We start from the raw sequence: 56,638 nt of genomic DNA on the forward strand, positions 1-56,638 counted from the left end.
TGACCCACGCTCGGGCACGCCCAAACTGTGCTGTTGCTGTGAGGAGGGGAATTGGCTAGTTTCGACGCGACCGACGACCGCGCGCAGGGCCCAGAATCAGGCCATTCTTTGCTCGCTATGAACAAAACTCCCGCTACCCCGATTGCCGTTATCGGCATGGCCTGCCGACTTCCCCGCGGGATCGAATCGCCGGACCAGGTGTGGGAGGCGTTGCTGCGGGGCGATGACCTGGTCACCGAGGTTCCGCCCGACCGGTGGGACGCCGACGAGTACTACGACCCCGAGCCAGGCGTGCCGGGTCGGTCGGTGTCCCGGTGGGGCGCATTCCTGGACGACGTCGCCGGCTTCGATTCCGAGTTCTTCGGGATCAGCGAGCGGGAGGCGACCGCGATCGATCCGCAGCACCGCCTGCTGCTGGAAACCTCTTGGGAAGCCATGGAGCACGCCGGTCTCACCCCGAAAAGGGTGGCCGACTCGCTAACCGGCGTGTTCGTGGGATTGACACATTGCGACTACCAATTGGTGGCCGCCGATTCCCAAGCCATGGAGGGGCCGTACGGCTACGCCGGCTACGCTCCCACGACCAAAGGGGATTTGCTATTTTCAGTGTCCTGAACCGGTTGTGGATTCCGCTGGTTGTCTTGGTGGTAATCGGCGCTGGGGGATTTGCCGTGTCGCGACTCCATGGCATCTTCGCCTCTGAGAAAAGTCCGTCATATAGCGACGCCAAAAGTCAGGACAGCAACCCTTTTCACCCTACACACATGACTTACGAGGTCTTCGGCCCACCGGGGACCGTGGCCGACATCAGCTATTTCGATGTCAATTCTGATTCGCAGCGAATTGATGGAGTGAAGTTGCCGTGGTCGTTGCAGTTCACGACAACCTCGCCGGCGGTCGTGGGCGACATAGTGGCACAGGGCAATAGCGACAGCATTGGCTGCCGCATCGTGGTGAACGATAAGGTCCAAGCCGAAAGAATTTCGAACGAAGTTAACGCCTATACCTTCTGCGTGAAGAAGGCCGCATGAGCACCGAGCAGATGAGTAACGAACGCACCGAACCACCCGTCGTAGCGCGGACGATCCGCAGACTATCGGTGCCCATCATCCTTGCCTGGTTGGCGATCACTGCGTTCGTGAGTATCGGCGTTCCGTCACTGGAGCAGGTCGGGCAAGCAAATTCCGTCTCAATGAACCCCCAAGATGCGCCATCGCTGATTGCGGCGAAGCACATGGGTGAGGACTTCAAGGAATCCAATTCCGACAGTTTCGCGATGATCCTCTTGGAGGGTCAGCAGCCGCTCGGCGACGCTGCACACAAGTACTACGACCGCTTGATGCGGCAGTTTAAAGACGATCCGAAGCATGTGCAGCACATCCAGGATTCCTGGAGCGATCCACTCCAGGCAGCGAGCTTGCAAAGCGCCGATGGTAAGGCCGTATATGTTTTAGTGAGTCTCGCCGGTTACCAAGGCTCGGACTTGTCGAACGAATCTGTGCAGGCTGTCCAGAACATCGTGAAGCGGACGCCAGCTCCGCCTGGGGTCAAGGCCTATGTCACCGGCCCGTCGCCGCTCGTCGCGGATGTGAATCACAGCGGCAACAAATCCATGATCAAAATCATTGTGGTAACCGTCGCGGTGATCCTCACCATGTTGCTTCTTGTCTACCGCTCGGTCATTACCGTAACTCTGCTGCTGGTCACGGTCGGCATCGAATTAGCGGCGGCGCGGGGAGTGGTCGCGTTTCTCGCGAATGAAGGGCTTATTGGACTTTCGACTTTTGCCGTCAACCTGCTCACGTCGCTGGCGCTCGCGGCCGGAACGGACTATGGGATATTCTTCATCGGGCGGTATCAAGAGGCGCGTCAGGCCGGCAAGAATCGGGAAACGGCCTTCTATACCACTTACCGTGGGGTCGCTCCCGTCGTCTTGGGCTCTGGTTTGACTGTTGCCGGAGCGGTGTCTTGTCTCAGCTTTACCCGGATGCCCTATTTTCAAACCATGGCCGCCCCCTGCGCGGTGGGCATGGTCGTTACGGTCGCGGTCGCGCTCACACTGGTTCCGGCAGTTCTTATCGTAGGCAGCCGTTTCCGTCTGTTCGACAGCAGGCGGAAGATCAAGGTTCGTGGATGGCGACAGGTGGGCACAGCGATCGTCCGCTGGCCCGCGCCTATTTTGGCCGCCACATGTGCTCTCACCCTTGTCGGGCTACTGGCACTGCCGGGATACAAAACCAGCTACAACGACCGGGCGTATATACCCAAAGACATCCCTGCCAATATGGGATACGCGGCCTCAGAGCGCCATTATTCTGAGGCCCGAATGATGCCCGAAGTCCTGTTGATCGAGGCAGATCATGATATGCGCAATCCGGCAGACTTTCTCGTTCTGGACAAACTAGCCAAGGCTATCTTCCATGTGCCGGGTATCTCCAGGGTGCAGGCAATAACAAGACCCGACGGAACGCCGATCGAGCACACTTCGATACCGTTTCAGATCAGCATGCAAAACGCCGGCATGCTACAAAATATGAAGTATCAGCAGGACCGCATGAAGGACATGCTGGTGCAGGCTGACCTAATGGCGAAGTCGATCGCGACAATGAAGCGCATGTACGGCTTGATGGTACAGATGGCCGACACTACCCACCGCATGCTCGGCACAACGAAGGAAATGAAGATTGTCATCGACGAAATGCGAGACAATATCGCAAATTTTGACGATGTCTGGAGGCCGATTCGCAGCTACTTCTACTGGGAAAAGCACTGCTTCAGTATCCCCATATGCTATTCGCTGAGATCCATATTTGAGACAATGGACGGTGTCGACCAGATCAGCGAAAAGATGGACGCTCTCCTGGCGGACTTCGGCAACATGGATAAGATCATGCCGCAGTTGATCGCCCAGATCCCGCCGCAGATCGCGATGATGGAGTCCATGCGGACGATGATGCTGACCATGCATAGCACCATGTCCGGGGTCTTCGACCAGATGGATGAATTAGGCGGTAACGCGACCGCCATGGGGAAGGCGTTCGACGCCGCCAAAAACGACGACTCCTTCTACCTGCCGCCAGAAGTGTTCAATAACCCAGACTTCAAACGCGCCATGGACTCGTTCCTGTCATCGGACGGGAAGGCTGTACGTTTAATCATTTCGCATCTGGGCAATCCCGCGACGCCCGTGGGCGTCGCACGTATCGACCCGATAAAGACCGCGGCCAGGGAGTCGCTCAAGGGGACTCCTCTAGAGGGAGCCAAGATCTACCTTGGCGGCACCGCCTCGACCGTCAAGGACCTCTCCGACGGCGCCAAATACGATCTTTTGATCGCGGGGCTTTCTTCGCTGTGCCTCATTTTCATCATCATGCTGATCATCACGCGAGGTTTTGTCGCGGCGCTGGTTATCGTGGGCACGGTGGCGGTTTCGCTGGGCGCGTCCATCGGGCTGTCCGTGCTCGTCTGGCAGGATATTCTCGGCATCACATTGCACTGGCTCGTGCTCCCGATGTCCGTGATCATCCTTTTGGCCGTGGGGTCTGACTATAATCTGCTGCTCGTCTCCCGGTTCAAAGAGGAAATAGGAGCCGGAATCAATACGGGCATCATTCGTGCAATGGGCAGTACCGGCAAGGTCGTGACGTCCGCGGGCCTGGTGTTCGCGTTCACCATGGGCTCCATGGCGGTCAGCGACCTGCGAATTATCGGTCAGGTGGGAACCACTATCGGTCTGGGTCTGCTGTTCGACACGTTGATCGTGCGCTCCTTCATGACGCCGTCCATCGCAGCACTTCTCGGGCGCTGGTTCTGGTGGCCGCAACGAGTGCGGCCACGCCCGGCGCGTTATCTACTTCGTCCGGTTCGTGAACTGCTTGTGCGGGATGAATTCGTCTCGCCCACTCGGCCGAGCTCCAACGGCAAACACGCGATCGCGGGCCGGTCTGGCGTCACCGGAGGTTCGCCCCCCGCTTCGGGCAACGGCCATTGGGGCAACGGCCATTGGGGCAACGGCCATTCGGGCAACGGCCATTCGGGCAACGGCCAGCAGCGCGTTCGCCTGCAACTCGGCGCCGGGCTCGCAGCACCCGACGGGGCCCACCTGGCCGCACGGGTCGCCGAACTCGAAGACGAGCTATCCGCCGTACGCGAAAGCCTGCGCCGGGTCATCAGAACCCAAAACGGCCCACCACGACGCATACCTTCGCAGCCGCTCCCGCCCGCAGCCACACACTCCCACGTGCCTCACGGCACCTCGACGCACTCGCCGCACCACCCACCCCGACCCCCACGGGTTGACCCGGACCCGAGGGCCGGTTAAGACCGACGCGTGCCGAAGCGGTTTGTCTAGTGGTTCGCGAGTAGACCGGCCCCGTCATCCATTGGAGGCCGGTCAGATCGAACAGCGGTGCAGGGCTCGACATCGTCGCCGATTCCACAGCTTGCCAGGGCAAATTTCACACGCGCCACCTCGCTTGCGGCAATGTCTAAGCGTCCAAGCGGGTGAACTGATTCTGCTGGTAGTACTCGACACACGTTTGTCGTCTGACCTTGCCGCTTGTCGTGATGGGAATCGAACCCGGTGATACCACAACAAGATCCGCGCCGCCCAGACCGTGCGACTTCGATAGCGCCGAGGTGACGTCGCTCTTGATGACGCCGAGCTTGGCCATCGCATCCTCGTGGGAGTCGCCGCGCTTCTTGAGTTCGATGATGACGACGAGCTTTTCCGTGTGATCATCGGGAACCGAGATCGCCGCGCACCGGCCTCGAGTGATCTCTTGGATCGTCGCCTCGATGTCGTCGGGAGAGTGGTTACGGCCATACACGATCAAGAGGTCCTTGATGCGGCCGATAATGAACAACTCGCCGTCGGAGAAGACGCCCAAATCTCCGGTTCTCAGCCAAGGTCCCTCTGGGGTGCCCGGCGATGGATCGACCAGCTTCCCGCCGAACGTGCGCTCCGATGCCTGCGGGTTTCGCCAGTAGCCCTCGGCGACGTTGTCGCCGTGCACCCAGATCTCCCCGACCTTGCCGACCGGATTCTCCTCGCGGGTCTCCGGATCGACGATCAGCACCGTGGCCGCCCGAGGTACGCCGCAGCTCACCAGCTCCGCACCGCCTTTGTCTCCGCACGGCTCCGCATAGCCGGCCGACAGCTTCTCGTAGTCGAACCGGGCGATCGCCGGCGGCCGCCCCGGCGGGTTCGATGACGCGTACACCGTCGCCTCCGCGAGGCCATAACCCGGCCGCAACGCTGCGGCCGGAAGGTTGAACGGGGCGAACCGCTTGGTGAAACGCCTGATCGTCGCCGCGTGGACCCGTTCGGCACCGAAGGCGAAGGTGTGGACGTCGCCCAAGTCGAGCCCTTCCATGTCCTCGTCGGTGGTGCGTTTCACAGCCAGTTCATAAGCGAAGTTGGGTCCCCAAGTGTAGGTCCGGCTGTTGCGGGCCACCAACTGCATCCACCGGGCGGGGTTCTGCAGGAACGCCACCGGGCTCGTGAGGACGCCGCGGAGCCCTGCCAGAACCGGTAAGCAAATTCCCAACGCCAAACCCATGTCGTGATAGAAGGGCAGCCACGAGACAACCGTGGTGTCCGGCGGTGGAACCTTACCGCGATCTTCGAAAGTGTCGGAGATCAACTGCGCGAAATTCGCCATGACGTTTCGGTGCGTCACCATGACACCGGCGGGCTGACGAGTCGATCCGGACGTGTATTGCAAATACGCCGTGCCCGCGTGATTCTCGCGTCTGGTTCCGGATCCGTTCCGAGAGTCGAGGTCCAGCAAGTCAACCTCGACGACCGATGGAGCAGGACCATCGGGCTGCGGCTCAACATACTCGGCGACATTGCCCATGACAGCGGACGTCGTGAGAATCACGGACGGCGATGCGTCGCGCAGCACCGAACGAACACGCTCATCGCTGGCGCCGCCCAGCGGAACCGAAAGCGGAACCGCGATAAATCCCGCCTGCAATGCGCCCAGGAAAGCAGCGATGTAGTCCAGTCCCTGCGGCGCCAAAATGACCGCCCGGTCACCGGTAGACCCGCAATCTTTGAGCTCTTGCGCGAGGTTCAGCGTTCGTCGATACAGCTGCGACCACGTCAGGTTTTCTGCAACGCCGTCCCAGTCCTGCTCGTAATCGATAAACGTGAACGCGGTGTCATTGGGCTGCAGACTGGCGCGCTCCCGCAGCACGCCAGGAATGGAGGGCTCAATCACAGGCGTCACTCTACCGTCACCGTCACCACCGGGGCTGAGACGCAAGCAGACCCCTACAGCGCACTGTGGCATCGCATACGGTTGAGCACGACTGTGAACGCTGAGCTGCTGACCAGCGCGCGCAGCCTGCGGTCAGGGATAACTGACGCGGCCCTCGTCGATGAGGCTCTCGGGGCATTACTCGCTCGTCATCGATCGGCCGAGGTGGACGCGAGCTACGACGAGCACCCGGCCGATGAGCCCGACGAGTGGGGCGACCTGGCATCGTGGCGCCGGGCGGCGAGCGCCTCGTGAGTGCGCTTCCCGCACGCGGGGAGGTGTGGTGGTGCGAGATGGCCGAGATCGGCCGACATCCAGTGGTTGTGCTGTCGCGTGACGCGGCAATCCCCCGGCTTTGACACGTACTCGTCGCACCGTGCACCACGACCATCCGGGGACTCGCTAGCGAGGTTGTTCTGGAACCCGGTTCCGACCCGATCCCCCCGCCGTTCGGTGGTGAATCTGGACTCGGTCGAAAGTGTCTCAGTCGCAGTATTGGTCAGCCGACTCGGTCGGCTTGCCGACACCCGAATGCGCGCCATCTACGCAGCTCTTGAGGTGGCGGTCGACTGCACTGGATCAGGTTCTCGCCGCTAGGGCCGCCGGCGGGCCGCCGCAGTCCCGCCAACCGACGCGCTAGCGGGCTCGCCCACCGCACATGGCAATGACGACGCGTCAAGCGCGTCAACGTGACCCCAGACAGGGATCACCCGCCGAATTTGTCGTGCACACCGTCGAGAGCAGCCGTGGCCGCGTCATGATCCACCAACCGACTGACCGTTGGCAGGCTGTCTAACTACGCTGGCAGCGACGTGCGCTCGAGTTCCTCGCAGATCGCAGCCTGCGTCAATGCCGACAAATCCAATCCACGCGAACCGGCCTGTTCCGCCAGCCAATCCGGCACATACACGTTCAGCCAGGCCATACCCAGTTTTATACACACCGGATGTCGGTTGCATCTCGTTGCCATCAACAAGCGTGCACATGACGTGCGTGCTGGTTACTGTTGCCCCGCCGATCGGAGAAAGGGACGTCATGACCAACCACACCTACCGGGTGATCGAGATAGTCGGTACATCACCCGACAGCGTCGACGCAGCGATCCGCAACGGCCTGGTCCGAGCGGCCAAGACGACACGCGGACTGGACTGGTTCGAGGTGCAGTCCGTCCGCGGCCACCTGGAAAACGGGACTCTCGCACACTTTCAGGTGACGCTGAAAGTCGGCTTCCGACTAGAGAGCGCTTAGCAGACCGGTTAGCCCGCAACGGCGCCGGGCTCGGGGAAAGGTGAGCCGAAGTCGGCCACCCTCTCGAACCCGTGTTTACGCGCCTCGGCGGCGCCTCGGCGCATCATGGCGTGCACTGCGACGAACCCGGTGTGGTCGAGCAGCACGAATGGCGACAGCAGGCGGTTGTGGACGAATGCGAATGCCAACCCGCTAGCCGGGTCGGCCCAACCGAGCGAACCGCCCAGCCCGGCATGGCCGAATCCGGGCATCACGCCCGGAACGAAAATGGTGTGGTAGCCGAGGTGGAATGACAACGGCACCACAAGGTTACGGTCCAATCGCAGGCTTAGCCGACCGGTCAGACCTCTTACCAATTCGGGTGACAGGAACCGGATGCCTTCGATCTCGCCACCATTGGCGATAGCACCGTACATCCGGGCCAGCCCTCGGGCCGTCACCACGCCGTTCGCCGCGGGGATCTCGGCGTCCAGCAACGGAATATCTCCTTGGACAACCGCCTTCATGCCCGGGAAGTACATCGCGCCGAATCCGGCGGACGCCTGGAGCTCGGCAATCTTGGGCGCGACCCAGTTGAAGAACGGATTGGGAATTGCGCTCTGCGGCATGATGATCTGCGCGGCCCTGGTCGGTGCCTCGACAGGCGGCCGGCCCAGATGCAACCCGTCGGTGTGCAGCGGCTCGGCCAGCTCCTGACGGATCAGGTCGCGCATACCCTTGCCAGTAACCGCCCGGGCCAGCCCTGACAACAGCCAGCCGTAGGTCAGCGCATGGTAGGCAGGTCTGCCGAGCGAGTATCCCGGCGGCGCGGCCGCCAGCCGCTGTTCCATCAATTTGTGATCCAACAAGTCTTTCTTGCTGGCGCCGCGCAATGCCGATAACCCGGCCCGGTGCCGCATCACCTGGCGCACGGTGATGTTTTGTTTGCCATTGGCGCCGAACTCCGGCCAATACTCGGCGACCGGCGCGTCGTAGTCGATCACACCGCGGTCGACGAGTCGGTGGATGACGGTCGAGGCCATCCCCTTGGTCGCCGAGAACACCATCGAGCCGGTGTCCGCCGACCACGGCACTCGTCCGCGCCGGTCCGCCCACCCGGTCCACACGTCGACGACGGGTTCCCCGTCGAGATAGACGGCCAGCGCCCCGCCGCCGAATCGGCGGCCCGGGAACATGCTGGCGAAGCTGCGCACCGCGCAGGCAAAGTGTGGATCGGCCGCGCCGTGAACACCGCCCGGCAGCACTGACCGGCGATTGCCCACCACTTCGAGGGTCATACCATGCGAATTTACCGTTCCCGTTCGGCAAACAACGTGAAATTTACCTTTCCGTTATCGATGCGAGCTTAAGTATTTGCTGAGCTGCCATGGCCGGCGTTAATTCCCCAGCCAGCACCTGGCGCTCCACCTCTGCGCGGCCTTTGCGCACTGCAGGGTTGGACAGCACCCGGTCCAACACCGTGTCCCGCACCATCTGCCAAGTCCAGTCGACCTGTTGGGCTCGCCGCCGTGCCTCGAATTCCCCTCCCGCGGTAAGCACTTGACGATGCCGCTCGACGGCATCCCACAACTCCTCCAGCCCCGTGCCCTCCAACGCACTCATGGTGAGAACCGGTGGACGCCAAAGGGTTTCGCGCGGATGGATCAACCGGATTGCTCCGGCAAGTTCGCGTGCTGCTGAGCGCGCCTCGCCAAGGTGCTCACCGTCGGCTTTGTTCACCACGACGATGTCTGCGAGCTCCAGCACGCCTTTCTTGATCCCCTGCAGCTGATCGCCGGTGCGCGCCAGGGTCAGGAAGACGAAGGTGTCGACCATATTGGCCACCGCCACCTCGGATTGGCCGACGCCAACTGTCTCCACCAGGATCACGTCGAACCCGGCGGCCTCCATCAGCACGATGGTTTCCCGGGTGGCCTTGGCCACCCCGCCGAGCGTGCCCGATGTCGGTGACGGGCGGATATAGGCGTCCGCATGCACCGCCAGCCGCGGCATCCGGGTCTTGTCGGCCAGGATCGATCCGCCGGTGCGGGTCGACGACGGGTCGACGGCCAGCACCGCCACCCGATGTCCCCGTTCGATCAGGTACATGCCGAGCGCCTCGACGATCGTCGACTTACCCACGCCGGGAACCCCGGTGATGCCGACATGCAGACCAGTCCCGGCGTCCGGCATCAGCGCCAGCAAGAGCCGCTGCGCCTGCTCGCGATGGTCGGGGCGGGTGGACTCCACCAGGGTGATGGCCCGCGGCAGCGCCGCACGGTCGCGGCTGCGGACAGCGGCCGCGAGTTTGTCCACGCTGTCGCGGTTTTCGGTTGGCATCCGGCTAGAGGGTGTACCCGCGGCGCTCGGCCAGCTTGTTCAGCAGATCGATTGCGGCGTCGGCGATCACCGTGCCGGGCGGGAAGATCGCCGCGGCCCCGGCGGCATACAACTCATCAAAGTCGGCCGGCGGGATGACGCCGCCGACCACGATCATAATGTCCGGGCGGCCCGCCTCGGCCAACGCGTCTCGCAGCGCAGGCACCAGGGTCAGGTGGCCGGCCGCCAGTGAGGAGACCCCGACCACATGCACGTCGTTGTCCGCCGCTTGGCGGGCCACCTCGTCCGGTGTGGAGAACAGCGCCCCGACATCGACGTCGAAACCGATGTCCGCGAAGGCCGTTGCGATCACCTTCTGACCACGGTCGTGGCCGTCCTGCCCCATCTTGGCCACCAGAATCCTCGGGCGGCGACCCTCGGCCTCGGCGAACTTTTCGACGAGTTCGGTGGCGGAAACCATGTTGCCGGCCTTTCCAGCTTCGTCGCGGTAAACCCCGGCGATAGTACGGATCTCCGCCTGGTGCCGCCCGTACACCTTCTCCAGTGCATCGGAGATCTCACCGACGGTGGCCTTGGCCCGAGCTGCGTCGATGGCCAGCGCCAATAGATTGTTGCCCAATCCGTCTTCGCCGGCCCGGCCGTGCGCAGCGGCGGCACGTGCCAACTCGGCCAAGGCGGCGTCAACCGCCTGCTGGTCCCGATTTGCCCGCAGCTCTTGCAGTTTGGCCAGCTGTTCGGCACGCACCCGGCTGTTCTCGACCTTGAGGACCTCGACCTCCTGGTCCTCTTCGACCTGGTACTTGTTGATCCCGATCACCGGCTGGGTCCCGGAGTCGATGCGGGCCTGAGTGCGCGCGGCCGCCTCCTCGATGCGCAGCTTCGGAATACCGTCGCTGATGGCCTGCGCCATCCCGCCGTGCTCGGCGACCTCGGCGATGTGGGCACGCGCCCGCTGCGCCAGCTGATAGGTCAACCACTCCAGGTAGTAGGAGCCCGCCCAGGGATCGATCGGCCTGGTGGTACCGGACTCCTGCTGCAGCAACAGCTGGGTGTTGCGGGCGATCCGTGCGGAAAAGTCCGTCGGCAGCGCCAGCGCCTCGTCGAGCGCGTTGGTGTGCAGCGACTGGGTGTGGCCCTGGGTTGCGGCCATCGCCTCGATGCAGGTGCGCGCGACGTTGTTGAAGGCGTCCTGGGCGGTCAACGACCAGCCCGACGTCTGCGAATGCGTGCGCAGCGACAGCGATTTGGAACTCTTGGGGTTGAACTGCGCGACCAGCTCGCTCCACAGCAGCCGCCCGGCCCGCAGCTTGGCGACCTCCATGAAGAAGTTCATCCCGATGCCCCAGAAGAAGGACAGCGGGGGGGCGAACTTATCGATGTCGAGCTCGGCGTCCAGGCCCGCCTTGATGTAGTCCACGCCGTCGGCCAGCGTATAGGCAAGCTCCAAATCTGCTGTGGCGCCCGCTTCTTGGATGTGATAGCCGGAGATCGAGATCGAGTTGAACTTCGGCATCTTGGCGCTGGTGTAACCGAAGATGTCGGAGATGATGCGCATCGACGGCTTGGGCGGATAGATGTAGGTGTTGCGGACCATGAACTCTTTGAGGATGTCGTTCTGGATAGTGCCGGCCAGCTTCTCCGGCGGCACCCCCTGCTCCTCGGCGGCCACCACGTAGAGCGCCAGGATCGGCAGCACCGCACCGTTCATGGTCATCGACACCGACACCGTCGATAGGTCGATGCCGTCGAACAGTTGCCGCATGTCCAAGATGGAATCGATTGCCACACCGGCCATTCCGACGTCGCCCTGCACGCGGGGATGGTCGGAGTCGTAGCCGCGGTGGGTGGCCAGGTCGAAGGCCACCGATAGCCCCTTCTGGCCGGCGGCAAGGTTGCGGCGATAGAACGCATTGGATTCCGCGGCGGTGGAGAACCCGGCGTATTGGCGGATTGTCCAGGGCTGGTTGACATACATCGTCGGGTACGGGCCGCGCACAAACGGCGGCTCGCCCGGGAAACTGTTCAGCGGATAGCCGTCTGCCTCGATAGCCGCACGATCCGCGGCGATGTACACCGGTTTGACGTCGATGTCTTCCGGCGTATGCCAAATCAGCTGGTCCGGCGTGTACGAGGACGCTGCCGCGGCAGCAGCGACGTGTTTTTCCACTGCGGCTTCGGTTGGCGGCGCCACGCCGTGCTGGCCGTGCAGCGGCACATCGGCGAAGCTGCCGAAAACAGGTGCAGTGGTCGTCATCGTGACTACGCTCCCAACCGGGTGAGCAGACTCGAGAGCGCCTCGACCGCATCGATTTTCGCTGTCAGAAACTCGTCGGGTCGATGTTCTGGATTGGGTGTCTCCGCTACCGCCTTCTCGGGTCCCGCCAGGCAGACGTGCGAAACCCCCGCACGACGTGCCGCCTCGACGATCTCAGCCGCCTCGGTGCCGTATCGGGTGTCGGTGCCGCAGATGACCGCTACCGTGGGCGACCCTGCATCGGAAACCGCCCGTGCGACACCATCGGCATCGACTGTCCCTGGGTTGATCGCCTCGATACCACCCGAGGTAAGCAAATTCGACGCGAAGGTCGTTCGAATGTTGTGCTCGGCCAACGGTCCCAGCGGCAGTAGCAGCGCCCGCGGCCGCGAACCGTTATCGGCGAGGTACACGTCCGAACGGTCTCGCAGCGCTTCGAACCCGGCCGCATACCGCAACAAATTGCCTGCGGCAAGCGGAGTGCCCGGCGAATCGCTTTGCGGCAGAGGCGGTTCGCTCAGATTCGGGAATTCGCTGACGCCGGTGACCGCGGTCCTGCGATGCGCGATGTCGTCGGTGCGCTTGGCCGCGACCTCGGCGATTTGGCCGGCGATGTGGTCGCGGGCGTCGACGAATCCGCCGTGCGCCTCGATGGCCTGGAAATGCTCCCAGGCCTGCTGCGCCAGCTGCTCGGTCAGGTCCTCGACGAACCACGACCCGCCGGCCGGGTCCAGCACGCGGCCAACGTGTGACTCTTCCAGCAGCAGCAACTGGACGTTTCGGGCCATTCGGCGCGCGAAGCTCGTTGCCATGCCGGGGAATCCGCCCGGAATGGCCACGTCGAACGGGAGTACCAGGACCGTGTCGGCGCCGCCGACCCCCGCGCCGAACGCCGCCAGGGTGCTGCGCAACATATTCACCCACGGGTCGCGCTGCGTCATCATCGGCAGCGACGTCTCCGCATGCACCACAGCCGCGCCGCTCTGCGGATCACCGACGACGTCGGCAACCCTGGCCCACAGTTGACGCGCAGCGCGCATCTTGGCCAGCGTCATGAACTGATCGTCGTCGGCGGCCAGCCGAAAGCTGATCTGCCGTAGCGCATCGCCCAGCGAGACGCCGGCCTCGATGAGCGTTCGCACGTAGGCCACCGCGGCCGCGATGCTGCCGGCAAGTTCCCACGCGGCATTGGCGCCCAGATTGTGGAAGGCGGGCCCGTCGACCACGATCGCCCGCACCCCGTGCTGGCCGGCGACCCGGGTAGCCACAGCGACGACATCCTCGAGCGGCGGAACCGGACGGCCACTGAGCAGCGCCGTCAGCGGGTCGGCGCCCAGGTCGACCGACAGGGTGCCGCGCTGATCGGGTTCCACCTCGGCGACCAGCGCTAACAGCGCGTCGCCGGCCGCGGAGTAGTCGGCGCCGGCATCGAGGATGACCGGCGCCATGCTCAGGTACACGCCGTCGAGCACCTTCTCCAGCTGGGTCGGTGCCACACCGGACTCCCCCACCCGGATCAGCAGCGCGCTGGCGCCTTCACTGAGCGCTGCCAAGACTGCGGTGTTGACGTCTTCGGCTGCCACCCCGGGCACCGCTTGGGCCGGAAACGCCTCGGCGACCTTCCAACCGGACTTGACGTCGCGCAGCGCGTCGCCGCCGCGCAGGTACGGCCACTCGCCCGGCAACGGCGGTTCCGGCAGCGCATCCAGCGCGGTGTACAGCGGATGGATGGCAAAGCCCTCGTAGGTCTGACTGTCGAGCAGCCGCTCGGGTTCGGGCCCAAGCTCGTCAGCGTCGCGCCGTGTGCTCTTGGCCAGCACGCCCGCCACCGCCGTGCGCCATCGGGCGCGGCCTTCCGCCAAATCGGCGGGTTCGGCGGACACATCGGCTGACACCGAAAGCTCCTCTGTCGCAGGATGTGGCGGCCCTCGCGCTGGCCTGCCACCCGACCACCAGGCTAAATGATGGCCGGCGGCACCGTGGAATCGCCCGGCGCTAACACCCGGTGGGCGACCGGACCGGGCCTGTGAAGCCCGACGGGCTGTGAAAGTTAGGTATACCTAACTAAGGTAAGAACGGCTAATGTTGGACCGATAATGGCTACTCCGGCGCAGCGCGCACCCGATCAATCCGGATCGGTAATCGTGCTTGCCCAGCTGCCGCCCGGCGGGCGGGCAACGGTGGTGGGCACCGTGCCGCAGGCGACCTCCGCGGTGGCAAGCCGACTAGTCCAATTGGGCTTTCGCGCGAGGGCCCAGGTCGACGTGATCCGTCGCGCACCGCTGGGCGACCCGACCATCTACCGGGTTCAGGACACCGAACTGTGCCTGCGCCGCCGCGAGGCGCAGCTGATCGAAGTCGTTCCCGAACCGGACCAATGACCGCCTGCCATGACGTGGATGCCGGGCCGGTCACCGTCGCCGGTATCCGGCGAGTTGCGTTGGTGGGCAGCCCCAATGCCGGTAAGACCAGCGTCTTCAACCACCTGACCGGGTTGCGCGCCAAGACCGGCAACTATCCAGGCGTCACCGTCGGACGCAGCGTCGGCACCACCACCGTGGACGGCGTGGCGATCGCCGTGGAAGACCTGCCCGGCACCTACAGCCTCGACCCGATCAGCCCGGACGAGCAGGTGGTGACCGACCTGCTAACCGGCAAATACCCGGACATCGACCGGCCCGACGCGGTGGTGCTGGTCGCCGACTCGACCACGCTGCGTCGCTCGATCATGCTGATCGGCCAGGTGCTACGGCTGGACCTGCCGTGCCTGCTGACGCTGACCATGGGCGACGAGTTGACCTCCCGCGGCGGCCGGATCGACGTCGAGGCGTTGTCGACGGCGCTCGGTGTTCCGGTGGTCGCGGTCGTCGGGCACCATGGGTCGGGCATCGACGGCCTGCGGGCACAACTGGCGTCCTTCGTGCAGTGGCAACGCCCGCCGATCTTTCCCCCGTCCGGCCAGCAAGCCATCGACGCCTGGGGGCAGTCGGTGCTCGATGCGGCTGATTACGTTGCGCCGCAACCAGATCGGCGCACCCGCAGGATCGACAGGGTGCTGCTGCACCCGCTGTGGGGCACCGTCATCTTTTTCGCCGTGATGTTCTATTTCTTTCAAGTCCTGTTCACCGCCGCCGCGCCACTGCGGGACGGGATCGCCAGGGCGCTGACCTGGCTGGGCGGCCAGGTTGCCGAGTACATCGGTAATCCGATCATCCGGGGTCTGCTCAGCCAGGGGATTATCGGCGGAGTCGGCACCGTGCTGCAATTCATCCCGCAGATCGTGTTGCTTTTCCTGCTGCTCGCGTTTCTGGAGAACATCGGCTACATGTCGCGCGCGGCGTTCTTGATGGACCGGGTCATGGCCAAGACCGGGCTGGAGGGCCGCGCCTTCGTCGCGATGCTCTCGTCGTTCGCCTGCGCCATCCCGGGCATCATGGCGACCCGGACGTTGCCGTCGTCGCGCGATCGGATCGCGACCATCGTCACCGCGCCGTTGATGACCTGCTCGGCCCGGCTGCCGGTATACACGTTGCTGGTCGGTCTGCTGGTGGCGCCGCAAACGCGATGGTGGGGGCTCACCGCACAGGGCGTCACGATGTTCCTGCTCTACCTGGGCGGCGGGATGTCCTCGCTGATCGCAGCCTTGCTGGTCAAGTCCACGATCCTGCGCGGCGATCTGCTGCCGTTCACCATGGAGCTTCCGCCCTACCGACTTCCGTCCCCGCAGGCGATGCTGGCCGCGATGTGGAGTGCGGCCAAGGTGTTTTTGCGTAAGGCGGGAACCATCATCCTGGCCACATCTTTGGTTCTGTGGGCGCTGCTCAATCTGCCGCTTCGCGAGGCGGAAACCCGGGGGCTGTCCCCGACCGACTCGACCGCCTATGTGATGAATCACAGCTACGCCGCCGACGTCGGCAGGGCTATCGCGCCGGTGTTCACACCGCTGGGCTTCGACTGGCGCACCGACGTCGCCCTGCTCGGTTCACTCTCGGCGCGCGAAGTGTTCGTCTCCACCCTGGGTCAGGTGTCGGCGGCGACAGACCCTGGCCACCCACGTCGAGCGTTGGCCACCATGACTGACAATCACGGCCAACGGGTGTTCACCGCGCCGACCGTCATCGCGTTGATGGTCTATTTCATGTTCGCCTTGCAGTGCATGTCGACCATCGCCGTGATGCGACGCGAGACCAACTCGTGGCGATGGCCGGCGTTCGCGTTCTCCTACATGTTTGTCCTCGCATGGGTGATGGCGTTTGTCGCCCGGTCGATTGCGGTAGGCCTGGGCGCATGATTCCTCTTCACGCCACTGCCACCGCGGACCCGCAACAGCTGCGCTGGGTGATCGCCGCCGACGGGCTGCCGCCCGCCGGCACCGTCCGCCAGGCCCCTGGCCGTCTCGGCGCCTTGGTGGATAGCGGGGTGATCGACGAGATGGTGGTCCGCACCGCCCTGAACAAAGGCGAAGTGTTGATCACCCTTAGCGCCGGCAATAGCTGGCGAGAGCTGGGCGATGACATCCGCGAGGCACTCAGCGACGCCCTGCTCAACCCGGCCGGATGGCGGGTTGACGCCTCAGACAACACCTCGCAGCTGGCGGCGATCGCCGCGGAGCTGCTGGCCGGTCCGATCGGCGCACTCGCCGAATCGCACGGCGGATCGATCGAATTGGTTTCGGTGGTCGGCGAGACCGTGACCGTTCGGATGTCGGGCGCGTGCCACGGGTGCCTGGCCGCAGGCTCTACCCTGCACGACAAGCTACAGCGCGAACTGCGCCGCCGGGCAGGTCAACAGGTGGCTGTTGTGAGCGAAAACGAGTCGGCTGCAATGCCATTGGGTAGGAAGTTGCTGTCGTTACTGATCCGCTGAAGTACGTGCCACGCGCTGTTCACCGGTGGGCCGTACTCTTGAGTCCCGTGACGGCGCCCGCCACCAGCAGAATCACCGACGCGCTGCGCGGCTTGGCCGCCGCAGTCGTCGCGACGACGCGTCAGATGTCCAGGCCGCGGATGGTCGTCACGGGTGCGGTGATCGCCATCATGATCGCGGTGGCGTTGCTGGTTCCGCTGCCCACCGCGGTGCAGATGCGGGACTGGGCGACCTCGTGGGGCCCGTGGTTCCCGTTGGCTTTTCTGGCCGCCCACATCGTGGTGACGGTATTCCCCTTCCCCCGCACGGCGTTCACCTTGGCGGCCGGTCTGCTATTCGGGCCGCTGCTCGGGGTGACGCTAGCGGTGGCGGCCAGCACGGCCAGCGCGGTGATTGCGCTGGTGTTGGTCCGGGCGGCCGGCTGGCAACTCAGCCGCCTGGTTCGCCACCAGGCCGTCGAGACGCTCGACACCCGTCTTCGCGACCGCGGTTGGATTGCCGTCATGTCACTGCGGTTGATCCCCGCGGTGCCGTTTTCGGTACTGAACTATGCCGTCGGCGCGTCAGCCGTGCGGGTGCTGCCCTACACATTGGCGACGCTGGCCGGCATGCTTCCCGGGACGGCGGCCGTGGTGATCTTGGGCGACGCGCTCACCGGTCACGTCAGCCCGTTGCTGTTTCTGGTGTCGCTGTGCACGGGCATCGCCGGGCTTGCGTTGTTGGCTTACGAAATACGGCACCACCGGCGGCATAAAACTGCACCGGTGACGGAAATCGACGTTGTGGGCGAGCCCGCGCTTCGCGGGTAACCGGCCTTCCGCCTCGCTGCAGACAACCCGCGCGAACAATGATTTCGGCCTACACTCGAGAGTCGTAGCAATTCGCAGCGTCAAGACAATGGCGTCGCCGTTGCCATTGCGACGATGCGTCCGAGCCCAGCCGCCCGGGAGCTGTTAGTCACCGTGGTGAAAGTCTGGGAGGAGAACAGAAATGGACGGCAAACGCTTAGCCGCCGCGGCTCGGATCGCGGTCGGCGTTAGCGTAGCGGCGCTGACGGGCGGGACAGGACAAGTCAACGCTGCCCCGTTGGACCCGTCCCCGCCATGCCCGACCTGCCAACCGAATCCGAATCCGGCTCCGCCGGCTGGCATTCCAGCCAAAAAATGCTGGGAAGGCGGGCGCCAGGGGCCGGGAGGTCCTAAGGGCGGCGGTGGGGTGCCGGTATACCCGCCGCAGTGCTACCCAGCCGCACCGCCGCCGAGCTGACCGGTCCGAGCTTTCTCTCGCAGCGCGACAAGTGGGCCCCACCTTTACCGTCGGTGGTTGAGACACTGGCGCAGACCTTAGGCCGTGGCCTGCATCCGCGGGCCTGGGAACAATTCAGACCCGCGCTGGAGCGAACCCTCGAACGCAGACGCGGCTAACGCCGATCCGGCCCCTTGGCCGTCAGTAGCGCATAGGTGGCCAAAAACGACGCTGCCGGAACGGCATTCACGATTCGGTCGCGTGCGCGAAGGTGTGCGCTCACCGCTAGCGCAAAGTAGAGCGTCAGCATCGCTGTGGTCAGCCGCGCCAACGCCGGGATCCTGCTGGCCGCAAGCAAACCGACCACGGAGGCGGTTTTGGATGCCGGAAGAAGCCACCGAATATTTTGTGGGATGTCCAGCGCATCTAAGGCTTTGGCGATTGGAGGCAGCGGGATTGCGCACGCAATCGCATCGGCAGCCTGGAACATCGCAAGCGCCGCATACGTTTTCGGCGAAGTCAGAGCGCTCATGTCACTGATTCAGTTGGGACGGCGGCGGGAAGGTGCCTTCCACCGGCTTGCGCGCGTCGGCCTCGGCCTTAGCCACCGCCTGCATGAGTGCCGGGTCGGTCTCGGTGGAGAACCAGTCGGCCATGTCGTCATCGTCGTCCTTCGCGTGCTTCGCCGCTTGGTCGTCGACCGGTGATGGCACAAATCGGAACACCCCGTCGTCACCCGGAGCGCCCAGCAGCTTGGTGAAACCTTGTAACGCCGTTCCGAAGTCGCTGGGCACTACCCACACTTTGTTGGCATCGCCCCGCGCCATCTGCGGCAACACCTGCAGGTATTGGTAAGCCAGCATCTCCGGGGTGGGCCGACCGGCCTTGATCGCGGCGAACGTCTTCTCGATCGCCTTGGCCTGGCCCTGAGCCTGCAGGTAGGCCGCGGCCCGCTCACCCTGCGCCCGCAACATCCGGGATTGCCGCTCGGCCTCGGCGGCCAGGATCGCTGCCTGCTTGGCACCTTCGGCGGCCAGGATCTGGGCTTGCTTGGCACCTTCGGCCTCTGTAATCGCGGCCTGCCGGCTCCCTTCAGCGGTCAGGATCATCGCCCGCTTCTCCCGGTCTGCCTTCATCTGCTTTTCCATCGACGCCTGAATCGACGGCGGCGGGTCGATGCTGCGCAATTCCACCCGCGCCACCCGTAGCCCCCACCGGCCGGTCGCCTCGTCGAGCACGCCGCGCAATTGACCGTTGATCTTGTCGCGGGATGTCAGGGTCTGCTCCAGCGTCATGCCACCGACCACGTTGCGCAACGTGGTGGTGGTGAGCTGCTCGACGCCAACGATGTAGTTGCTGATCTCATAGACCGCGGCCTGTGGGTTGGTGACCTGGAAGTACACCACGGTGTCGATGTTGAGCGTGAGGTTGTCCTCGGTGATCACCGGCTGCGGCGGGAACGACACCACCCGCTCACGCAGGTCGACCCGGGCGCGCACGCGATCGATGAACGGAACCAGCAGGGTTAGCTGGCCGCTGATGGTGCGGCTATATCGGCCCAGCCGTTCGATCACCGCCGCTTCAGCCTGCGGAATCAGCGCGACCGACTTGGCCACCACGATGGCGGCGAAGATCACCAGGACGGCCAGCAAAAACAAACCGGCAACTGCACCTTGCATTCGAATTTCTCCTATTGCTCCAGAGGTATTACGGGTTCTTCCAGACCACTGCGGTGGCCCCGTCGATATGCATGACTGTCACCAGCTCGCCGGGTTCGAAGACATCCCCCTCATTCAACGGCCGCGCTGTCCACACCTGGCCGCCCAATTTCACCTGACCTTCGTCGCGGGCAACGCGGTCCAGGACCAGCGCGTTTTTGCCCTCCAGCGCCTGGACGCCGGTCGGCAGGCCCTTGGCGGGGGTCAGCCGCCGCCGCAGCGCAGGCCGGACCAGCACCAGAAGAAGGACCGAAACCACCAGGAACACCGCCCCGTCGGTCCAGACCGGCAGGTCCAGCAGCCAACTGGAACCGGCCGCCGCCAGCGCACCGCCGCTGAGCATGAGCAAGAACATATCGCCGGTCAGCGCCTCCGCGCCGGCCAGCCCTAACGCGACGATCAGCCAGATCACGGCCGCAGGCATGCCGCCAGGATATCGCGTGACCGGCCTTTGCCACGGCGAACAACTAGACTGCGAAACCATGTGGTGCCCCTGCGCAACGCTCTCGGTCTGGGCCAACGCCTGGCTTGCCGGCAAGGCCGCGCCCGACGACGTCCTTGATGCGTTATCTTGTTGGGCACCAACACAATCAGTCACCGCATACGATGCGGTCGCGGCGGGTCACACCGGACTACCATGGCCGGACGTGCACGACGCAGGTGTGGTGTCACTGCTACAGACGCTGCGGACCGCGGCCGGCCGGCCGTCGACGGGCGCATCCTCGATCACGGTGCTGCTGCCGGTTCCGGGCGATGTCCGCGGGTTAGCGGCAGGCACACAGTTCGAGCGGGATGCCTTGACCGCGGGAGAAGCACTGATCGTCAGCAATCCCGCCGATCCCGGTATGGCCGTCGCGCTGGTGCCCGAATTCGGATATGACGAATCTGACGACGAACAAGCAGTACCCGAACTTTGCGCGATGTCCTGGACGGTGTACTCACTTCCGGGTGCCCCGGTCATCGACCGCACCGAGTTGGGTGAGGCCGAATACGCGCTCCGGCTGGCGGTGCGATCAGCCGCCGACGCGCTGACCACAATCGGGCTGGGTACCACGGGCGTCGACGTCGACGATCCGCGCGGGCTCGTCGAGCAGCTGCTGGAATCCGCGCGGCAACACCAAGTTCCCGAGCCCGCGCCATCGCGCGCCTTGCGGGTGCTGGAAAACGCCGCACATGTCGATGCGATCATCACCGTCAGCGCGGGGCTGACCCGCATCGGAACGCAGTCGTTGTCGGAGGCCCAGATTGCCACCGATGCGCTGCGTCCGCTCGCCGCCGTGGTGCGGTCGGCGAGAATGGCCGCGCTCAGCGCGATTCTGCATGCCGCCTGGCAGGCCTAGCCTCCGATCAGGCCGGACGTTCCTCGGCGACGCAGTGCGGCGGAAGGCACGGCTCGCCATCGACGCTGGCCGCGCAGCCGGGCACCGGATCGGGTCCGGTCACCCGGGCAGGCGCACGGCCATAACGTAATTCGTCGATCAGGTCGACGGCCATACGGGCGAATCGCGGGTCGGCATTAGGTGTAGAAGCCCGCACCAACGCCACGCCCGCCGCCTCGGCCTGGGATCGCAACTCCTGGTCGAGATCCCACACCACCTCGATGTGGTCGGCGACAAACCCTATCGGGCAGATGATGACGGCCTTGGTCCCCGTCGCAGCCAACACCGAAAGGTGGTCGGCGACATCGGGCTCCAGCCATGGCACTTGCGGTGGACCCGATCGCGACTGCCAAACCAGGTCGAAATCGCGGTATCCGGCGGCCGCCGCGACCAGCCTTGCGGCGTAAGCGACCTGGCGGCTGTACAGTTTCGGACCGCAGCGCTGGTCCGCGGCCACCGGGATCGAATGCGCGGTGAACACCACCCGCGCGTCGGTGAACAGCTCGGCGCCCAAGGCGCCGCCGGCCGCACCGATGGTGTCGGCAAAGATCTGCACGAAACCCGGGTGGTCGAAGTAGGGGCGCAATTTCACCAATTCGGGCGCGTCCGGCCCGGCCGCCCGGCGAGCTCGGGCAATGTCCTCGACATACTGCGTGCAGCTCGAGTAACCGCTCCATGCCGACGTGGTGAACACCGCCGCGCGCTGAATACCGTTGTCGCGCATGGTCGCGACGGCGTCTTCGACGTAGGGCTCCCAGTTGCGATTGCCGAAATAGACCGGCAGGTCCAAACCGCGCTGAACGAGTTCTGCGCGCAGTTGAGCGATCAGCGCCCGGTTGATCTGGTTGATCGGCGACACCCCACCGAAGTGCAGGTAGTGCTCGGCGACATGGTCAAGGCGTTCGGGCGGTACATCGCGACCACGCGTGACGTTCTCCAGGAACGGCCGTACCTGCTCGGGCCCTTCCGGCCCACCGAACGACAGCAGCAGGACCGCATCGAAATCCATTAGCGCCCAGAGCAATCTGCTTCTAAAGCAACTGCGTACTGGCGCCGCCGTCGGCGTAGATGATCGTGCCGGTGGTCGCCGGCAGCCACTCGGAGAGCAGCGCACACACCGTCTTGGCGACCGGCGTGGCGTCCTTCATGTTCCAGCCGATGGGCGCGCGCTGGTCCCAGCCCTCCTCGAGCAGCTGTATCTGGGCACCGGCCTCGTCGCCGAGCGCACCGCCGACGATCGCGCTCATGGCCAGTGTCCGGATCGGGCCTGCGGCAACAAGATTCGACCGCACGCCATACTTTCCTGCCTCACGCGCCACGAATCGGTTGACCGACTCCAGCGCACTTTTGGCGACGGTCATCCAGTTGTAGGCCGGCATCGCCCGGCTCGGGTCGAAGTCCATGCCGACGATGGAGCCGCCGGGGTTCATGATCGGCAGCAGCGCTTTGGCCAGCGAGGCATAGGAGTACGCGGAAATGTGGATCCCCTTGGAGACATCCTCGTAGGGGGCGTCGAAGAACGGGTTGATGCCCATCCCGCTCTGCGGCATGAAGCCGATCGAGTGCACCACCCCGTCGAGATTGTTGTCCTGGCCGATCACTTCTTTCACCCGTTCGCCCAACGTGTCCAGGTGCTTTTCGTCTTGCACATCGAGCTCGATCAGCGGGGCCTTCTCCGGGAGCCGGTCGGCGATGCGCTGGATCAGCCGCAGCCGGTCGAACCCGGTCAGCACCAGTTGGGCACCCTCTTCCTGAGCCACCCGTGCGATGTGGAACGCAATCGATGCGTCGGTGATGATCCCGCTGACCAGAATCCGTTTGCCTTCGAGCAGTCCTGCCATGTCCGTCCTTATTTCTTGGGGTTAGGGTCAGGTCAGTCCGTCAGTGACCCATACCCATGCCGCCGTCGACCGGGATCACCGCACCCGAGATGTAACTCGCATCCTCCGACGCCAGGAAGCTGACCACCCCGGCGACCTCGGCGGCGGTGCCAACCCGCTTGGCCGGGATGAATTCCAGTGCCCCCTGTTGAATCCGCTCATCCAGGGCGCGGGTCATATCGGTGTCGATGTAGCCGGGGGCCACCACATTCGCGGTAACCCCGGCCTTTGTCAGCTCCCGGGCGATCGAGCGGGCCATGCCGATCACGCCGGCCTTGGAGGCTGCGTAGTTGGCTTGGTTGCCGATGCCCCACGAGCCGGAGACCGAACCTATGAAAATCATCCGGCCGAACCGCTTCTTGGTCATGCTGCGCGATGCCCGTTGAGCCACCCGGAACGCCCCGGTGAGGTTGGCGTCGATGACCTTCTCGAACTTCTCCTCGGTCATCCGCATAAGGAACGCGTCCGCGGCCAGGCCGGCGTTGGACACCAGCACCTCGACCGGACCCTGGTGCTCCTCGACCTCTTTGAAGGCGCGATCGACGGCGTCGTTGTCGGTGACGTCACACTCGACGCCGAACAGCCCCTGGGGCGCCCCGGATCCGCGGTGCGTGACGGCCACCTTGTGGCCGTCGGCGGCCAGCCGCTGTGCGATCGCCAGACCGATCCCCCGGTTTCCGCCCGTCACCAGCACTGAACGGGATACGAATGCGGGTTTACCGCTGTCGGCGACGAGCTCGGTGGCTGCCTCAGTCACCTGGCCAACTTATCGCCTCGATGCCGCAGGACTGCAATCTGCCCCTCGCATGTTGGCCCGGGCCCGGCCGAACATCAGGTCGGCAGCCGCCGGTTGATCAGCAGGGCCGCCAGCCCGGCCAGCGCCAGTACCAGCGAACCCAGCCGCAGCCAACCGACGCTGGCGTCACCGCGGATCGTCTCGTAGCCGATCTGCTCCTGCAGCGACGCGTAGACCTGCTTGAGCTCCTGCAAGTTAGAGGCGCCGTAATGGTTGCCGCCGGACAGCTCGGCGACTTTCTTCATCGTGGTGTCGTCGACGGGGACCGGCTGACGCTGGCCATTGATCTCGACGAAGCCGTACGGGGTGCCGAACGAGATCGTCGAGATCGGCACGCCCTGGTCCTTGGCGGTGCGCGCCGCGGTGAAGGCTCCCTTGGGGTTGTCCGGGTTGGTCGGCATCGTTTCCTTGCCGTCGGAGAACAACACGACGCGTGCCGGCGGCGGCGTGTCGCCGCCGCCGATCACCGCGCCCACGGTGGCAATGGCCTGCAGCGCGGTGAAGATGCCCTCCCCGGTGGCGGTGCGGTCGGCGAATTGCAACTTGTCCAGCGCGGCTTTGGTCGCCTCCCGGTTGGTCGTCGGTTGCACCAGAACCGTGGCGGTCCCGGCATAGGCGATGAGCCCGAGGTTGATGCCCGGTGTGAGCTCACCGGCGAATTCCTTGGCGGCAGCTTCGGCCGCGGCCATCCGGTTGGGTTCGACGTCGGTGGCCCGCATGGATTGCGACACGTCGATGACCAGCATGACGACCGCGCGGTTGCGTGGGATTCGCACATCGTGGGTCGGTCCGGCCATCGCGATCGTGAACAGCACCAGCGCGGATACCAGCAGGATGGCCGACAGGTGACGCCACCGGGTGGGCTGCTTGGGGGCGACGCTCTCCAGCAGCTCCATGTTGGCGAAGCGCAGCATCCGGCGCTGCCGGGCCACCTGCACGATGATGTAGAGCGCCACCAGTCCCAGAACGACCAGCAGGAACAGGAAAAACCAGGCGTGGGCGAAGCCGGACAGCGTCATCGGCCCGAGCAACGGCAATGTCATAGCGAACCCGTCTTGGTGTGTACGCCCTTGCCGGGAAAGACGCGCGTCACTGGCGCCCCGCCAGTGCCCCGCGCCGGCGAGATTCGACGAAACGGACGATGTCGGCGATCCAGTCCCGGTCGGTGCGCAGCGACAACAGCGGCGCTCCGCAGCTGCGCATCGTGCGGGCCACGTCGGCCCGATGGGCCACGACCGCCTTGGCGAAGTCGTCGCGCAGCTGCGCATCGATGGTGAACTCGCGGGTGACACCCGTTTCGGCGTCCTGCAAAACGACGTCGCCGATGTCGGGCAATTCGACATCGCGAGGATCGAGCACCTCGATGCCGAGCACCTCGTGGCGAGCCGCGATGGCCCGCAACGGACGCATCCAGTTGATCGGGCCGAGGAAATCGCTGATGATGACGGCCATCCCGCGCCGGCGTTCCGGCCTGCGCAGCGCGTCGATGGCCACCGCCAAATCCCCCCGCACCCCCACCGGTGCTTTGGGCATGGTGGCGATGGTGCGCAGCAGGGTCTGCTCATGCTGGCGTCCGGAGCGCGCCGGCACCCGAGTAGTCTTCTCTCCGTTGGCAATCAGCGCACCGAGCCGGTTTCCGCCACCGCTATTGAGGAACGTGATAGCGGCCGCGGCGGCCACCGCCAGGTCGCGTTTCTCGCACACGGCTGTGCCGAAGTCCAGGCTGGCCGACATATCGACCACCAGCCAGGTCTCCAGTTCACGGTCGGCGATCATCTGCCGGACATGCGGGTGGTTGGTGCGCGCGGTGACCGCCCAGTCCATCCGCCGGACGTCGTCACCCGGCTGATACTCGCGCGACTCCCCCGGCTCGGAACCCGGACCCGGGATCAGGCCGAGGTGGTCGCCGTGCAGGACACCGTCGAGCTTGCGTTTAACCGTGAGCTCGAGGGTGCGCAGCGCCGCCGACAGCTTCGGGTCGTCGATCTGCCCGCGCTGCATCGACGGCGGGTGGACCACCGCCGGCTCTTTGGGATCGGTCACCGACCGCTAGCCGCGCCCGCGGCCTGCATCGCTGGCGGTACCGAATGGCCTTGTTGCGGAACGGCGTTCACCTGCGGCATACCGACAGTCTGCAGAATCCGGTTGATGACGATCTCCGGTGAGATTTCGTCGGCGAGCGCGTCATAGGTGAGCACCAACCGATGCCGCAGCACGTCGGGAATGACCTCGACGATGTCCTGCGGGATCACGTAGTCGCGGCCGCGCACCAACGCCAGCGAGCGCGCGCCGGCGATGATGCCCAGCGAGGCACGTGGCGAAGCACCGAACGAGATCCAGCTCTTGACGTCGTTCATGCCGAGCTGCTCGGGATAGCGGGTGGCCATGACGACGCGCACCACATAGTCGACCAGCGCGTGATGAACGAAGTTGTTCGCCGCGATCTCCTGCAGTCGCAGCAAGTCACCCGTGTTCAGGATTTGTTTGGCCTGCGGCGGCGTCACGCCCATCCGGTAGATGATCTCGCGCTCTTCCTCCGGTGAGGGATACCCGACGTTGATCTTGAAAAGGAAGCGGTCCCGCTGCGCCTCGGGCAGCGGGTAGACGCCCTCGTGCTCGATCGGGTTCTGTGTCGCCATCACCAGGAACGGGTTGGGCAGCGGGAACCTCTTGCCACCGATCGACACCTGGCGTTCCTGCATGACCTCCAGCAGTGCCGACTGCACCTTGGCCGGGGCCCGGTTGATCTCGTCGGCGAGCAGGAAGTTGACTACCACCGGGCCGAGTTCGGTGTCGAACTCCTCCTTGCCCTGGCGGTAGATGCGAGTACCGATGATGTCGGTGGGCACCAGGTCGGGCGTGAACTGGATGCGGGCGAACGTCCCGCCGACCACCTTCGCGAAGGTCTCCACCGCCAGCGTCTTGGCGACGCCAGGCACACCCTCGAGCAGCACGTGGCCCTTGGACAGCAGCCCGACCAGCATTCGCTCCACGAGCTGGTCTTGGCCCACGATGATCCGCTTGACTTCGAAGATGGCGCGTTCCAGGGTGTGCACCTCGGCAGCCAGCCCATTGCCGCCGCCGGATGGCGCCGCGTGCGCAGGGGCCGTCGCGTGTGCGCCCGGACCCGAGTAATCGCCGGCGCCCGGGGGCGGCCCGCCTGCTGATGTCATCGATTACCCTCCACGGCTCAACCTCCAAAACGTGATCAGACACGACTGCTCGCACGACGAACGTCGCGGGGCAGCTGCGTGCCCCCGCTCAACTATTCCAGGCCACCCGGATTCCGTCGACGTGACCATCACCCGACGGCGAGCGCAAAGTCCCGCTAAAGCACACCACAACCGGTTCAGTACTCGATGATCCGGGTCAAAAACGGCGTCATCCCGGCTTTTCGCACCGGGCTGACGGTAACTTTGCCGGCGCTGCCCGACGCCTCCAACATCTGGCCGTTGCCCAGGTAGATGGTGACATGCTGGCCGCCGCCCGGGCCGTAGAAGATGAGGTCGCCACGCTTGGCCTGAGACGGCGGGATATGGCGACCGGCGTTGTATTGGTCACCCGAGAACCTCGGCAGAAGCACGCCCACGCCGGCGAAGCTGTACCGAACCAGTCCCGAGCAGTCGAAGCCGACGGTGTTCGCGCCGGAGTCCACGCCTTTGCTCGGGCCATTCGGCGTGCCGCCGCCCCACGAATACGGCAATCCCATCTGCGAGGACCCGCGGCGAATCACGTACTCGACCGCCTGCCGCCCGTACACCCGCGGTATCCCGTTGGGACTGGTGCTGCCGCTGCCGCCCAGGTTGAGCCCGAGCCCGCCGAGAAACTGCCGACCCAGATCAAGCGTGGTCTGGGTGGCGTTGGCAGTGGCCTGCAGGGATTGGTTGGCGATCGCCACCGGGTCGCCCGGCGCGCCCGCGCTGATCGTCGGCGGCAGGGTCGGATCCCACTGGCCGTCCTCGGCGCGGGCGGGACCCGCCAGACCGATCAGCAGACCGAGTGCAGCCAGTATCGACCAGACCGACCCGGCCCGGTGCAACCCGTTGGCGTTCTTCGACCAGCGGCGCATAAATCCTTCCACGCGTCAGTACTCGATGTAGCGGACCACGTAGGGCGTCATACCGCTGGTGCGAACCGGTGCGACCCGGACCTTCAATCCGACGTCGGGCGCCTCGAGCATCTGGCCCTGGCCGAGATAGATCGTCACGTGCTGACTGCCGCCGGGGCCGTAGAAGATCACGTCGCCGCGGCGCATCTGCGAAGACGGGATCTTACGGCCCAGGTTGTACTGCGAACCCGAGTAGTGCGGCAGCTTGATGCCCACGCCGGCGAACGAGTACAGCACCAGGCCGGAGCAGTCGAAGCCGACAGTGCCGGACCCTGAGTCGATGCCCCTGCCCGGCCCGGCGGCAGTGCCGCCACCCCATGAGTACGGCACGCCCAACTGCGAGAGCCCTCGGCGAATCACGTACTCGGAGGCCTGCCGTCCGTACACCCGCGGAATGCGGCCGTTGGTGAAGCCGGTGGGTGTGGGAGCCAGCCCCAGCTGCTGCAGGAAGCTGCGGCCCATATTGGAGGTGACCTCAGAAGAGGTCGCCGAAATCCCCAGGACCTTGTTGAGGATCGCGATGGGGTCGCCTGCGACGTTGGCGCTGGGCACCATCGGCAACGTGGGATCCCAGTCGCCGGCCCATTGGCCGCCGTTGCCCTGCGGCGCGCTGGGCGAACCCGGCGCTGCCGGATCCCACCGGTCACCTGAGGACGACGCCGCCCGCTGTCCGGCACCCGGTCCGCCCGCGGATGCCGACCAATTGCGGGCGGCGTCGAGTCTGGCTTGGGCCGCGTTACGCTCGTCGGCCAGGCGGTTGATCTCCTGCTGCTGCTCGCCGAACCTGCGGTGGACGTCGGTCAGCGCGGCCACCGCGGCGTTCTGGCTGGATTGGGCGTCGGCAAGAGCCTTGTCGGCTTTCTGCTTGGCCAGCCGGGCGGCCGAGTCCTTGTTCACTTGCTCAGTGCGAGCGCGTTGCAAATTGTCCATCACCTGCTGGGAACTGGTGGCCAGGGTCTGGCCGGCGGCCGCGGTGGCGATGATGTCGTCGGGGCTGGCCGCCGTGAGGTAGCTGTCGGATGGGCCGCTGACGTAACTGGCTACCGCGAAGCGGTCGAATCGCTTCTGGGCGGCCGTGATTGCGGCGTTGGCGTCCGTGACCGCCTGCTGGCTGGCCTCGACGTCATGTTGTGCGGTCGCAGCATTCTCGCGCGCGGTTTCGACGTCGACCAGAGCCTTGTTGACGCTCTCCTGCTCGGTCTCAATTTGTGCGCCGAGGTCCTGCAGACGCTGGTTGGCCTGCGCGACATCTGCGATCAGCTTGGCCATGGTGTCCGGTTGAGCACCCGGGTCGGCATTTGCCAGTCCGGGTATGGACAGCATCACGGCCACGCTGAGCACCACCGGAGCGACGCGGCGAGTGAGCCCGGTGGCCAGTCGGATAGACGAGCCGCGGCAGTTGCGTCTCATTCGACTCGGGTCTCCTATGGCTCAACGCGGGCGGACGGCGTCGACCCCAGTAATCACTGGAAGCGCGATTAAATCAAAAGCATCCTTTGCACCGTATGTCACATCTGACCCAATGGAAACTTTAGTAACAAATTACAAGTGTGTTCTTCCGACAACTGTGACCGTACGGTGACATCACTGTTTTGCCCGCAATGGCGGTACAGGTGCCGCCGCTATGCGATACAAGCCGAATACGGGGAGTTAGACGCTCTGGCCAGCTTCTTCTGTGGGCGCTTCGGCCTCATCTGGCGACGTTGCTGACCGCCTGGTGCGCAGTTGCATGATCCGGGTGCCGATCACTGCCGCCAGCACTCCGATAAGAAGCACGATGGTGAACGCGGTCCAGGGAAACTGTGGCGTGTTGAGCTGGTGCAAGAAATTCTGCGCCGAGACCACCGGGTTGCCGGTCTTGGCGTTGTCTTCGCCGATCTCGAGCGTGGCTCGCGGGAAGTGTGTGCTGTAGGTGCCGACGAAGTTTGGGCTGAGCACCAGCACGGTGGCATCGGTGTGTTGGGCGCCCACCCTGGTGGCGATGTCTCGAAGCGGTGTGTCGGTCGCGGGGTTGTGGTCGAGGACGACGATTTTGAGATCGATGCCGTCGTGATGCGCTTGGTCGATCACCTGAAGTAATGCCGGCGTGACGGCGGCTGGCGCACTGATGTCGTGGGCCGTGACCTGTGCTTGCACGATCGCCAGGCACTGGTCGGGCGGTGTTGCCGGATCGGCACCGACGGTGCCGCAAATCTCGCCCGGGATGTATAGCGGCACGTGCGGGGTGGTCACGGTCCAAGACCGTACCGTCCCCACGAGCGGATGACAGCAGTTGGCCGGCCGGACAAACTTCCAGGCCGCGGTACCGTGGAATACAGGACAAGCGTACTGTTAGACTGGCCTTGTCGACACGGCCCGTCGGCGAGCAGAACTAAATCCCGGGAGTTGATGTGACCAGCAAAGATTCGGTGAACTCATTCGAAGCGCGCAACACCCTGGCGGTCGGCGATAGCACTTACCAGATATATCGCCTGGACGCGGTGCCCGGCATGGAGAAACTCCCCTACAGCCTCAAGGTGCTCGCGGAAAACCTGCTGCGCAACGAGGACGGCAGCAACATCACCAAGGACCACATCCAGGCGATTGCGAACTGGGACCCGTCGGCTGAGCCCAGCATCGAGATCCAGTACACGCCCGCCCGCGTGGTCATGCAAGACTTCACCGGCGTGCCCTGCATCGTCGACCTGGCCACCATGCGTGAGGCGATCGGCGATCTGGGCGGCGACGCCGAGAAGGTCAATCCACTGGCGCCGGCCGACCTGGTGATCGATCACTCGGTGATCGCGGATCTTTTCGGCCGAGCCGACGCGTTCGAGCGCAACGTCGAGATCGAATACCAGCGCAACGGTGAGCGCTACCAGTTTCTCCGGTGGGGGCAGGGCGCCTTCCAGGATTTCAAGGTGGTGCCGCCGGGCACCGGCATCGTGCACCAGGTGAACATCGAATACCTGGCTCGTGTCGTGGTGGAGCGCGACGGTGTGGCCTATCCGGACACCTGTGTCGGTACCGACTCGCACACCACGATGGTCAACGGCCTGGGCGTATTGGGCTGGGGTGTCGGCGGAATCGAAGCGGAAGCCGCCATGCTCGGTCAGCCGGTGTCGATGCTCATCCCGCGGGTTGTCGGCTTCAAGCTCACCGGTGAGATCCAGCCCGGCGTCACCGCCACCGACGTGGTGCTGACCGTCACCGAGATGCTGCGCAAGCACGGTGTGGTCGGCAAGTTCGTCGAGTTCTACGGCGAGGGTGTTGCCGAGGTGCCGCTGGCGAACCGCGCGACACTGGGCAACATGAGCCCCGAGTTCGGTTCTACTGCGGCGATTTTCCCGATCGACCAGGAGACAATCGACTACCTGCGGTTCACCGGGCGCAAAGAAGAGCAACTCGCCCTGGTGGAGGCGTACGCCAAAGAGCAGGGCCTGTGGCACGACGCCAAGCACGAGCCGGAGTTCTCCGAGTACCTCGGGCTCAACCTGGCCGACGTGGTGCCGTCGATCGCGGGGCCGAAGCGGCCGCAGGATCGAATCGCGTTGTCCAAAGCCAAATCCACGTTCCGCGAGCAGATCCCCGACTATGTCGGCGACGACCCGGACAAGAAGGACTACTCGAGGCTGGACGAGTCGGTCGACGAGACGTTCCCGGCCAGCGACCCGGGGGCACTGAGCAACGGCCACGCTGACGACCACAAACCGGTCGAGTCGGCCGCAAAGCACGCCAACGGCCGGGTGAGCAACCCGGTGACGGTGAAGTCCGACGAACTCGGCGAATTCGTGCTCGACCACGGCGCGGTGGTGATCGCCGCGATCACCTCGTGCACCAACACGTCCAACCCCTCGGTGATGCTGGGCGCGGCACTGCTGGCGCGCAATGCCGTGGAGAAGGGTCTTAGTACCAAGCCTTGGGTGAAGACCACGATGGCGCCGGGCTCGCAGGTCGTCAGCGACTACTACGAAAAGGCTGGGCTATGGCCGTATTTGGAGAAGCTCGGCTTCTACCTTGTCGGCTACGGCTGTACCACCTGCATCGGCAACTCCGGTCCGCTGCCCGAGGAGATCTCGAAGGCCGTCAACGACAACGACCTTTCAGTCGCCGCGGTGCTGTCCGGCAACCGGAACTTCGAGGGCCGCATCAACCCGGACGTAAAGATGAACTATCTGGCCTCGCCGCCGCTGGTGGTCGCCTACGCACTGGCCGGCTCAATGGACTTCGATTTCGAATCGCAGCCGCTGGGCAAGGACAACGACGGCAACGACGTCTATTTGCGTGACATCTGGCCGTCGCAAAAGGACGTCTCCGACACCATCGCCGCGGCGATCAACCAGGAAATGTTCGTCACGAACTACGCCGACGTGTTCAAGGGCGACGAGCGGTGGCGCAACCTGCCCACTCCCAGTGGCAACACCTTTGAATGGGACGCCGACTCGACCTATGTGCGCAAGCCGCCGTACTTCGACGGGATGCCCGCCGACCCGGAGCCGGTCGGTGACATCAGCGGCGCCCGGGTGCTGGCGCTGCTCGGTGACTCGGTGACCACCGACCACATTTCCCCCGCGGGCAGCATCAAGCCCGGCACCCCGGCGGCGCAGTATCTCGACGAGCATGGCGTCGAGCGCAAGGACTACAACTCCTTTGGATCTCGGCGCGGCAACCACGAGGTGATGATCCGCGGCACGTTCGCCAACATCCGGCTGCGCAACCAGCTGCTCGACGATGTCTCCGGTGGGTACACGCGCGACTTCACCCAGCAGGGTGGACCGCAGGCGTTTATCTACGACGCTGCGCAAAACTATGCGGCAAAAGACATTCCGCTGTTGGTGCTCGGCGGCAAGGAATACGGTTCGGGCTCGTCGCGGGACTGGGCAGCCAAGGGCACGCTGCTGCTGGGCGTGCGTGCGGTGATTGCCGAGTCGTTCGAGCGCATCCACCGGTCCAACCTGATCGGCATGGGGGTGATCCCGCTGCAATTCCCCGAGGGCAAGACCGCCGAGTCGTTGGGTCTGGACGGCACCGAGGTATTCGACATCACCGGCATCGAGGCGCTCAACGACGGCAAGACGCCAAAGACGGTGCACGTCAAGGCCGGCAAGGGGGGTGCGGACGCTATCGAGTTCGACGCTGTGGTGCGCATCGACACCCCGGGTGAAGCCGACTATTACCGCAACGGCGGCATCTTGCACTACGTGCTGCGCAACATGCTCAGGTCGAACTAGCCCGGAACGCTTGTGCCCAAGGTCAGCCAGGACCATCTGGCGGCCCGTCGCCGTCAGATCCTCGACGGCGCCCGTCGCTGCTTTGCCGAATATGGCTACGAGAAGGCGACAGTGCGCCGGCTGGAACAGGCCATCGGCTTGTCGCGGGGAGCGATCTTCCACCATTTCCGCGACAAGGACACGTTGTTCTTCGAGCTGGCCCGCGAGGACGCCGAGCGGATGGCCGCGGTCGCATCGCGGGAGGGTCTCATCCAGGTGATGCGCGACATGCTCACCGCGCCCGACCAGTTCGACTGGCTCGCCACGCGATTGGAGATCGCCCGAAAGCTGCGCCACGACCCCGCGTTCAGTCGGGGGTGGGCGGAGCGCTCGGCGGAGCTGACGGCGGCAACGATCGATCGGCTACGCCGGCAGAAGCAGGCCGGGCGGGTGCGCAACGACATCCCCAGCGACGTATTGGTGTGCTACCTGGACCTGGTTCTCGACGGCTTGGTCGCCCGAGTGGCCTCCGGTGAAGACCCACAGCGGCTTACCGCCGTCCTCGATCTGGTCGAAGGTTCGGTACGCCAGCGATAAGTTAATCGCTTTACCGAGATCGCGTGCGATGGTTGGGCCCACCGCGGCTGCGCATGGTGGTGCCCGACTCGCGCAGCAAGCTGTGGATCGAGCCGTACGACCTGCCGGTCGACGCGACCAGGGTACGAATGCTGGCCCCGCCCTCGTAGGCGCTGCGCAATTCGACCAGCAACTGATCGCGTGTCTTTTTAGCTTTCCTCATCGGCGCCTCCCCGCTTCAAAAGGATCCCCAAGCACACAGCGTAGAAAGCAGACGTCGGCGGCGGGCCACTTTGACGAAATCGCCTGGGGCACCGTCGAGCCGAGCCTAGCCGGTCAGGCCAGCTCGATCAGATCCCGATACTCCTCGGACCAATGGTCCTCGGTGCCGTCGGGCAGCAGCACGACCCGTTGCGGATCGAGCGCTTCGGCCGCGCCGGGGTCGTGTGTCACCAGCACCACCGCTCCGGTGTAGCTCCGCAGCGCGTCCAGCACCTGCTCGCGGGAGGCCGGATCGAGGTTGTTCGTCGGCTCATCAAGCAGCAACACATTCGCCGTCGAGGCCACCAGACCAGCGAGCGCCAGCCGAGTCTTCTCGCCGCCGGACAGCGTACCGGCCAACTGCTCGAGCTGACTACCGCTGAACATGAACGCCCCGAGCAACCCCCGCAGGTCTTGCTCGCCGGAATCGGGTGCGGCGTGCCGGATGTTCTGCCATACCGTCGCGGTGTCGTCGAGGGTGTCGTGCTCCTGCGCGAAATATCCGATTTTCAAACCGTGTCCGGGCTCCAGCGCCCCGGCGTCGGGTTGCTCGGCACCGGCCAACAGCCGCAGCAGTGTCGTCTTGCCCGCGCCGTTGAGTCCCAGCACCACCACCCGGGAGCCGCGGTCGATGGCGAGGTCGACGCCGGTGAACACTTCCAGCGATCCGTAGGTCTTGGTCAGGCCGGTGGCCACCAGCGGGGTCCGCCCGCAGGCCGCCGGGCTGGGGAACTTGATTCGGGCCACCTTGTCGGCCACCCGCTCCTCGTCGAGAGCGGCCATCATTCGGTCGGCGCGTCGCAGCATGTTCTGGGCCGCAACAGCTTTGGTGGCCTTGGCGCCCAGCTTGGCGGCTTGGGCACGCAACGCGGTGGCCTTGCGTTCGGCATTGGCACGCTCCCGGCGGCGGCGCTGCTCGTCGGTGGCGCGGGCGTCGAGATACTTCTGCCAACCCATGTTGTAGACGTCGACTTCACCGCGCACCGCGTCGAGAAACCAGACCCGGTTGATGACGTCGGCCAACAAGTCGACGTTGTGGCTGATCACCACTAGGCCGCCGGTGTGCCCGCGCAGGAATTCCCGCAGCCAGCCCAGTGAATCGGCGTCGAGGTGGTTGGTCGGCTCGTCGAGCAGCAAGGTGGTGGCCGAGCCGGCGCCCGTGTCCGACGCGGCGAACAGAATCCGCGCCAGCTCCACCCGGCGGCGTTGCCCGCCGGACAACGTGTGCAGCTGCTGGCCCAACACCCGTTCGGGCAACCCGAGACTCGCGCAAATCCGGCCCGCCTCGCTTTCGGCGCCATAACCGCCCAGCGCGGCGAAGCGTTCCTCCAGTTGACCGTAGCGGCGGATCGCACGGTCGCGGGCGGCGTCGTCGGCGACTTCGGCCATCAGCGCCTGCTGCTTTTCCAGATCGGTGAGCAGGGTGTCTAATCCGCGCGCCGACAGCACCCGGTCGCGGGCCAAGATGTCGAGGTCGCCCTCTTTGGGATCCTGCGGCAGATAACCGATCTCGCCGGTGCGGGTCACCGTGCCGGCGTACGGCTGCCCCTCCCCCGCGAGGATTCGCAGGGTAGTGGTCTTCCCGGCACCGTTGCGTCCGACCAGCCCGATGCGATCACCCGGCTGTATCCGCAGTGCCGGGCCGTCCGCGGAGAGCAGCGTGCGCGCGCCAGCGCGGACCTCGAGGTCCGTAGCCGTGATCACGGTCACTCTCCTTGTTCACTTGTCCGGCTCCTCAACAGGCCATCCCGGCCCGCATCGTCGCCGAACGGTTGTGCTGTATTACTTATCGTCGCTGAACACCGGCGGCCGTTTCTCGGCACGCGCGGCAACCGCCTCTTCGAAGTTTGTGGTGAGCAGACGAACGAAGAGCTGCCCGAGGCCTTCGGCCTGCATGTGCCCCTCCAGGCTAGCGGCGTCCAGTCCACTCCACAGTGTGCGCTTGGTCAACTCGATTCCCGGCCGCGACAACCCAGCGATGCGTTCGGCCATCGCATAGCACGTCTCCAACAACTGGTCGTCCGGCACCTGGCGCGACACCAGCCCGATCCGCTCGGCTTCCTCGGCGTCGATGTCGCGACCGGTCAGCATGATCTCGAACGCCCGCGACGAGCCGATAGCCCGGGGCAACAGATAGCTGAGCCCCAGCTCACTGGCGGTGAGCCCGTTGTTGATACCTGCGGCCCGGAAATAAGCTCCGCTCGACGCGACGCGAATATCGGCGGCCAGCGCCAGGCACAACCCGCCACCGATCGCTGCACCGTTGACCGCGGCGATCACCGGTTGGTGCAGCCGTCGTAGCGCCAGAATGACGTCGTCGAGAATCTGCATCGAGCGCAGCGCGTAGGTGGGCCGGGTCAGACCTTGGACATGCGGCACCTCCCCGGCCGACTTGTGGTCGGCGCCCGAGGAGAAACCCCGGCCTGCCCCGGTCAGGACAACCACCCGCACCGAGTTGTCGTAGGTGATGCTCTCCAGAGCCGCCTTGAGCGGCACCATGACGTCGAACGCCATGGAATTCATCCGCTCCGGCCGGTTGAGGGTGATCAGCGCTATCTGCGGCCGCGGATGTTCAACGAGGATCATGCTCACCGTTGAACGGTAACCCGGCGCCTGACGACGATGCGGGCCGCAGGGCGGCCAGCTGAGGAGTCAGGCAACCACAGCGAGCCTGACGATCAGGCCTGGTCGCGGTCCTGCTCAGCGATCGCGGCGTCGACGTCGAAATTCTTGACCTGCTGCACCAGATCCTCCAGCGCGGCTGCCGGCAAAGCGCCGGGCTGGTTGAACACCAACTTCCCCTTCTTGAAGGCCATCAGCGTGGGGATGGACCGGATGTTGGCGGCGGCCGCCAGGCCCTGTTCGGCTTCGGTGTCGACTTTGGCGTAAACGATGTCGGGGTTCTTCTCCGCCGACGCGGCAAACGTGGGGGCGAACTGGCGGCACGGGCCACACCAGGATGCCCAGAAGTCGACGAGCACGATGTCGTTGCCGTTGATGGTTTCGTTGAACTCTTCGGCAGTGAGGTCTTTGGTAGTCACGCCCGGCTTAACGCCGCGAACTGCCGCTGTGTTCCCAGCGTTCCTCGGCGTTCGTCCGGGTCTCTAGGTCAGGTGGTCGTAGTCGCCGCGGACCCAGGCGGCGTGGCGGTCGGCCGATCGCTGGACCGCCGCGTGTCCGTCGGTGTCGATGGAATTCGTGAACAGGCCATAAATGCGGTCGAAGTTCAGCGCCGCCAGGGTGCCGGCCATGCGCTGCACAACCGTAGCCGACAGCGGAAGGCGGTTGGGGTAGCTACGCAAGAACGCAACCGTGCGGCGGTCCGCGTTGGGAAAAATGGTGTCGCCGGCCAGCAATACGCCGCGCCCGCCGGCGCCCTCGGTCCAGCAGGCGACTGCGCTGCCCGGAAAATGTCCGCCGACCCGGACCACGGATAACGACGGGCTCAGCCGCAAGGTGTCCGACCACTGCTGGATCACCGGGTCGCGACGCATCACCCATTCGGCATCCGCGGCGTTCACATACACCGGGACGCCACCCAGTCGGTGACTCCACTCGACTTGTGCGCCATACATGTGCGGATGGCTGGCCACAATGGCGATCACCGGCCCGCGTTCTGTCACTGCGGCCACGGCGTTGTCGTCGACGAAGCCGGACGGGTCCCACAACACGTTGCCGGCATCGGTGCACACCAGCTTTCCCAGCTGTCCGATTCCGAACGGCGGCGAACTGCCGATCGCCACCAGTCCGTCCTCAACGACCGAGACCTGCGACCGCATCCCTTCGGCGACCAGCTGCTCCAGTGTTGCCCACTGCTGACCCTCGAGTGGCACCCACTGCCGGTCGTCAGCACAAATCGCGCACACGCTCGGCGCGGTGCTGTGCTCGACACCACAAGTTCTGCATAACCAAAACATCGCACAACTCTATTCGGCGGCGCCCCAGCACGACCCACTCGGGCGCCGAGGCACGCCGTACTGTGAGATCCACCGCTCCGGCGGGTATTCGCTGGCATGGGCAACGCGCGCGATCGGAGAAAGAGAAAAGTTCATGTCTGCCGCCCGGCTTAGGCCCGGCCTGACCCGGCTGGCAATGCTTGCGATCATCGGGGCCATCGCATTGTCGATCGCCGCATGCAGCACATCGAATAATCAGAACACCGGAAAGCCCAGCACATCAGTTAGCCCGACGAGCACGGCGCCTAAGCCGCCGCCGCCAGCACCCCCAATGGCCACCGTCGAGGGCCTGGTCAGATCCGTATCGGGCACCACGATCCAGCTCGCGCAGCGAGACAGGACCGCGGCCACGGTGGACTTCACCCCGACGACAATGGTCACCGAGCTCACCTCGGCTCAGCTGAGCGACGTCACCCCCGGCAGTTGCGTAGAAGTGGAGGCCGGCCCGGAGACCGGGCCTGCCGGTGGTGCGATCACCGCGCAATCGGTGATAGTCAGCCCGGCCGAACGCGGCAAGTGCCCGCCGCCGCAGGAACCCGCGTCAGCTTCGCCCAGCCCACCATCTGCTGCCCCTTCGCCTGGTGGGCCGACCGAGGGCCGGGGCGTTTACGGCACGGTCGCCTCCGTCACGGGTAACACCATCGCGGTCACCGGCACCGATCCCACGGGCAAGACCAGGCATACCAACATGACCGTCACCAACACGACCACCTACACCAAACACGCGGTTACGAACACTCAAGCGATCCAACAGGGTAAGTGCATGGCGGCCCAGGGAACAAACACCGGCGGCGTGCTCCAAGCGGTGACCATCGACCTCGAACCGTGCCCGCCGATGGGCCGCGCACACCACCATTTCCACCTCCCCCACCTCCCCCATCTCCGCCACCACTAGAAGCCGACGAGCGACCAATTTCTTTGGTCGATAAAGCGTCTTCTCGATATGTCGAGTGACCGATGGCGCCAGGAATGGTCGCCCGGTCCCAAAGACATGAGCGGTCCAGTTAGCCCGACATCATCTGGCGCACAAAGCTACTCATCGTTATGCGAGCTCGCTGACCTGGGACCCTACGGTTGCGTTGCCGTAGGTTACGCCTCCGTCGCCGTAGCTTACGGTTGCGTACCCATTCCGGCCTCGGACACACTGCGTCCAAGTTCACCTGGGGTCAGATAAGAGGAGCAAAACCGGTGGGGCACTACATCGCTAACCTGCGCGACGTCGAGTTCAATCTGTTCGAGGTCTTGAAGATCGGCACCGTCCTCGGCTCGGGACGCTATCGCGACCTCGACGTCGACACGGTCCACACGATGCTCGACGAAGTCGCTCGCTTGGCTGAGGGCCCCATCGCCGAGTCGTTCGCCGAAGCGGACCGCAACCCACCGGTTTTCGAGCCGGACCGTCACACCATCTCGGTCCCGGCCGAGTTGGCCAAGTCGGTGCAGGCGGTCAAAGACGCCGAGTGGTGGCGCATCGGTCTTGCCGAAGAAATCGGCGGCGTGTCCGCACCGGGCCCAGTGACGTGGGCTATCAACGAGATGCTGCACTGCGCCAATCCGGCTGCCGCCTTTTTCTACAGCATCGGCCCGGCGATGGCCAACGCGCTCTGCATCGAGGGCACCGAACAGCAGAAGCAGTGGGCGGCGACGGCCCTGGAACGAGGTTGGGCGGCCACCATGGTGTTGACCGAGAGGCCGACGCCGGCTCCGATGTGGGCGGAGGGCGAACCAAGGCCATCGCGCAACCGGACGGCAGCTGGCACATCTAGGGGGTCAAGCGGTTCATCTCCGGTGGCGATGTGGGCGATACCGCCGAGATCATCTTCCATCTGGTGCTGGCCCAGCCCGAGGGCGCCCGTCCGGGCACCAAAGGTCTGAGCCTGTTCTACGTACCCAAGTATCTGTTCGACCCGAAGACATTCGAACTCGGCTCCCGCAATGGGGTTTTCGTCACCGGGCTGGAACACAAGATGGGCTTGAAAGCCTCCCCGACCTGCGAGTTGACCTTCGGCGCCCACGGACTGCCCGCGGTTGGCTACCTGGTCGGCGACGTGCACAACGGGATCGCGCAGATGTTCACCGTCATCGAGCACGCACGCATGACGGTCGGCGTCAAGGCTGCCGGCACGCTGTCCACCGGCTATCTCAACGCGCTGGCATTCGCCACGCAGCGGGTACAGGGCACCGATCTGACCCAGATGACCGACAAAACCGCGCCGCGGGTCACGATCATGCACCATCCGGACGTACGCCACAGCCTGATCACGCAGAAGGCCTACGCCGAAGGCTTGCGAGCACTCTACCTCTATGCCGCGGCACACCAGGACGAGACTGTTGCACAACACGTTTCAGGTGTGGACGCCGAAATGGCGCACCGTCTTAACGATCTGCTGCTCCCGGTGGTCAAGGGGGTGAGCTCGGAACGGGCTTACGACATCCTGACCGAGTCGCTGCAGACGCTCGGCGGGTCGGGCTTTTTGACCGATTACCCCATCGAGCAATACATCCGTGACGCCAAGATCGATTCCCTCTACGAGGGCACCACCGCCATCCAGGCGCTGGATTTCTTTTTCCGCAAGATCATCCGCGACCGCGGCCAGGCCCTCGAGCATGTGGCGTCGCTGATCAGCCACACCATCGAAAACTGCGATGAGACGTTGCGGCAGCACGCCGAGCTGCTGCGTACCGCGCTCGACGACGTCAAAGCGATGACAGCCACCCTGACCGGATACCTGATGGCCGCCGCGGAAAACCCAACGGAGATATACAAAGTCGGGCTCGCATCGGTGCGATTCCTGCTCGCCGTTGGCGACCTGCTGATCGGTTGGCGGCTATTGGCACAAGCCGACGTCGCGCACGCGGCCCTGGCCACCGCACCGGCGAACGACGAAGTGTTTTATCAGGGCAAGATCGCCACCGCGCGATTCTTCGCTAAGAACATGCTTCCGAACCTCACCGCACTGCGCGGCATCATCGCGGCCATCGACGACGACATCATGGCGCTTCCCGAAGCGGCGTTCTAGCGACGATTCGCGGCGGCTGCCCGAATACACAGCTGGCTCATAATCGGCCGCCAGCCAGCGCTAAGCTGCGCCACTAATCGTGAGAACCGTGGTTTGGCCGGCCGCGCACAGCGGCCGACGATCTGAAAGGACCTCGATGTCTGTCACTTCCCCGCCCGCGCGGCTCACCCGATTGGCGATCCTCACGCTCACCGGCGCAACCGCACTGTCGGTCGCCGCATGCGGTGCGTCGAACAATTCGAAGCCCGCTCCGTCGGCAAGTCCGACAAGCTCAGCTGCGACGCCCTCATCGCCATCAGCATCCGCGAACGGCAAGAGCTGGGTCAGCGGGATGATCGCTTCGGCCTCGGGCGGCGCAATCCAGGTCACCCAGCAGACCGGAAGCGCCACCGTCGACTTCACGCCGTCCACGAAGATCACTCAGGTCACTCCCGGTCAGCTGACGGATGTCACCGCCGGCAGTTGCGTCGTTGTGCTTCCTAGCCGTGAGAGCGCGGACACCGGCGGCACGATCACCGCACAATTCGTGCGGGTCAGCCCGGCCGTCGACGCCCAGTGCCCCGAGCCCAAACATCCGGCAGGCGCGCCGCACTCGGGCAGACCGGCAGGGCATCGGCCAGTGCGGGGCACGGTTGCCTCCGTTGCGGGTAACACCATCACCGTGACCGACGCCGAGGCCGGCGGCAGCACGTCTCAGACCAGCGTGACCGTCACCGACACAACCAAATACACCAAGCAGTCAGCCACCGACGCGCAAGCGTTGACCCAAGGTCAGTGCATCGCCGCGCGCGGGACCAAAGACGACAGCGGCACCCTGCAGGCCACGGCCATCAACGTTCAATCAGCTGACAACGGCACCTGCCCGCAGCCCGTCGGGAGAAGGCACCACCACTAGGGCGGTTAATTCTTGCCGCGCCAGCCGCGTTCGAACGGCAGCCGCCACGCTCGCGGGGCAATCAACGGATGGACCGCATTGGGGCCCCATGAGTCAAGGTCGTAGCTGCGTACCGGTGGCGGATCCTCGAGCAACGGGGCGGAGACCTCCCAGAGCCGCTCGATACCCTCTGCCGTGTTGTACAGCGTCCGATCGCCGCGCATCGCGTCAAGAATCAGACGCTCGTAGGCCTCGAGCACATCGCCGGCATGGCCGGAATCTTCCATGGTGAACTGCAGGCTGAGCTTGTCCAGCTTCATTCCCGGTCCAGGCCGCTTGCCGTAAAATGACAGCGACATCTTTGACACATCGGCAAGATCGAAGGTCAGGTGATCCGGACCCTTTTGTCCCACACCAGATCCGGGCGGAAACATGCTCCTCGGCGGCTCGTGGAATGCGATTGAGATGATGCGCTGTCCCTCAGCGAGGCCCTTGCCGGTGCGCAGAAAGAACGGGACACCCGCCCAGCGCCAGTTGTCGATCTCGCATTTGAGCGCGACGAACGTCTCGGTATCCGATTCCGCAGACACCCCAGGCTCGTCGCGGTAACCCCGGTATTGCCCGCGCACCACCCCGTTTGGATCAAGCGGGCGCATCGAGCGGAATACCTTGTTTTTCTCGTCGCTGATCGCCTCTGAAGCCAGCTCGGTGGGCGGTTCCATCGCGACGAACGCCAGAATCTGGAACAAGTGGGTGACCACCATGTCCTTGAACGCCCCGACGGCATCGTAAAACTGCGCGCGGCTCTCACATGTGAGCCGCTCCGGCACGTCAATCTGAATGTGGTCGATGAACTGTCGATTCCAAATCGGCTCGAACAACCCGTTAGCGAACCGGAATGCGAGGATGTTCTGCGCGGCCTCTTTACCCAGGAAGTGATCGATGCGGAAGATCTGTTCTTCCTCGAATCGCTCGTGAATCGCCTTGTTCAGTGCCCGCGCGCTGGCCAGATCGACCCCGAACGGTTTCTCCATGACGACCCGGGAGTTCTGCACCAAGTCCGCCTTGTACAGCGTGTCCATGACGTGCATCACCGCCGCCGGCGGGATGCTCAAGTAATGCAACAGACTGGCATCGCCACCTAGCGCCGCGACCTGCTCCGCCACGGCACTGGCCAGCGCTTCCGGGCCGGCCTGCGTTGGCACAAAGGTGAGGTTGGCGGTGAACTGGTCGATTTGCTCATCGGAAATGTGATGGTGGGAGAACTCTTTGCAGGCCTTGTGCGCGAGCTTGCGGAAGGTCTCGTTGTCGATTTCATCGAGCGACGTGCCGATGATGCGGATCTCGGGAGCCAGCTTGGAGCAGGAAAGGTGCAGCAGGCCGGGCAGCAGCTTTCGGCGCGCTAAATCGCCTGTCGCGCCGAACATCACCACCACATGGGGCTCCGCGCCGGCGCCCTTGTTCTTGACCGCGCGGGACACGTCAGCATCGCTCACACCGATGATCGTAGCCAGGCCTGGTCCGACCGCAACCTCGCGGAGGCGGTCATGACCTGACTGGCTCGGCGAGGTTAGACGGTAAAACCGAGGGCCCGTAGCTGATCACGACCGTCGTCAGTGATCTTGTCCGGGCCCCAGGGCGGGTTCCACACCCAGTTGATGCGCAGCTCGTCGACCAGACCGGCGCCGACCAGTGCGCTACGCGACTGATCTTCGATGACGTCGGTCAACGGGCAGGCCGGCGACGTCAATGTCATGTCGATCAGCGCGACAGTCCCCTCGTCGCCCTCCTCGAGATTGAGGCCGTAGACCAGTCCCAGGTCGACTACGTTGATACCCAATTCGGGGTCGACGACATCGCGCATCGCCTCTTCAACGTCGGCGAGCAACTCGTTATCCGGTGCGGAAGTTTCGCTCATCCTTAACCTCCTCGACATCTTCAGTCGCTTGCAACAGCGCGTCTTTGAACGCCATCCAGCCGAGCAGCGCGCACTTGACCCGGGCCGGATACTTGGCGACGCCCGCGAACGCGATGCCATCGCCCAACACATCCTCGTCACCGGCCACGGTTCCGCGAGAAGACACCATCTCGGTGAACGCGGTGACCGTCTTCAACGCCTGCCCGACGCTTTGTCCGATCACCTGCTCGGTCAGCACCGACGTGGCCGCCTGACTGATCGAACAGCCCTGGCCGTCGTAAGAGACGTCCGCGATGTGCTCACCGTCGTCCGACAGCTCCACCCGCAGCGTGACCTCGTCGCCGCAAATCGGGTTGACGTGGTGCACCTGCGCGCGGAACGGCTCCCGCAGCCCGCGGTGCTGCGGGTGCTTGTAGTGATCCAGGATCACGTCTTGGTAGATCTGCTCGAGGCGCACCGCGACTCACGCTCCGCCGAAGAAATCGATGGCATGGCGCACGCCGGCCACCAGCCGGTCGACCTCCTCGTGGGTGCTGTAGACCGCGAACGATGCGCGCGCGGTTGCGGCAAGGCCGAATCGGCGGTGCAGCGGCAATGCGCAGTGATGCCCGACCCGCACGGCGACACCGTCGTCGTCGAGCACCTGACCGACGTCGTGGGCGTGCACGCCGTCGACGATGAAAGACACTGGCGAGCCGCGGTTCTCCATCGACGTCGGCCCGATCACCCGCACTCCGTCGATAGCGGACAGGCCATCGATCGCGGCGGCCACCAATTGGCATTCGTGCGCTTCGACGGCGTCCATGCCGATGGCGCCGAGGTAGCGCGCGGCCGCACCCAGACCGACCACCTGGGAGGTCATCGGGGTGCCTGCCTCGAACCGTTGCGGCGGCTGCGCGTAGGTGGTGGCCTCCATCGTGACCGTCTCGATCATCGACCCGCCGGTGAGGAAGGGCGGCATCGACGATAATAGCTCACGCCGTCCGTAAAGAATGCCGATCCCGTTGGGGCCCAGCATCTTATGTCCTGAGAAGGCGGCGAAGTCGACGCCGAGCGCATGCAAGTCGACCGGCTGGTGCGGCACCGACTGGCAGGCGTCCAGCACTGTCAACGCGCCCACCGCGTTAGCCCGGGCGACCAATTCGGCCACCGGGGCAACCGCTCCGGTCACATTCGAATGATGGCTGAACGCGACGACCTTGACACGCTCGTCGAGCCGCAACGAATCAAGATCGATACGCCCCGTGTCGGTTACGCCGTACCAGCGCAGCGTGGCGCCGGTGCGCCGGGCCAGTTCCTGCCATGGGATCAGGTTGGCGTGGTGCTCGAGCTCGGTGGTGACGATGACATCGCCCGGGCCGATGGCACGCTCAAACCGGTTGTCCCCCAGCACATAGGACACCAGGTTCAGCGATTCGGTGGCGTTCTTGGTGAACACCAGTTCGTCGGTGTCAGCGCCGACGAACGCGGCGATGTCGGCCCGGCCCTGCTCGTAGGCATCGGTGGACTCCTCCATCAGCTGGTGCGCGCCTCGGTGCACCGCGCCGTTGGAGGTGGTGAGGAATTCGCGTTCGGCGTCGAGGACCTGCACCGGCCGCTGCGACGTGGCGCCGGAATCCAGGTACGCCAGTTGATTTCCGCCCCGCATGACACGGCTTAGGATTGGGAAATCGGCCCGGATCGCGGCGAGGTCCGGCACCGTGGGGCGACTCACCGAGACCGTCATGTCGGGCCCGGAGTGGCCGCCGTCGGCGTGAAACGCACGTAACCGTTCTCTTCGAGTTCGTCGGCCAGTTCCGGACCGCCCGATTCCATGATCCGGCCACCGACGAACACATGCACGAATTCCGGATGGATGTAACGCAGGATCCGGGTGTAGTGCGTGATCAGCAGGATGCCGCCGTGCTCAGATTCGGCGTAACGGTTGACGCCCTCGCTGACCACCCGCAGCGCGTCGACGTCCAGGCCGGAGTCGGTCTCGTCGAGAATCGCGATCTTGGGCTTCAGCAACCCCAGCTGCAGGATCTCGTGGCGTTTCTTCTCACCGCCGGAAAAGCCCTCGTTGACGCTGCGTTCGGCGAAAGCCGGGTCGATGTCGAGGGCATCCATCGCGGCCTTGACCTCTTTGACCCAGTGCCGCAGCTTGGGCGCCTCGCCGCGGACGGCGGTAGCGGCCGAGCGCAGGAAATTCGACGTCGACACGCCCGGCACCTCGATGGGGTACTGCATCGCCAAAAACAGCCCGGCCCGGGCGCGCTCATCGACGCTCATGTCCAGGACGTTTTCGCCGTCGAGCGTGATGGAGCCCGAGGTCACCCGATACTTGGGGTGCCCGGCAATCGCATAGGACAGCGTGGACTTGCCGGATCCGTTGGGGCCCATCAGAGCGTGCGTCTCGCCGGAGCGCACCGTTAGGTCGACGCCGGTGAGAATGGCGATCTCGTCGACATCGTTGGGCGCGCTAACGCTGACGTGCAGGTCTTTGATGTCCAAAGTGGTCATGAGGCGGTAATTCTCGATTCCGTGATGGCCAGTTCGTGCTCGATGGCTCTGGTGAGGCGCTCCCGCACCTCAGGAACCGCGATCTTGGCGATAATCTCTCCGAAAAAGCCGCGCACCACCAGTCGGCGGGCCTGCTCCTCGGGGATACCGCGGGAACGCAGGTAGAACAGCTGCTCATCGTCGAATCGTCCGGTGGCGCTGGCGTGTCCGGCGCCGACGATCTCGCCGGTCTCGATCTCCAGATTCGGGACCGAGTCGGCTCGCGCGCCGTCGGTGAGCACCAGGTTGCGGTTGGTCTCGAAGGTGTCCGTGCCGGTGGCCTCGGCCCGGATCAGCACGTCGCCCACCCAGACGGTGTGCGCGTCGGGCCGCGCAGACTCCGGATCGCCTTGCAGCGCGCCCTTGTACGTGACATGCGACCTGCAGTTCGGCTGAGCGTGGTCGACGAGCAGCCGCGATTCCAAATGCTGACCGTCGTCGGCGAAGTACAGACCGAGCAGTTCGGCGTCACCACCCGGCCCGGCGAACCGCGCCGTCGCCGACATTCGCACGACGTCGCCGCCAAGGGTGACCGCGACGTGCCGCAGTACGGCATCCTTGCCCAGCCGGGCGTGGTGCGCGCTGACATGGACCGTGTCGTCGGCCCAGTCGGCGATCCAGACCACGGTCAGCCGCGCGGCATCGGCGACGACGAATTCGACGTTGTCGGCATACGTTCCACTGCCGCGGTGGTCGATGACGACGACAGCTTCGGCCAGATCGTCGACCCGGATCTGCAGATGCCCGTAGGCCACCGCACCCTCACCCGGACCGTTGACGACGATCTCGACTGGGTCGTCGCTCTGCGTCTCGCGCTCGAACGTGATCAGTGTCGCCCTATTGAACGACGAGAAGGCCTGGGCGGCAACCCGGTCGGCGGGCACGCCGCCCTGACCGAGTCGTTCGTCGCCGCGCCGAACAGTTTCCACCCGGACCCCGGGCCGGTCGCTGACGGTGATGGAGGCGCTGCCGGTGGCCACCGCGGAACCGTTGTGCAGGCCGCGCAGCCGCCGCAGCGGGGTGAACCGCCAGATCTCGTCGCGTCCGCCAGGGACCTCGAAGGCGTCGACGTCGAAGGACGTGAACTGTTCGGCTTTGTTGGCGGCGATCCCTTCGACAGCTTCGGTGAGGTTGGCCTTGACCACTAGCCGACCGCGCCTTCCATCTGCAGCTCGATCAGCCGGTTGAGCTCCAGGGCGTACTCCATGGGCAGCTCCTTGGCGATCGGCTCGACGAAGCCGCGCACCACCATCGCCATTGCCTCGTCCTCGGTCAGCCCGCGGCTCATCAGGTAGAACAACTGGTTCTCGCTGACCTTGGACACGGTCGCCTCATGGCCCATCGTGACGTCATCCTCGCGGATGTCGACATAGGGATAGGTGTCGCTGCGGCTGATCGTATCGACCAGCAGCGCATCGCATTTCACGCTGGAGCGCGAACCGTGCGCACCCTTGTTCACCTGCACCAGGCCGCGATAGGACGTGCGGCCGCCGCCGCGCGCCACCGACTTCGACACGATATTGCTCGACGTGTTCGGCGCCAGATGCAGCATCTTCGCGCCGGTGTCCTGGTGCTGGCCCTCACCGGCGAACGCCACCGACAGCACTTCACCCTTGGCGTGTTCGCCGGTCATCCAGACCGACGGGTACTTCATGGTCACCTTGGACCCGATGTTGCCGTCGATCCACTCCATGGTCGCGCCGGCCTCGGCACGCGCCCGCTTGGTGACCAAGTTGTAGACGTTGTTCGACCAGTTCTGGATCGTGGTGTAGCGGCAGCGTCCACCGGGCTTGACGATGATCTCCACCACCGCCGAGTGCAGCGAATCCGACTTGTAGATCGGCGCGGTACAGCCCTCGACATAGTGCACGTAGGCACCCTCGTCGACGATGATCAGCGTCCGCTCGAACTGGCCCATGTTCTCGGTGTTGATCCGGAAGTAGGCCTGCAGCGGGATGTCGACGTGCACCCCAGGCGGGACGTAGATGAAGCTGCCGCCCGACCACACGGCCGTGTTCAGGGCGGAGAACTTGTTGTCCCCGGCCGGAATCACGGTGCCGAAGTACTGCTTGACGATGTCCGGGTGCTCACGCAGCGCCGTGTCGGTGTCCAGGAAGATGACGCCCAGTTTCTCCAGATCCTCACGGATGGAGTGGTAGACCACCTCCGACTCGTACTGCGCGGCGACACCGGACACCAGTCGCTGCTTCTCCGCTTCGGGGATGCCCAGCCTGTCGTAGGTGTTCTTGATGTCTGCGGGCAGATCGTCCCATGTCGCGGCCTGCTTCTCGCTGGAGCGCACGAAGTACTTGATGTTGTCGAAGTGGATGCCGTCCAGGTTGGCACCCCATTTCGGCATCGGCTTCTTGTCGAATGTGCGCAGGGCCTTGAGTCGGATGTTGAGCATCCACTCCGGCTCACTTTTCTTCGTTGAGATGTCGCGGACCACCGCATCGGACAGCCCGCGCAGCGCACTGGCACCGGCCACATCGGAGTCCGCCCAGCCATAGCCGTAGCGGCCCAGCGAGGCGATCGCCTGCTCCTGGGTCAACGGCTCAGCGGTGGGCACACCGGTCTTGGTGGCCTCTGGAGTGAGGGTCATAACGACGCTCCTTTGGTGCTGGTGGTGGCTTCGGCGCGAGGTGCGCGCCGAAGTGCATGTGGTGCGGCTTCGGTGGTGAGCGGGACGTGGGTGGTGCAGGCGCAGTCACCGTTGACGATGGTCGCCAGCCGCTGCACGTGGGTCCCGAGTACCTCGGCCATGGCCTGCTGCTCGGTTTCACACAACTCCGGGAACTCCTCGGCGACATGCGACACCGGGCAATGGTGCTGGCAGATCTGCACACCGTGAATCGGACCGCCGACCTGCGTCGTGGTTGCGACGTACCCGGCTTTGGACAACGCGGTCGCGATCCGCTCGGCGGTGGCTTCGATATCGGCATCGGCGCCCGAATCGGCCGCCTCGACACCGGACAAAATCGCATCGATGCGCTGGCGGGCGAAGGTGCGAACCGCGTCCTCACCGCCGATTTCGCGAAGTTGCCGCATAGCCGCGGACGCCAAGTCGTCGTAGCTGTGGTCCAGCTTGGCGCGGCCGCCAGCGGTCAACCGGTAGCGCTTGGCCGGTCGGCCCCGGCCCTCCTGCTGCCAGGCCGCTGCAGGAACCGACTCCGCCTCACCCAGCTCGATCAGCGCGTCCAGATGCCGTCGCACCCCGGCGGCGGACAGGCCCAGCCGCTCACCGATCTGCCCGGCGGTGATCGACCCGCACTCCAACAGCAACCGCACGACGGCGCTTCGAGTCTGGCCGTCGTGGGTCGAAGCTGCTGCTGCTTCGACCCCTTTGACGTACGACGGGAATTTCACAACACCAGTGTGACGCAATTCCGGTGCCGGGTCTAGGAAGGCTACCCTCTGCCAGGGTTGCGCTGGTCACACCTGACCAATCCGGCCGCTGTCTGTTGGCGGTTACGCTGCTGTGATGGCAGCCCGCCACCACCCGCTGAGTTCGTCGATTGCCCGCTTGCATGGCGACGAGCTGGCCGTGGGCCCGCCGCTCAACGACACCGAGATGGTCGCGGTTCGCCGCACCCGGGTCTTCGGCGCCACCGGCACGGTGCTGATGGGCATCGGCGCGCTGGGGGCCGGGGCACGGCCGGTGGTCCAGGATCCCACGTTCGGGGTTCGGCTGCTCAACCTGCCGTCGCGGATCCAGACGGTGTCGCTGACGATGACCACCACCGGCGCGGTCATGATGGCGCTCGCCTGGCTGATGCTGGGCCGCTTCGCGCTGGGCCAACGGCGGATGTCCCGCGGCGAGCTGGACCGCACGCTGTGGTTGTGGGTGCTCCCGCTGTTGGCGGCGCCCCCGATGTACAGCAAGGACGTCTACTCCTACCTGGCGCAAAGCCAGATCTGCCGGTTGGGACTCGACCCCTATCGGGTGGGTCCGGCGACCGGGTTGGGCCTCGACCATGTGTTCACGTTGTCGGTGCCCAGCCTGTGGCGGGAGACCCCTGCGCCGTACGGGCCGCTGTTCTTGTGGATCGGCCGCGGAATTTCGGCATTGACCGGCGAAAACATCGTCGCCGCCGTGCTGTGCCATCGGCTGGTGGTGCTAATCGGCGTGGGTCTGATCGTGTGGGCGACACCGCGGCTGGCCCGCCGCTGCGGGGTGGCCGAGGTCAGCGCGCTGTGGTTGGGGGCGGCCAACCCGCTGCTGATCATGCATCTGGTCGCCGGCATCCATAACGAGGCACCGATGCTCGGGCTGATGCTGGCCGGCACCGAGTTCGCGCTACGCGGAATCGACTCCGCGCGTCCGCTGGTGCCCCGTCCGTGGCCTGGCCTCCGGACCCACTGGCCGGATTGGGCGCCGTTGTGCATGCTGCTTGCGGGCGCGATCCTGATCACGCTGTCCTCGCAGATCAAGCTGCCGTCGCTGCTGGCTTTGGGGTTTGTCGCGATGGCGCTTGCCTGGCGCTGGGGCGGCAACCTGCGGGCGTTCCTGTTGGCGGGTGGGCTGATGGCCGGATTGGCGCTGGCAGTGATGGCCACGGTCGGCTGGGCCAGCCGGCTCGGCTTAGGCTGGATCTACACGCTCGGCACCGCCAACGTGGTGCGCAGCTGGATGTCGCCGCCGACGCTGCTTGCCCTAGGCACCGGGCAGGTCGGGATTCTGCTGGGCCTGGGCGATCACACCACCGCCGTGCTGTCGCTGACCCGCGGCATCGGCGTGTTGATCATCGCGGTGATGGTGGGCTGGCTGCTGATCGCGGTGTTACGTGGCCGGCTGCACCCGGTTGGCGGGCTCGGAGTGGCGCTGGGAGGAACGGTACTGCTGTTTCCTGTGGTGCAGCCGTGGTATCTGCTGTGGGCCATCATCCCGTTGGCCGCATGGGCGACGCGCCCTGGATTCCGGATCGCGGTGATCATCGTCACGATCGTCATCGGCGTCTTCGGTCCGACGGCCAACGGCGATCGGTTCGCGCTGTTCCAGATCGTGGACGCCACCGTGGCCAGCACCATCATCGTGGCGCTGCTGATCGCGGCGACCCATACCAGCTTGCCGTGGCGGCCGCTGCCGAGCGCCGAGTCGACCGGTGACACGGCGACACCGGATCTGGCGCCCAGCAGCGAGACCCGGCAGCCCGCGCCGGTGCCTGGCGCATACGCTGAATCCTCGTGAGCCAGGCCGTGCAAATCCCCGTGCGGTTGCGCGGGGTATGCAAGCAGTACGGCTCGGGGGCGACCGCCACCAGGGCCGTCGCCAACCTCGACCTCGACGTGCATGCCGCCGAGGTGTTGGCGCTGCTGGGCCCAAACGGTGCCGGCAAGACGACGACGGTGGAGATGTGCGAGGGGTTCGTCCGGCCCGATGCGGGCAGCATTGAGGTGCTCGGGCTGGACCCGATCGCCGATAACGCTCGGCTGCGGGCGCGCATCGGTGTGATGTTGCAGGGCGGCGGCGGCTATCCCGCGGCCCGGGCCGGCGAGATGCTTAACCTGGTGGCCTCCTACGCCGCCGACCCGCTGAACCCGCAGTGGCTGCTATCCACATTGGGTCTGGCCGACGCGGCGCGCACCACCTACCGACGGCTGTCCGGTGGGCAGCAGCAGCGGCTCGCGCTGGCCTGCGCGTTGGTCGGCCGACCCGAACTGGTGTTTCTCGACGAGCCCACCGCGGGAATGGACGCGCAAGCGCGGCTACTGGTGTGGGAGTTGATCGACGCGCTGCGCCGCGACGGCGTGACGGTGGTGTTGACCACCCACCAACTCAAGGAGGCCGAGGAACTCGCCGACCGACTGGTCATCATCGACCAAGGGGTGACCGTCGCGGCCGGAACCCCGGCAGAGCTCACCCGTAGCGGCGCCAAGGATCAGCTTCGGTTCACCGCTCCGCCACGGCTCGACTTGTCCCTGCTGGTCTCGGCCTTGCCGGAGGATTACCGGGCCTCCGAGGTGGCGTCGGGTGAGTACCTGGTGGAAGGCCCGGTGGATCCGCAGGTGTTGGCGACGGTGACGGCGTGGTGTGCCCAGATCGACGTGCTGGCCACCGACATGCGAGTGGAGCAGCGCAGCCTGGAAGACGTGTTCCTGGAGCTGACCGGCCGGGAGTTGCGGTCGTGACCGCCGGCGACAATCTAGTCCGCAGCGATGAGGTGGGGGCACGCCCCCACAAGTGGGAGGTACCCCCACCCGCTTGCGGGGGAAAGCGGCGCTTGTGACCGAATCACTTTTCCCCGCAGGCACTTTCACTCCTGACCCGCGCCCGGCAGCGGTGCCGCGGATGCTGGCCGCGCAGTTCGCACTGGAGCTGAAGCTGCTGCTGCGCAACGGCGAACAACTGCTGCTGACCATGTTCATCCCGATCACACTGCTGGTGGGTTTGACGCTGTTGCCGCTCGGATCCTTCGGCAACAACCGCGCCGCCACCTTTGTCCCGGTGATCATGGCGCTGGCGGTGATCTCTACGGCGTTCACCGGTCAGGCCATCGCGGTCGCGTTCGATCGCCGGTACGGCGCGCTCAAACGGCTGGGCGCGACCGCGCTTCCGGTGTGGGGCATCATCGCCGGCAAATCGCTGGCGGTGGTCACGGTGGTGTTCCTACAGGCAATCATCTTGGGCGCCATCGGGTTTGCGCTTGGTTGGCGGCCGCATCCGGCGGGCCTGGCGTTGGGCGCGGTCATCATCGCGCTGGGCACCGCGGGCTTCGCCGCGCTGGGTCTGCTGCTGGGCGGCACGCTGCGCGCTGAGATCGTGCTGGCGGTGGCCAACCTGCTGTGGTTCGTCTTCGCCGGACTCGGCGCGCTGACGGTGGACACCGACATGGTCGCAGCACCGGTCAAATGGGCGGCGCGGCTCACCCCGGCCGGCGCGCTGACCGAGGCGCTGTCGCAGGCGATGACCGTGTCGGTGGACTGGTTCGGCGTCGCCGTGCTGGCCGCCTGGGGCGGCCTGGCCGGCCTGGCCGCGTTGCGGTGGTTCCGGTTCACCTGACGGCCGAGCGTCGAGCGTCACGCTGGCGTGACGCTCGAACCCCATCGCCACGCCAGCGTAACGCTCGCGCGAAAATGCCGCGCTCGCGGCCCTACTACGTGACGTAGTTTTCGTTGTCCTACGATCGGGCGATGCCTGTCCGACGGTGGCTCTCGCGGCTGGTGGATCTGCTGCCCGAACCCAGGCTCGGCGCGCAGCGCCTGATCGCCGCAGTGGTCATCGTGACCCAGGGCGGTATCGCCGTCACCGGTGCGATCGTCCGGGTCACGGCGTCGGGATTGGGCTGTCCGACGTGGCCGCAGTGCTTTCCGGGCAGCTTCACCCCGGTGGCCGTCGCCGAGGTGCCCCGCATCCACCAGGCCGTCGAATTCGGGAACCGGATGATCAGTTTCGCCGTGGTCATCGCGGCGATACTGGCGGTGCTGGCGGTCATCCGGGCCCGGCGACGTACAGAGGTGTTGGTGTACGCCTGGTTGATGCCGGCCTCGACCGTGCTGCAGGCGGTGATCGGCGGCATCACCGTGCTCACCGGCTTGCTGTGGTGGACGGTGGCGATCCACCTGCTGGCATCGATGGCGATGGTGTGGTTGGCGGTGCTGCTCTACGTCAAGATCGGTGAACCCGACGAGGGCGAGCCGACCGCCACGGTGGTCCCGCCGCTGCGCTGGCTCACCGCGCTCAGCGCGACGACGCTGGCCGCGGTGCTAGTGGCCGGCACCCTGGTCACCGCGGCGGGCCCACACGCCGGCGACACCAGCCCCTATCGGACGGTGCCGCGGCTGAGGATCGAGATCACCACGCTGGTGCATGCGCACTCGTCGCTGCTGGTGGCCTATCTCGGACTGCTGGTCGGTCTGGGTTTTGGGCTGCTGGCGGTACGCGCACCCCGCCCGGTACTGCTGCGGTTGGGCGTGCTGGTGCTGCTGGTGTTCGCTCAGGCCACCGTCGGCACTGTGCAGTTCTTCACCGGAGTCCCGGCCGCGCTGGTGGCGGTTCATGTCGCCGGAGCGGCGGCGTGCACCGCAGCCACCGCCGCGTTATGGGCGTCGATGCGAGAGCGGACCGAGCCCAAGCCGGTCCAGGGCTGACTCGACGCACACCGCGAACTGCCGCTGCCCGTCGTCGCGCACGGTGTCGTCGAGCAGCTGCCAACCCAGCGACGGCGCAACCAAATCCAGCCCGGCCAATTCGGCGTCACCCGGTGCGCCGATCACATCGGCGCGGGCGTAGAGCAGCTCGTCGGCGCCGACGCCCAGATGGTCGGCCGCCGCTTGCAGGGCAGCCTGTCCAAGGTCCCACAATTCGAAGTCGGCCTCGACCGCTGCGGCCGCGTCAAACGCATGCGACTGAATGCCGCCGAGGTAAACCAGCGCCGTTCGGACGGCCGAGGCCGTCGGCCGCCGGCCCCGAATCGGCACCCCGGCATGTCGCAGATCGCGCAGATAGTGTTGGCCGGCGTTCCACGCGACGACATCGGCGCCGTTGAGCAAATTGGAAACTCGCTTGGTCCACGCCAGGAACTCGTCGCGCCGCTCGGCGTAATCGGTGCCGGTCCGCAGGATCACCAGGTCGGCGTGCAAAGTCTCCGGATCGTCCCAGGACAACCAGTGGGCATGCAGCCCTCGCTTGCGCAGCGCGGCGACCAGACCGGCGTCGTCGCCACCCTCCGAACCGACCAGCACGATCCGCGGATGACGAATGTCGGGCCGGGCCAACTTCATGTGGACTCCATGGTTGCGGATGATAGTCACCATGCGCGCAATCGAAGTCGCCGAAATCGGCGGTCCGGAAGTCCTGAGCTATGTCGAGAGGCCTCAGCCCTCCCCCGGTCCGGGCGAGGTGCTGATCAAGTCCGAAGCGGTCGGCGTGAATTTCATCGACACCTATTTCCGCTCCGGGTCTTACCCGCGCGAGCTGCCATTCGTGTTGGGCACCGAGGTGGCCGGGACGGTCGCCGCCGTCGGCGACGGCGTCACAACGCTGCAGGTCGGCGACCGGGTGGTGACGGCTGCGGCGGCGGGCGCCTACGCCGAATTCACCACCGCGTTCGCGCAATTCGTCACCCGCGTGCCGTCGGCAGTCGGCTTGGATGTGGCCGCATCGGCGCTGTTGAAGGGCATGACGGCGCATTACCTGATCAAATCGGTGTACCCGGTGAAGTCGGGCGACACGGTGTTGGTCCACGCCGGGGCGGGCGGCGTGGGGCTGATCTTGACGCAGTGGGCGACCAGTCTGGGCGTCCGGGTGATCACGACGGTATCGACACCGGCCAAAGCCGAGCTGTCCCGGCAGGCCGGCGCGACGGACGTGCTGGACTATCCGGGCGATGATCCGGAAGAGTTCGGAAGGCTTATCCGGGAGCTGACCGTCGGGGCGGGCGTGGCCGCGGTCTACGACGGCGTCGGGGCGAGCACGTTCGACGCCAGCCTGGCCAGTCTCGCCGTGCGGGGAACCCTGGCGTTGTTCGGCGCTTCCAGCGGCCCGGTTCCGCCGGTCGACCCGCAGCGGCTCAACGCCGCCGGCTCGGTGTACCTGACCCGCCCAGCGCTAGTTCATTTCACCCGCACCGGCGAGGAATTCGCTTGGCGCTCAGGAGAATTGTTCGACGCGATCGCCGAGGGTTCGCTCGATGTGACGGTGAGCCGCAGCTATCCGCTGGCGGATGCCGCCCAGGCGCACCGCGACTTGCAGGGCCGTCAGACGGTCGGTTCGATCGTGCTGACGCCCTAGCGGCTGCCGGCGTCTAGCCGCCCCACTTGGCGCCTTCGGCTTGGTCGCGGGCCAGCATCGAGGTGGTGTTGTTTTCATGGGTGCCGGCCATCGCACGGTAGGCCAACACCAACTGCTCCATGGCCTGGTTCCACTGGGCCTGCCAAGCCTGATAGCTCATCCCGGTATCACCTTGCCAACCCGCCGACAACGCCGCCTGCTCACTGGCGATGTCAGCACCCAGGCTTTGCAGCGTGCCGGCATACCCGGCCATATCGGCGGAATGGGCCAGCATCGCCGGATAGTTGTACATGATCTGCGACATCACAAATCCTTTCGTCTAAGCCATTATCGGTCGGGTTCTAGAAGCCCGGGTAGCTGCCGGCCGCAGCCGCATCGGCGGCCACATAGATACCCGCGGCATCCCCGATGTTGGCCTGAGCGATATCCAGCAGGCTGTTGATTTTCGCGGCGGCCGCCACGAAGCGGGCGTGCGCGGCCTGAAACGCCGCCGC

General features: G+C 65.4%; 49 protein-coding genes and 7 pseudogenes. 21 read left to right on the top strand and 35 right to left on the bottom strand.

Going from position 1 to position 56,638, the window contains the following annotated elements; all coding sequences use genetic code 11:
* Positions 1-117: 117 nt before the first annotated feature.
* From ACLQI9_RS05645 to ACLQI9_RS05655, 3 genes and pseudogenes are all read left to right on the top strand, one after another.
* A pseudogene (locus ACLQI9_RS05645) lies at positions 118-570 on the top strand (beta-ketoacyl synthase N-terminal-like domain-containing protein); the annotation flags it as partial.
* 41 nt (positions 571-611) lie between these two features.
* Complete coding sequence (locus ACLQI9_RS05650; RefSeq protein ID WP_442380033.1) at positions 612-1,031, top strand: MmpS family protein; 420 nt, start codon at positions 612-614, stop codon at positions 1,029-1,031.
* Positions 1,032-1,042: 11 nt separating this feature from the next.
* Positions 1,043-3,865 (top strand): annotated as a pseudogene (locus ACLQI9_RS05655) (MMPL/RND family transporter); the annotation flags it as partial.
* Between the two features lie 622 nt (positions 3,866-4,487).
* Here the strand turns inward: ACLQI9_RS05655 and ACLQI9_RS05660 are convergent.
* Entirely contained in the window at positions 4,488-6,227 is a 1,740-nt protein-coding gene (locus ACLQI9_RS05660; protein WP_442379990.1) for an AMP-binding protein, read from the bottom strand.
* A gap of 33 nt (positions 6,228-6,260) precedes the next feature.
* Between ACLQI9_RS05660 and ACLQI9_RS05665 the strand changes: the two are divergent.
* Positions 6,261-6,521, top strand: a pseudogene (locus ACLQI9_RS05665) (type II toxin-antitoxin system antitoxin MazE5); the annotation flags it as partial.
* Positions 6,518-6,863 (top strand): annotated as a pseudogene (locus ACLQI9_RS05670) (type II toxin-antitoxin system PemK/MazF family toxin). The pseudogenes ACLQI9_RS05665 and ACLQI9_RS05670, both read left to right, overlap by 4 nt.
* 199 nt (positions 6,864-7,062) lie before the next feature.
* On the opposite strand, the gene ACLQI9_RS05675 reads toward ACLQI9_RS05670, so the two are convergent.
* Complete coding sequence (locus tag ACLQI9_RS05675) at positions 7,063-7,191, bottom strand: hypothetical protein (RefSeq protein WP_442379992.1); 129 nt, start codon at positions 7,189-7,191, stop codon at positions 7,063-7,065.
* A gap of 110 nt (positions 7,192-7,301) precedes the next feature.
* Here ACLQI9_RS05675 and ACLQI9_RS05680 point away from each other — a divergent pair, with 110 nt between their 5' ends.
* Complete coding sequence (locus tag ACLQI9_RS05680) at positions 7,302-7,514, top strand: dodecin (protein ID WP_442379993.1); 213 nt, start codon at positions 7,302-7,304, stop codon at positions 7,512-7,514.
* Positions 7,515-7,522: 8 nt separating this feature from the next.
* Here ACLQI9_RS05680 and ACLQI9_RS05685 read toward each other — a convergent pair whose 3' ends face one another.
* The 4 genes from ACLQI9_RS05685 to mutA are packed head-to-tail and all read right to left on the bottom strand — an operon-like array spanning position 7,523 to position 13,982.
* A complete protein-coding gene (locus ACLQI9_RS05685; RefSeq protein WP_442379995.1) occupies positions 7,523-8,791 on the bottom strand; it encodes a serine hydrolase domain-containing protein in 1,269 nt (422 codons plus the stop codon).
* Positions 8,792-8,834: 43 nt separating this feature from the next.
* Positions 8,835-9,833, bottom strand: coding sequence for a methylmalonyl Co-A mutase-associated GTPase MeaB (meaB, locus tag ACLQI9_RS05690; RefSeq protein ID WP_442379997.1), 999 nt, complete (start codon positions 9,831-9,833; stop codon positions 8,835-8,837).
* 4 nt (positions 9,834-9,837) lie between these two features.
* Positions 9,838-12,087 (bottom strand): methylmalonyl-CoA mutase, encoded by a 2,250-nt coding sequence (scpA, locus tag ACLQI9_RS05695; protein ID WP_442391266.1) that lies wholly within the window; start codon positions 12,085-12,087, stop codon positions 9,838-9,840.
* A gap of 5 nt (positions 12,088-12,092) precedes the next feature.
* Positions 12,093-13,982, bottom strand: a complete 1,890-nt coding sequence (gene mutA / locus ACLQI9_RS05700; RefSeq protein WP_442391268.1) for a methylmalonyl-CoA mutase small subunit — start codon at positions 13,980-13,982, stop codon at positions 12,093-12,095.
* A 201-nt stretch (positions 13,983-14,183) separates the two neighbouring features.
* Here mutA and ACLQI9_RS05705 point away from each other — a divergent pair, with 201 nt between their 5' ends.
* The 4 genes from ACLQI9_RS05705 to ACLQI9_RS05720 are packed head-to-tail and all read left to right on the top strand — an operon-like array spanning position 14,184 to position 17,762.
* Positions 14,184-14,468: a FeoA family protein gene (locus tag ACLQI9_RS05705; RefSeq protein WP_442380003.1), complete on the top strand. Its 285-nt coding sequence runs from the start codon at positions 14,184-14,186 to the stop codon at positions 14,466-14,468.
* A complete protein-coding gene (gene feoB / locus ACLQI9_RS05710; protein WP_442380005.1) occupies positions 14,465-16,378 on the top strand; it encodes a ferrous iron transporter B in 1,914 nt (637 codons plus the stop codon). The genes ACLQI9_RS05705 and feoB overlap by 4 nt, the downstream gene beginning before the upstream one ends.
* A complete protein-coding gene (locus ACLQI9_RS05715; RefSeq protein WP_442380007.1) occupies positions 16,375-16,953 on the top strand; it encodes a NifU family protein in 579 nt (192 codons plus the stop codon). Before feoB ends, ACLQI9_RS05715 begins: the two co-directional genes overlap by 4 nt.
* A 47-nt stretch (positions 16,954-17,000) precedes the next feature.
* Positions 17,001-17,762, top strand: coding sequence for a TVP38/TMEM64 family protein (locus tag ACLQI9_RS05720; protein ID WP_442380009.1), 762 nt, complete (start codon positions 17,001-17,003; stop codon positions 17,760-17,762).
* Between the two features lie 611 nt (positions 17,763-18,373).
* Here ACLQI9_RS05720 and ACLQI9_RS05725 read toward each other — a convergent pair.
* The 3 genes from ACLQI9_RS05725 to ACLQI9_RS05735 are packed head-to-tail and all read right to left on the bottom strand — an operon-like array spanning position 18,374 to position 20,340.
* On the bottom strand, positions 18,374-18,730 hold the full coding sequence (locus ACLQI9_RS05725; protein WP_442380011.1) for a DoxX family protein: 357 nt from the start codon (positions 18,728-18,730) through the stop codon (positions 18,374-18,376).
* Between the two features lies 1 nt (position 18,731).
* Positions 18,732-19,877: an SPFH domain-containing protein gene (locus ACLQI9_RS05730; protein ID WP_442380013.1), complete on the bottom strand. Its 1,146-nt coding sequence runs from the start codon at positions 19,875-19,877 to the stop codon at positions 18,732-18,734.
* 28 nt (positions 19,878-19,905) lie between these two features.
* A complete protein-coding gene (locus ACLQI9_RS05735; protein ID WP_442380015.1) occupies positions 19,906-20,340 on the bottom strand; it encodes an NfeD family protein in 435 nt (144 codons plus the stop codon).
* A gap of 58 nt (positions 20,341-20,398) precedes the next feature.
* Between ACLQI9_RS05735 and ACLQI9_RS05740 the strand changes: the two genes are divergently transcribed.
* Positions 20,399-21,256 (top strand): hypothetical protein, encoded by an 858-nt coding sequence (locus ACLQI9_RS05740; RefSeq protein ID WP_442391292.1) that lies wholly within the window; start codon positions 20,399-20,401, stop codon positions 21,254-21,256.
* A 7-nt stretch (positions 21,257-21,263) separates the two neighbouring features.
* Here ACLQI9_RS05740 and ACLQI9_RS05745 read toward each other — a convergent pair whose 3' ends face one another.
* The 9 genes from ACLQI9_RS05745 to ACLQI9_RS05785 all read right to left on the bottom strand — a co-directional run bounded on the left by ACLQI9_RS05745 (position 21,264) and on the right by ACLQI9_RS05785 (position 30,311).
* On the bottom strand, positions 21,264-22,304 hold the full coding sequence (locus tag ACLQI9_RS05745) for a ferrochelatase (RefSeq protein ID WP_442380017.1): 1,041 nt from the start codon (positions 22,302-22,304) through the stop codon (positions 21,264-21,266).
* 22 nt (positions 22,305-22,326) lie between these two features.
* Positions 22,327-23,136 carry an NADH-dependent enoyl-ACP reductase InhA gene (gene inhA, locus ACLQI9_RS05750; protein WP_442380019.1) on the bottom strand — a complete coding sequence of 270 codons (810 nt, stop codon included), beginning with the start codon at positions 23,134-23,136 and terminating at the stop codon, positions 22,327-22,329.
* A 40-nt stretch (positions 23,137-23,176) separates the two neighbouring features.
* Positions 23,177-23,932, bottom strand: a complete 756-nt coding sequence (gene fabG1, locus ACLQI9_RS05755; RefSeq protein WP_442380021.1) for a 3-oxoacyl-ACP reductase FabG1 — start codon at positions 23,930-23,932, stop codon at positions 23,177-23,179.
* Between the two features lie 74 nt (positions 23,933-24,006).
* Positions 24,007-25,014, bottom strand: a complete 1,008-nt coding sequence (locus tag ACLQI9_RS05760) for a VWA domain-containing protein (RefSeq protein ID WP_442380023.1) — start codon at positions 25,012-25,014, stop codon at positions 24,007-24,009.
* 46 nt (positions 25,015-25,060) lie between these two features.
* The gene (locus ACLQI9_RS05765) at positions 25,061-26,014 is read right to left on the bottom strand and encodes a DUF58 domain-containing protein (protein WP_442380025.1); all 954 of its coding nucleotides are present in this window, start codon (positions 26,012-26,014) and stop codon (positions 25,061-25,063) included.
* A complete protein-coding gene (gene moxR1, locus ACLQI9_RS05770) occupies positions 26,011-27,144 on the bottom strand; it encodes a chaperone MoxR1 (RefSeq protein WP_442391270.1) in 1,134 nt (377 codons plus the stop codon). Before moxR1 ends, ACLQI9_RS05765 begins: the two co-directional genes overlap by 4 nt.
* Positions 27,145-27,320: 176 nt before the next feature.
* Positions 27,321-28,040: an NlpC/P60 family peptidoglycan endopeptidase RipB gene (ripB, locus tag ACLQI9_RS05775; protein WP_442380029.1), complete on the bottom strand. Its 720-nt coding sequence runs from the start codon at positions 28,038-28,040 to the stop codon at positions 27,321-27,323.
* A gap of 15 nt (positions 28,041-28,055) precedes the next feature.
* On the bottom strand, positions 28,056-29,489 hold the full coding sequence (gene ripA, locus ACLQI9_RS05780; protein WP_442391272.1) for an NlpC/P60 family peptidoglycan endopeptidase RipA: 1,434 nt from the start codon (positions 29,487-29,489) through the stop codon (positions 28,056-28,058).
* A gap of 240 nt (positions 29,490-29,729) precedes the next feature.
* Positions 29,730-30,311 carry an Rv1476 family membrane protein gene (locus ACLQI9_RS05785; protein ID WP_442391274.1) on the bottom strand — a complete coding sequence of 194 codons (582 nt, stop codon included), beginning with the start codon at positions 30,309-30,311 and terminating at the stop codon, positions 29,730-29,732.
* A gap of 158 nt (positions 30,312-30,469) precedes the next feature.
* Here ACLQI9_RS05785 and ACLQI9_RS05790 point away from each other — a divergent pair, with 158 nt between their 5' ends.
* Both ACLQI9_RS05790 and ACLQI9_RS05795 read left to right on the top strand, forming a co-directional pair.
* Complete coding sequence (locus ACLQI9_RS05790) at positions 30,470-33,289, top strand: aconitate hydratase (protein WP_442391276.1); 2,820 nt, start codon at positions 30,470-30,472, stop codon at positions 33,287-33,289.
* Between the two features lie 12 nt (positions 33,290-33,301).
* Positions 33,302-33,865 carry a TetR/AcrR family transcriptional regulator gene (locus ACLQI9_RS05795; RefSeq protein ID WP_442377571.1) on the top strand — a complete coding sequence of 188 codons (564 nt, stop codon included), beginning with the start codon at positions 33,302-33,304 and terminating at the stop codon, positions 33,863-33,865.
* Positions 33,866-33,875: 10 nt separating this feature from the next.
* Here the strand turns inward: ACLQI9_RS05795 and ACLQI9_RS05800 are convergent, their stop codons facing one another.
* The 5 genes and pseudogenes from ACLQI9_RS05800 to ACLQI9_RS05820 all read right to left on the bottom strand — a co-directional run bounded on the left by ACLQI9_RS05800 (position 33,876) and on the right by ACLQI9_RS05820 (position 38,022).
* Complete coding sequence (locus tag ACLQI9_RS05800; protein WP_442377569.1) at positions 33,876-34,067, bottom strand: helix-turn-helix domain-containing protein; 192 nt, start codon at positions 34,065-34,067, stop codon at positions 33,876-33,878.
* 113 nt (positions 34,068-34,180) lie between these two features.
* Positions 34,181-35,809: an ABC-F family ATP-binding cassette domain-containing protein gene (locus tag ACLQI9_RS05805; protein WP_442377567.1), complete on the bottom strand. Its 1,629-nt coding sequence runs from the start codon at positions 35,807-35,809 to the stop codon at positions 34,181-34,183.
* A 78-nt stretch (positions 35,810-35,887) separates the two neighbouring features.
* Positions 35,888-36,715, bottom strand: a pseudogene (locus tag ACLQI9_RS05810) (enoyl-CoA hydratase); the annotation flags it as partial.
* A 68-nt stretch (positions 36,716-36,783) separates the two neighbouring features.
* Positions 36,784-37,146 carry a thioredoxin gene (gene trxA, locus ACLQI9_RS05815; protein WP_442391278.1) on the bottom strand — a complete coding sequence of 121 codons (363 nt, stop codon included), beginning with the start codon at positions 37,144-37,146 and terminating at the stop codon, positions 36,784-36,786.
* Between the two features lie 63 nt (positions 37,147-37,209).
* Positions 37,210-38,022: an MBL fold metallo-hydrolase gene (locus ACLQI9_RS05820; protein WP_442377564.1), complete on the bottom strand. Its 813-nt coding sequence runs from the start codon at positions 38,020-38,022 to the stop codon at positions 37,210-37,212.
* A 133-nt stretch (positions 38,023-38,155) separates the two neighbouring features.
* Between ACLQI9_RS05820 and ACLQI9_RS05825 the strand changes: the two genes are divergently transcribed.
* Both ACLQI9_RS05825 and ACLQI9_RS05830 read left to right on the top strand, forming a co-directional pair.
* Positions 38,156-38,956: a DUF5666 domain-containing protein gene (locus tag ACLQI9_RS05825; protein ID WP_442391280.1), complete on the top strand. Its 801-nt coding sequence runs from the start codon at positions 38,156-38,158 to the stop codon at positions 38,954-38,956.
* A gap of 293 nt (positions 38,957-39,249) precedes the next feature.
* Positions 39,250-41,081 (top strand): annotated as a pseudogene (locus tag ACLQI9_RS05830) (acyl-CoA dehydrogenase).
* A 60-nt stretch (positions 41,082-41,141) separates the two neighbouring features.
* Here the strand turns inward: ACLQI9_RS05830 and ACLQI9_RS05835 are convergent.
* The gene (locus ACLQI9_RS05835; RefSeq protein ID WP_442391282.1) at positions 41,142-41,450 is read right to left on the bottom strand and encodes a hypothetical protein; all 309 of its coding nucleotides are present in this window, start codon (positions 41,448-41,450) and stop codon (positions 41,142-41,144) included.
* Between ACLQI9_RS05835 and ACLQI9_RS05840 the strand changes: the two genes are divergently transcribed.
* A complete protein-coding gene (locus tag ACLQI9_RS05840) occupies positions 41,413-41,976 on the top strand; it encodes a DUF5666 domain-containing protein (protein WP_442391284.1) in 564 nt (187 codons plus the stop codon). The two genes, ACLQI9_RS05835 and ACLQI9_RS05840, sit on opposite strands and share 38 nt — an antisense overlap.
* 5 nt (positions 41,977-41,981) lie before the next feature.
* Here the strand turns inward: ACLQI9_RS05840 and zwf are convergent, their stop codons facing one another.
* From zwf to ACLQI9_RS05880, 8 genes are all read right to left on the bottom strand, one after another.
* The gene (gene zwf / locus ACLQI9_RS05845; RefSeq protein ID WP_442377558.1) at positions 41,982-43,451 is read right to left on the bottom strand and encodes a glucose-6-phosphate dehydrogenase; all 1,470 of its coding nucleotides are present in this window, start codon (positions 43,449-43,451) and stop codon (positions 41,982-41,984) included.
* Between the two features lie 74 nt (positions 43,452-43,525).
* On the bottom strand, positions 43,526-43,873 hold the full coding sequence (locus ACLQI9_RS05850) for a metal-sulfur cluster assembly factor (protein WP_442377556.1): 348 nt from the start codon (positions 43,871-43,873) through the stop codon (positions 43,526-43,528).
* Positions 43,848-44,330: a Fe-S cluster assembly sulfur transfer protein SufU gene (sufU, locus tag ACLQI9_RS05855; RefSeq protein WP_442377554.1), complete on the bottom strand. Its 483-nt coding sequence runs from the start codon at positions 44,328-44,330 to the stop codon at positions 43,848-43,850. The genes ACLQI9_RS05850 and sufU overlap by 26 nt, the downstream gene beginning before the upstream one ends.
* Positions 44,331-44,336: 6 nt before the next feature.
* Positions 44,337-45,599 carry a cysteine desulfurase gene (locus ACLQI9_RS05860; protein ID WP_442377552.1) on the bottom strand — a complete coding sequence of 421 codons (1,263 nt, stop codon included), beginning with the start codon at positions 45,597-45,599 and terminating at the stop codon, positions 44,337-44,339.
* Complete coding sequence (gene sufC, locus ACLQI9_RS05865) at positions 45,596-46,375, bottom strand: Fe-S cluster assembly ATPase SufC (RefSeq protein WP_442377550.1); 780 nt, start codon at positions 46,373-46,375, stop codon at positions 45,596-45,598. The genes ACLQI9_RS05860 and sufC overlap by 4 nt, the downstream gene beginning before the upstream one ends.
* A complete protein-coding gene (gene sufD / locus ACLQI9_RS05870; protein WP_442377548.1) occupies positions 46,372-47,559 on the bottom strand; it encodes a Fe-S cluster assembly protein SufD in 1,188 nt (395 codons plus the stop codon). The genes sufC and sufD overlap by 4 nt, the downstream gene beginning before the upstream one ends.
* Positions 47,559-49,016, bottom strand: a complete 1,458-nt coding sequence (gene sufB, locus ACLQI9_RS05875) for a Fe-S cluster assembly protein SufB (protein ID WP_442377546.1) — start codon at positions 49,014-49,016, stop codon at positions 47,559-47,561. Before sufB ends, sufD begins: the two co-directional genes overlap by 1 nt.
* On the bottom strand, positions 49,013-49,798 hold the full coding sequence (locus ACLQI9_RS05880) for a helix-turn-helix transcriptional regulator (protein WP_442377544.1): 786 nt from the start codon (positions 49,796-49,798) through the stop codon (positions 49,013-49,015). Before ACLQI9_RS05880 ends, sufB begins: the two co-directional genes overlap by 4 nt.
* Before the next feature lie 97 nt (positions 49,799-49,895).
* Here ACLQI9_RS05880 and mptB point away from each other — a divergent pair, with 97 nt between their 5' ends.
* The 4 genes from mptB to ACLQI9_RS05900 all read left to right on the top strand — a co-directional run bounded on the left by mptB (position 49,896) and on the right by ACLQI9_RS05900 (position 54,502).
* The gene (mptB, locus tag ACLQI9_RS05885; protein WP_442391286.1) at positions 49,896-51,602 is read left to right on the top strand and encodes a polyprenol phosphomannose-dependent alpha 1,6 mannosyltransferase MptB; all 1,707 of its coding nucleotides are present in this window, start codon (positions 49,896-49,898) and stop codon (positions 51,600-51,602) included.
* Entirely contained in the window at positions 51,599-52,543 is a 945-nt protein-coding gene (locus ACLQI9_RS05890) for an ABC transporter ATP-binding protein (RefSeq protein WP_442377540.1), read from the top strand. Before mptB ends, ACLQI9_RS05890 begins: the two co-directional genes overlap by 4 nt.
* Before the next feature lie 94 nt (positions 52,544-52,637).
* Entirely contained in the window at positions 52,638-53,414 is a 777-nt protein-coding gene (locus ACLQI9_RS05895; protein WP_325676081.1) for an ABC transporter permease, read from the top strand.
* Between the two features lie 131 nt (positions 53,415-53,545).
* Complete coding sequence (locus tag ACLQI9_RS05900; RefSeq protein ID WP_442377538.1) at positions 53,546-54,502, top strand: COX15/CtaA family protein; 957 nt, start codon at positions 53,546-53,548, stop codon at positions 54,500-54,502.
* On the opposite strand, the gene ACLQI9_RS05905 is transcribed toward ACLQI9_RS05900, so the two are convergent.
* Positions 54,452-55,135: a hypothetical protein gene (locus ACLQI9_RS05905; protein ID WP_442377572.1), complete on the bottom strand. Its 684-nt coding sequence runs from the start codon at positions 55,133-55,135 to the stop codon at positions 54,452-54,454. The genes ACLQI9_RS05900 and ACLQI9_RS05905 overlap by 51 nt on opposite strands.
* Before the next feature lie 31 nt (positions 55,136-55,166).
* Between ACLQI9_RS05905 and ACLQI9_RS05910 the strand changes: the two genes are divergently transcribed.
* Complete coding sequence (locus ACLQI9_RS05910; protein WP_442391288.1) at positions 55,167-56,144, top strand: quinone oxidoreductase family protein; 978 nt, start codon at positions 55,167-55,169, stop codon at positions 56,142-56,144.
* A gap of 13 nt (positions 56,145-56,157) precedes the next feature.
* Here the strand turns inward: ACLQI9_RS05910 and ACLQI9_RS05915 are convergent, their stop codons facing one another.
* A complete protein-coding gene (locus ACLQI9_RS05915) occupies positions 56,158-56,448 on the bottom strand; it encodes a WXG100 family type VII secretion target (protein WP_442391290.1) in 291 nt (96 codons plus the stop codon).
* A gap of 37 nt (positions 56,449-56,485) precedes the next feature.
* Positions 56,486-56,638: pseudogene (locus ACLQI9_RS05920) on the bottom strand (type VII secretion protein EsxS); the annotation flags it as partial.

Source organism: Mycobacterium sp. (assembly GCF_052143115.1).
Lineage (GTDB): Bacteria > Actinomycetota > Actinomycetes > Mycobacteriales > Mycobacteriaceae > Mycobacterium.

Bases quoted from the DNA above. Each gene is read 5' to 3' on its own strand.
- ACLQI9_RS05675 (WP_442379992.1), bottom strand. From the start codon at position 7,191: ATGGCCTGGCTGAACGTGTATGTGCCGGATTGGCTGGCGGAACAGGCC.
- ACLQI9_RS05680 (WP_442379993.1), top strand. From the start codon at position 7,302: ATGACCAACCACACCTACCGGGTGATCGAGATAGTCGGTACATCACCC.
- ACLQI9_RS05685 (WP_442379995.1), bottom strand. From the start codon at position 8,791: ATGACCCTCGAAGTGGTGGGCAATCGCCGGTCAGTGCTGCCGGGCGGT.
- meaB (WP_442379997.1), bottom strand. From the start codon at position 9,833: ATGCCAACCGAAAACCGCGACAGCGTGGACAAACTCGCGGCCGCTGTC.
- scpA (WP_442391266.1), bottom strand. From the start codon at position 12,087: ATGACGACCACTGCACCTGTTTTCGGCAGCTTCGCCGATGTGCCGCTG.
- ACLQI9_RS05705 (WP_442380003.1), top strand. From the start codon at position 14,184: ATGGCTACTCCGGCGCAGCGCGCACCCGATCAATCCGGATCGGTAATC.
- feoB (WP_442380005.1), top strand. From the start codon at position 14,465: ATGACCGCCTGCCATGACGTGGATGCCGGGCCGGTCACCGTCGCCGGT.
- ACLQI9_RS05715 (WP_442380007.1), top strand. From the start codon at position 16,375: ATGATTCCTCTTCACGCCACTGCCACCGCGGACCCGCAACAGCTGCGC.
- ACLQI9_RS05725 (WP_442380011.1), bottom strand. From the start codon at position 18,730: ATGAGCGCTCTGACTTCGCCGAAAACGTATGCGGCGCTTGCGATGTTC.
- ACLQI9_RS05730 (WP_442380013.1), bottom strand. From the start codon at position 19,877: ATGCAAGGTGCAGTTGCCGGTTTGTTTTTGCTGGCCGTCCTGGTGATC.
- ACLQI9_RS05735 (WP_442380015.1), bottom strand. From the start codon at position 20,340: ATGCCTGCGGCCGTGATCTGGCTGATCGTCGCGTTAGGGCTGGCCGGC.
- ACLQI9_RS05740 (WP_442391292.1), top strand. From the start codon at position 20,399: ATGTGGTGCCCCTGCGCAACGCTCTCGGTCTGGGCCAACGCCTGGCTT.
- ACLQI9_RS05745 (WP_442380017.1), bottom strand. From the start codon at position 22,304: ATGGATTTCGATGCGGTCCTGCTGCTGTCGTTCGGTGGGCCGGAAGGG.
- inhA (WP_442380019.1), bottom strand. From the start codon at position 23,136: ATGGCAGGACTGCTCGAAGGCAAACGGATTCTGGTCAGCGGGATCATC.
- ACLQI9_RS05760 (WP_442380023.1), bottom strand. From the start codon at position 25,014: ATGACATTGCCGTTGCTCGGGCCGATGACGCTGTCCGGCTTCGCCCAC.
- moxR1 (WP_442391270.1), bottom strand. From the start codon at position 27,144: ATGACATCAGCAGGCGGGCCGCCCCCGGGCGCCGGCGATTACTCGGGT.
- ripB (WP_442380029.1), bottom strand. From the start codon at position 28,040: ATGCGCCGCTGGTCGAAGAACGCCAACGGGTTGCACCGGGCCGGGTCG.
- ripA (WP_442391272.1), bottom strand. From the start codon at position 29,489: ATGAGACGCAACTGCCGCGGCTCGTCTATCCGACTGGCCACCGGGCTC.
- ACLQI9_RS05800 (WP_442377569.1), bottom strand. From the start codon at position 34,067: ATGAGGAAAGCTAAAAAGACACGCGATCAGTTGCTGGTCGAATTGCGC.
- ACLQI9_RS05820 (WP_442377564.1), bottom strand. From the start codon at position 38,022: ATGTTTTGGTTATGCAGAACTTGTGGTGTCGAGCACAGCACCGCGCCG.
- ACLQI9_RS05825 (WP_442391280.1), top strand. From the start codon at position 38,156: ATGTCTGCCGCCCGGCTTAGGCCCGGCCTGACCCGGCTGGCAATGCTT.
- ACLQI9_RS05840 (WP_442391284.1), top strand. From the start codon at position 41,413: ATGATCGCTTCGGCCTCGGGCGGCGCAATCCAGGTCACCCAGCAGACC.
- ACLQI9_RS05850 (WP_442377556.1), bottom strand. From the start codon at position 43,873: ATGAGCGAAACTTCCGCACCGGATAACGAGTTGCTCGCCGACGTTGAA.
- ACLQI9_RS05860 (WP_442377552.1), bottom strand. From the start codon at position 45,599: ATGACGGTCTCGGTGAGTCGCCCCACGGTGCCGGACCTCGCCGCGATC.
- sufC (WP_442377550.1), bottom strand. From the start codon at position 46,375: ATGACCACTTTGGACATCAAAGACCTGCACGTCAGCGTTAGCGCGCCC.
- sufB (WP_442377546.1), bottom strand. From the start codon at position 49,016: ATGACCCTCACTCCAGAGGCCACCAAGACCGGTGTGCCCACCGCTGAG.
- mptB (WP_442391286.1), top strand. From the start codon at position 49,896: ATGGCAGCCCGCCACCACCCGCTGAGTTCGTCGATTGCCCGCTTGCAT.
- ACLQI9_RS05900 (WP_442377538.1), top strand. From the start codon at position 53,546: ATGCCTGTCCGACGGTGGCTCTCGCGGCTGGTGGATCTGCTGCCCGAA.
- ACLQI9_RS05905 (WP_442377572.1), bottom strand. From the start codon at position 55,135: ATGAAGTTGGCCCGGCCCGACATTCGTCATCCGCGGATCGTGCTGGTC.
- ACLQI9_RS05910 (WP_442391288.1), top strand. From the start codon at position 55,167: ATGCGCGCAATCGAAGTCGCCGAAATCGGCGGTCCGGAAGTCCTGAGC.
- ACLQI9_RS05915 (WP_442391290.1), bottom strand. From the start codon at position 56,448: ATGTCGCAGATCATGTACAACTATCCGGCGATGCTGGCCCATTCCGCC.